Genomic DNA, 55507 nt, shown 5'->3' with positions numbered 1-55507 from the left:
TCGTTGGACGGGAAACCAATCACCGAGAACCCGCGCCCGGCGTAGCGCTGCTGCAGCGCCTCCAGGCCCTCGTACTGGGGGGTGAAGCCGCACTTGCTGGCGGTGTTGACCACCAGCAGCACCTGCCCGGCGTGGCGCTGGGCCAGGTTCACGGTGCTGCGCGAGGCCAGCGGGCGGTATTCGACATCGAGCAGGTCGGGGCCGGCCGCTGGAGCAGCCGCGGCAAGGCCAAGCAAGGCCAGCGCAATCAGGAACTTGGGCGTTTTCATCGACTCCTCCCGGGGATCGGCCGGATAGGCCATCAGTTGGGGGCAAAGCTGTTTGACATGCCGTGTATAGGTGTTATAGTTTAATACAACACCAGTCACCCAGAGCAGGACGCCCCATGAACCGCATTACCCACGCAGGCCGCCGTTTCTGGCTCATCGCGTCGGGCGTTGCCGTGGCCCTCTGCACCATGGCCTGGTTGCTGCCCGCCCACGAAGGACGCCAGGGCGATTATGGACTCGGCGAGGCCGCAGTGGAGCGCGCCGAAGCCGGGCTGGAGGCGGCGGCCGAACGGCCGGCCTACCGGCTGCGCGCGTCGCTGTCCATGCCTTATTTCTCCTTCGCGCACGCGCTGCGCTCCCGGAGCTGAACGAATGAGCGACATCCAGTGGAGCGACGGCGCTCCGATCTATCGTCAATTGAAGGAGCGCGTGATCGCCATGATGCTCGACGGAATCCTCAAACCGGGCGACGCCCTCCCCTCGGTGCGCCAGGTGGCGGCCGAGTACCAGCTCAACCCCATCACCGTCTCCCGCGCCTACCAGGAGCTGGCCGACGAGGGACTGGTGGAAAAGCGTCGCGGCCTGGGCATGTTCGTCACCGAGGAGGCCTCGCGGAAGCTGCGCAGCAGCGAGCGCGAACGCTTCCTCACCGAGGAATGGCCCGCGGTCGTCGAGCGCATCCAGCGCCTCGGCCTGTCGGCACAGGAACTGCTCCAGTCCGTGGGGAAGAACTGACATGAATGCGCTCGCTCCCGAAACCTCCGCCGCGCCGGTGGTGTCCGCCCGCGGCCTGCGCAAGGCCTACAAGAACAAGCTCGCCGTCGCCGGCGCCGACTTCGACATCGGCGCGGGACGCATCGTCGGCCTGATCGGCCCCAACGGCGCCGGCAAGACCACGGCCCTCAAGGCCATCCTTGGCCTGACCCCGTTCGACGGCCAGCTGACGGTCCTGGGCCTGGATCCGCGCACCCAGCGCGACGAACTGATGAAGCAGGTCTGCTTCATCGCCGACGTGGCGGTACTGCCGCGCTGGATGCGGGTCAAGGAAGCGGTCGACTTCGTCGCCGGCGTGCATCCGCGCTTCGACCGCGACAAGTGCGAGCGCTTCCTGGCCAACACCCAGCTCAACCCGAAGCTGCGGGTGCGCGAGATGTCCAAGGGCATGATCGTGCAGCTGCACCTGGCCCTGGTGATGGCGATCGACGCCCGCCTGCTGGTGCTGGACGAGCCGACCCTGGGCCTGGACATCCTCTACCGCAAGCAGTTCTACCAGCGCCTGCTGGAGGACTACTTCGACGAGCAGAAGACCATCCTGGTCACCACCCACCAGGTGGAGGAGATCGAGCACATCCTCACCGACGTGCTGTTCATCCGCGACGGCCGGATCGTGCTGTCGGCGGAGATGGAGCACCTGGCCGAACGCTACACCGAAGTGCTGGTCGGTGCCGACCGCGCCGCCGAGGCACGCGCCCTGGGTCCGGTGGAGGAACGCGCCCTGCCCTTCGGCAAGACCGTCTTCCTGTACGACGGGCTGGCGCCGGAGCGCGCCGCCGCCCTCGGCGAGGTCCGCACGCCCGGCCTGGCCGACCTGTTCGTCGCCCTGATGAAAGGAACCTACGCATGAATGCCATTGCCGCAAACATCGCCGGCAACCGCTGGACCCGGACCTTCGGCTGGCTGCTGCGCCGCGAATACTGGGAGAACCGCGGCGGTTTCCTGTGGGCCCCGCTGATCACCGGCGGCATCACCGTCTTCCTGTCGTCCCTGCTCGCGGCGACGGTCGCGGTACAGGCGCGCCGCGAACCGCCGGGCGCCATCACCGACCTGGCGGGCTACCTCGACGCCGTGGGCGCCGCCGGCGATGGCCTGCTGATCGCCGGCACCAGCATGACCGCGGTGGGGCTGGGCTTCGTGGTGTTCTTCTACGCGCTGGGCAGCCTGTACGCCGACCGCCGCGACCGCAGCGCGCTGTTCTGGAAGTCCATGCCGGTGTCGGACACCCAGACCGTGCTGTCCAAGGCCGCCTGGGCACTGCTGCTGGCGCCCCTGCTCTCGGCCGTGATCGGCCTGCTGGTCGGCGTGGTCCTGTGGCTGATCGCCGCGGTGGCCATGGTCGCCGGCGGCCTGCCGCACGCCTCGGCCCTGTTCACCCACTCGCATCCGTTCACCGTGGCCGGGCGCATGCTGGCGACCGTGCCGCTGGACACGCTGTGGATGCTCCCGGCGGTGGGCTGGCTGATGTTCTGCTCGGCCCTGGTGCGCAGCAAGCCCTTCCTGTGGGCCGCACTGGTGCCGGTGCTGGGCTGCGTCATGACCACCTTCGTGGGCTTCATCGCCAACAACGTGCTGGCCGGCCCCGCCCTGCCCCTGGGCAAGCTCTGGTACGTGGCCGTCTACCGCGGACTGATGAGCGTGATGCCGGGCACCCGCAACCTGCGCGAGCTGGAGAACATGTCCGGCGACGGCATCGACGGTCCCGCCCAGCTGGTCGGCCGGATCCTGGACCACAGCAGCAACTGGAACGCGATCGGCACCTGGGACCTGTGGATCGGCGTGGCAGTGGGCGTGGCCTTCATCGCCGCCGCCATTCCCCTGCGTCGCTGGCGCGACGAAGCCTGATCCGCGGCAAGGCCCAGCCACCGCCAATACGGAGATCCCCATGAAGAACCTGCTTCCCATCCTGCTCTGCCTGTCCCTGGCCCCCGCCACCGCGCTGGCCGAAAAGCGCTGCGAGCATTCGGCCGGGCGCGCCGTACAGCTGGACCTGGAAGGCGTGCGCACGGTGCGCGTGGAGACCGGCCAGCACCTGGTGCGGCTGGCGGCCTCCGCCAGCGGCCAGCACCGCATCGATGGCCGGGCCTGCGCGTCCAGCGCCGCCCTGCTCGACGAACTGGAGCTGGTCCAGCAGCGCCAGGGCGACACCCTGGTGGTGTCCGCCCGCGGACCGGCCCCGCGCCTGAACCTGACGGGCCGTTCCCATGGCTGGATGGAGCTCTCGGGCACCGTGCCGGACGACGTGCTGGTGCAGCTGGTGGTCGGCTCGGGCGACGCCATCCTCGACGGCGGCGCTGCCGCCAGCGTCGATGTCGGCTCGGGCGATGCGCGCCTGCGTGGCATCCGCGGCGCGGTGACCGCCAAGGTGGGCTCGGGCGACATCGAAGTCGCCGGCGCCGGCGCGCTGAAGGTGCTGTCGATCGGCTCGGGCGACGTCGAGGCGCGCGACATCGGCGGCGACGTCGAGGTCGGCAGCATCGGTTCCGGCGACTTTGAGCTGGAAGGTGCGCGCGGCGACGTCGGGATCGGCTCGATCGGCTCCGGCGATGCCAGCCTGGCCCGCGCCGGCGGCACGGTGCGGGTGGGCAGCGTCGGCTCCGGCGACCTCGAGGTCCGTGGCGCCGCCGCCCTCAAGGTCGACAGCGGCGGCAGCGGCGACGTCCGCCATCGCGACGTGCCCCGGGTCGACGTGCCGCGTCGTGACTGACAGGAGGACCTCCATGTACACCCGGACTGCTGTTCCCTACCGTTTCCGCGGCCTCGTGCTGGCCGCCCTGCTGCCGCTGTCGGCCGTGGCGGCCCCTGCCGACGGCGTTTCCGGCGAGATCGCCTCCGAACTGGCGGCCGCACGCGCCGAGGTCCGGCGGGAAATGACCGCGGCCCGCGCCGAGATCCAGCGCGAGAACCTCGAGCTCGGCGACAGCCTGAACTTCGGTTCGCGCAAGCCCCGCAAGGGCGATCCGGACCGCCCGCGCGGCGAGATCACCCCCGACGGCGACCTGCTGGTCGACGGCAAGCCGGTCGCGATCGATGACGCGCAACGCCGGCAGCTGCTGGCCTATCGGCAGCAGGTGATCGCGGTGGCCCTGGCTGGCATGGATGTCGGCGAGCAGGCGGCCCAGGTCGCGCTGGATACCGTGGACCGCGGACTGTTCAGCCTGTTGTTCAACGCCATGACCGGCCGCCTCGAGCGCAAGCTGGAGCGCGACATCCTCGCCAGCCTGGAGCCGGGCCTGGTGCAGCTGTGCGGCAGCCTCCCGGCGCTGTACCAGACGCAGCAGGCGCTGGCCGCGGACCTGCCGGAGTTCCGGCCGTACGCGACCCTGCAGGCCGACGACGTCGAGCGCTGCGAATCGGACCTGCGGCGCGAATTCGCCCGCCTGTGAGGAGAACCTGCATGCGCATCCATGTCCCGATCCTCCCGCTCGCCCTGGTCGTCCTGCTGCCGCTGGCCGGCTGCGGGGACCGCGGACAACAGGACACGCCCGGCGATTCGCTGGTGACCCGCGGCATCAAGGCTGCGATCGAACGCGCGGACAAGCGGCTGGAAGACCAGAACATCAGCATCGGCGGCAAGAACCGCAATGGCGTCCAGTTCGGCAACGACACCGGGAACCTGCCGCACGCCGAGATCACCCCGCAGGGCGACCTGCTGATCGAGGGCAGGGCGGTGGCCATCGACCCGAACCAGCGCCGCCTGCTGCTGGAGCATCGCCGGCAGGTGATCTCGATCGCCAGGGCCGGCCTGGCGGCGGGGGCACGCGGAGCGGGCCTGGGCGTCACCGCCGCCACCGGCGCCCTGAAGGCGGTGGCCACCGGCAGCACCGAGGAGTTCGAGGCGCGCATGGAGGCCGAAGGCGACCGCCTCGAGGCCGAGGTCATGGCCGGGGTCTGCAGCGCCCTGCCCGGCCTGCTGGCCTCGCCGCAGGCCCTGGCGCGCGCCCTGCCCGAGTTCCGACCCTACGCCACGCTGGACGAGCAGGACGTGGCCACCTGCGGCAAGGATGGCGATGGCAGCCGGAAGCTCGAGGTCACCGCGAACCTGTCCGGCGCCCTGGACCCGGCGGCCGGGGAGATGGATGCCGCCGCCGAGGCCGATGCCGCGGCGCGGGGCACGTCCTCGCGGCAGTGATCCGGCGGTCCCGTCCGGCCGCGGCCGGGCCCTCCCCCGGCCATCGCCCACGCGCGGCGATCGCTCCAGTCGGATCCCGCCATCGCCACCGGATCGCGATGGCTCCCATCCCCACTGTCGCGGCCCACGTCACGACGGATTCCCCGGGCCGCGCATGCGCGGCCTTCTTTTTTCAGCCGCCGCCACCGCCCGGCTTGCCGTGGATGCCGCCGCGCGCGAGCACGGCCGGATCAAGCAGCGGCGCAAGCGTCTTCGCCGGGAGCCCGGTGACCTCCATCGCCACCTCCAGCACCGGCCGGCCTTCCTTGTATGCCTGCTTGGCGATGGCCGCACCCTTCTCGTAGCCGATCACCGGATTGAGCGCAGTCACCAGGATCGGATTGCGGTCCAGCGCCTGTTTCACCACCTCGCCGCGCACCTTCAGCCCGGCAATGCAGCGGTCGGCCAGCAGCCGCGACACGTTCGACAGCAGCTGCACCGACTCCAGCAGGTTGGCCGCTACCAGCGGCAGGGTCACGTTGAGCTGGAAGTTGCCGGCCTGGCCGGCCACGGTAATGGCGGTGTGGTGGCCGATCACCTGCGCGGCGGCCATCACCGTGGCCTCCGGGATCACCGGGTTGACCTTGCCCGGCATGATCGAGCTGCCCGGCTGCAGCGCCGGCAGCTCCAGCTCGCCCAGGCCTGCCAGCGGGCCGGAGTTCATCCAACGCAGGTCGTTGGCGATCTTGATCAGGGCCACCGCCAGCGCGTTGAGCTGGCCGGACAGTTCCACCGCGTCGTCCTGCGAGGCCAGGCCCTCGAACTTGTCCTGCGCGCTCTCGAAGCGGGTGCCGGCCAGCCGCGACAGCGCGCGCGCGGCGCGCTCGCCGAAGCGCGGATCGGCGTTGATGCCGCTGCCGATCGCGGTGCCGCCCAGCGGCAGCCGGCGCAGGCGCTTGAGCGCGTCCTCCAGGCGGCCTTCGGCGGAAGCCAGCTGCGAGGCCCAGGCCCCGAATTCCTGGCCGAAGGTGAGCGGCATCGCATCCATCAGGTGGGTGCGGCCGGTCTTGACCACCTTGCGCAGTTCGCGGGCGCGTTTCTCGATGGTGCGGCGCAGGTGCCGGATCGCCGGCAGCAGGTCCTCGACGACGGCCAGCTGCGCGGACACGCGGATCGCGGTGGGCACCACGTCGTTGGAGCTCTGCCCCAGGTTGACGTGGTCGTTGGGATGCACGGCGCGCTTGCCGGCCCTGCCCGAGGCATTGGCCAGGCTGGCGATCACCTCGTTGGCATTCATGTTGGACGAGGTGCCCGAACCGGTCTGGTAGATGTCGACCGGGAAATGGGCGTCGTGCAGGCCCTCGGCCACTTCCAGCGCGGCGGCGCGGATCGCGCCGGCCAGGTTCTTGGGCAGCAGGCCCAGTCCGGCGTTGACCTCGGCCGCGGCCGCCTTGACCAGGCCCAGCGCGCGGATGAAACCGCGCGGCATCGGCCGGCCTGACACCGGGAAGTTCTGCACCGCGCGCTGGGTCTGCGCGCCCCAGAGGGCGTCGGCGGGAACCTGCAGCTCGCCCATGCTGTCGTGCTCGACACGGGTGCGCCGGGCCGGCGCGGTGGTATCAGGCCGCGCCGGTGACTTCCTGGCGCGGGGGGAACGTGCGGGGGATGGACTCATGGCCGTCTCCGGCGTTGGGGATCGCGGCGAGCATACCCCCGCCAGTGTCCATGGCTGTCGCCACTCCGCGGCCCCGGTCTGTTCCGGCCATGCAACTGTGCTGCGTACTCCCCGCAGACCTGACAAGCGAAGCTCCCAAAGCGGGGCGCGATCGCCTCGGGATCGGGTGTGCTTGGTTCTGGCGGTCCTGGCGTGGGCAGCTCCGGACGGAGCCGCGGTGCTCAGGGGGTGCGGCGCATCGCGCGACTCCGCCATCCAGGCTCCAACGCGCGACCGCAGGCCATCCATGGCCTGCTTGCGCCGCGCCCCCTGGCCACCGCGTCTTCGGGCACGCCCCGGTCACAGCTTCGTTTCTCTCCCCGTGATGCCACGGAAGGGCGGGCGGGAAGGTCGGCATTCCGGCCGTGGCCGGGCATCGTCCCTCACCCACCGCCCTCTGCCGGAGGGCGAGGGGGAGAACAGGAGCGAAGCCACGAGCTGGAAACTCCCGAAGCCGCGGTGGTGCGGGGGCATGGGGCAAGCGGCACATGGATGTGCCGCGGTCGCGCGTTGGAGCAGGACGCGGAGCCGCGCGATGCCCCATGCCCCCGCACTGCCGCGGCTCCCCCCGGAGCCCGCCGGCTGCCCGCCTGGCCTCGACCAACCCGCCACTCCATTGCAGGCTGATGCGGCAGGACCAACGGCGCGTGGCGACGCGCCAGGCGCCCCGCCCGGCACGCCCCGCGTGCACGCCTTAAACTATGCGGCCCTGTTTCCCAGCCAGCCGCCCTCCAATGACGGATTCCGCCCTGCTCGCCCTGTCCCCGCTCGACGGCCGCTATGCCGGCAAGGTCGACGCCCTGCGCCCGATCTTCTCCGAGTACGGCCTGATCCGCGCCCGCGTGCGGGTGGAGATCGAGTGGCTGCTGGCCCTGGCCGCCGAGCCGGGCATCGTCGAGCTGCCGGCGTTCTCCGATGGCGCACGCCAGCGCCTGCGCGACCTCGCGAGCGGCTTCTCGGTCGCCCATGCCGCTCGGGTCAAGGAGATCGAGCGCACCACCAACCACGACGTCAAGGCGGTGGAGTACTTCATCAAGGAGCAGCTGCGCGACGATGCCGAGCTCGGCCCGGCGCTGGAATTCGTGCACTTCGCCTGCACCAGCGAGGACATCAACAACCTGTCCTACGCGCTGATGCTGCGCCAGGCCCGCGACGAGGTGCTGCTGCCGGCGCTGGACGGCGTCACCGCCAGCCTGCGCAGGCTGGCCCACGAGCAGGCCGCCCAGCCGATGCTGTCGCGCACCCACGGCCAGACCGCCTCGCCCACCACCCTGGGCAAGGAAGTCGCCAACGTGGTCGCGCGCCTGGAGCGGCAGCGCCGGCAGATCGCCGCGGTCGAGCTGAGCGGCAAGATCAACGGCGCGGTCGGCAACTACAACGCCCACACGATCAGCTACCCGGACGTGGACTGGCCTGCGTTCGCGCAGCGCTTCGTCGAATCACTGGGCCTGCCGTTCAATCCCTACACCACCCAGATCGAGCCGCACGACAACGTCGCCGAACTGGGCGACGCGGTGCGCCGCGCCAACACCGTGCTGGTCGACCTGGCCCGCGACATCTGGGGCTACATTTCGCTGGGCTACTTCAAGCAGAAGCTCAAGGAAGGCGAGATCGGCTCCTCGACCATGCCGCACAAGGTCAACCCGATCGACTTCGAGAACGCCGAGGGCAACTTCGGCATCGCCAACGCCCTGTTCGAGCACTTCTCCGCCAAGCTGCCGATCAGCCGCTGGCAGCGCGACCTCACCGACTCCACCGTGCTGCGCGCCCTGGGCACTGCCTTCGGCCACACCCAGGTGGCCCTGGATTCGCTGGCCAAGGGCCTGGGCAAGCTGGAAGTGAACCCGCAGCGCCTGGACGCCGACCTCGACGCGGCCTGGGAAGTGCTGGCCGAGGCCGTGCAGACGGTGATGCGCCGCCACGGCCTGCCCAACCCGTACGAGCAGCTCAAGGCCCTGACCCGCGGCCAGGGCATCACCGCCAAGTCCATGCGCGCCTTCATCGCCTCGCTGGACCTGCCTGAGGACGCCCGCGCCCGCCTGGCCGCGCTGACCCCGGCCGGCTACACCGGCCTGGCCGAACGCCTGGCCCGCGCGATCTGACCCACCGGACCGGCCCCCGCATGCGGGCCGGTCTCGTTTCCGGGCACGCCAGTGGCTTGACCCTGCTCAAGGCATGCCTGGTTCCCTGCGATATCCTGCGCGCGTCGCAACTGCCCGACCGCGCCCGCGCTGCGGCGTCCCACCCGCACCGCAAAGTCGACGCCATGCACCTGCTGATCAACATCGACGTCGACGACCTGGCCCGCGCCGAAGCCTTCTACCGGGATGCCTTCGGGCTGTCGCCGGCGCGCCGCTTCGGCGACGACGGGATCGAGATGCTCGGCGCGCAGGCTCCCATCTACCTGCTGCGCAAGCCGGCCGGCTCCATCGCCGCCGGTGATGCGCGGCGCGACTACGACCGACACTGGACCCCACTCCATCTGGATGTCGTGGTCGATGACCTGGACGCGGCCCTGGCCCGCGCCCTCGCTGCCGGCGCCCGCGCCGAAGGCCAGGTGCGCGAAGCCTCGTGGGGGCGCATCGCACGGCTGGCCGACCCGTTCGGGCACGGCTGGTGCCTGCTCCAGTTCCTCGGCCGCGGCTACGACGAGATCGCCCCATGACCTCCAAGCGCCCCACGAAACCCAGCAAGACCGCCCAGACCAAGAAGTCCGCAACGTCCGCCAAGGCGGCCCCGCGCGCCCGCGCCCTGCCCTTCGAGGTCGACGCCAGCCGCAACCAGCCGCTGGGCATGTCGCCGCAGGCGTTCCTGCGCGACTACTGGCACAAGCGCCCCCTGTTGATCCGCAACGCCTTCCCCGGCTACCAGACCCCGGTGATGCCCGAGGACCTGGCCGGCCTGGCCTGCGAGGAAGGCGTGCTGGCGCGCCTGATCAGCCACGACCGTGCCAGTGACGCCTGGGACGTGCGCCACGGCCCGTTCCAGGAAGAGGACTTCCCCGGCATGCCCGACCATGACTGGACCCTGCTGGTCCAGGACGTGGACAAGTGGGACCCGGACGTGGCCGCGCTGCTGGAGCACTTCCGCTTCCTGCCGCGCTGGCGCATCGACGACGTCATGATCAGCTTCGCCGCCACCGGCGGCTCGGTCGGCGCACACGTCGACCACTACGACGTGTTCCTGCTGCAGGCCCATGGCCACCGGCGCTGGATGATCGACGCCTCGGCGGCGATGGGCCGCCCGGCGCCGGACCTGTCCTTCCGCGAGGACGCGGCGATCAAGCTGCTGCGCCAGTTCAACCCGACCCATGACTGGGTGCTGGCCCCGGGCGACATGCTCTACCTGCCGCCGCTGGTGCCGCACCACGGCGTGGCCGAGGATCCGTGCCTGACCTTCTCGGTCGGCATGCGCGCCCCGTCGGCCGCCGAGCTGATGGGCGACTGGCTGGACGAGGTGCTGCTGGATGCCGACGAGGCGATCCGCTACCACGACGAGGACCTGGCCTTGCCGGCCGATCCCAACGAGATCGACGTGTCGGCCATGAACCGCGTGGTCGAGGCGCTCAACGCCATCCGCATGAACGACCCGGACCGGCTGGGCGACTGGTTCGGCCGCTTCATCACCACCTATCGCGCGGCCGGCGACGTGATGCCCTCCGGCCACGAGCTGCCGCGCGAGGGCTTGGAGGAAGTACTGGCCCAGGGCGGCGCCCTGCACCGCCACCCGGCCTCGCGCCTGGCCTGGCGCCGTCGCCACGACGGCCGCGACGCCAGCCTGTACTGCAGCGGCCGCACCCTGGTGGTGCCGCAGGCCGACGCCCGCCGCCTGGCCGACGCCACGGTGCTGGACCTGGCCACCTGGCAGGCCCTGTCCCCCGCCGCGCGCGACGCCGGCTTCGCCCTGTACCAGGCCGGGCACTACGGACTGGACAGCGGTGCCGGCGACGACGCCGGCGAGGACGAGGTCGAAGCCTGATGGCACCTGCCGCCGTCGCCCTGGCCGACTACGCCCGCGAGCATGCCGACGTGCATGCCGTGCGCACGACGGTATTCGTCGAAGGCCAGGGCGTACCGGCGGAACTGGAGCGCGATGCGCTGGATCCGGTCAGCGCCCACGTGCTGGCCCGGACCGCCGACGGCACGCCCGTCGGCACGGCGCGGCTGACCCCGGACCGGCGGATCGGGCGCATGGCGGTGCTCGAGGCCTACCGCGGCCGCGGCATCGGCGAGGCCCTGCTCGAGGCGCTGGTGGCCCATGCCCGCGCCCGGGGCTGGCCCGAGGTGAGCCTTCACGCCCAGCTGCATGCCCTGCCGTTCTACGCCCGCGCCGGATTCGTGCCCTGCGGGCCGGTATTCAGCGAGGCCGGGATCGACCACCGGCTGATGGTCCGGCGCCTGCCCGGCTCCAGCCCGGTGGAGGACGCAGAAGCCGCCGCAGCGGTGCTGGTGGCGCTGGCCGGCCATGCCCGTCGTGGACTGTCCATCTACAGCCGGGCACTCGACCCCGGGCTGCTGGACCGTCGCGACGTGGTCGACGCCATCCGCCGCTTCGCCACCCGCCGCGGTCGCTGCCAGGTGAGGATCCTCCTGCAGGACGCGGCCACACCGCAGCGCGAGGATGCGCCCCTGCTGGCCCTGGCCCAGCGCCTGCCCAGCGTGTTCGAGCTCCGCCAGACCGACGATCCGGTCGACGGCCGCTACCCGTCCGCCTACGCCTTCAACGACACCGGCGGCGCCCTGTTCCGCCCGCTGGGCCAGCGCTTCGAGGGCGAAGGCGGGATCGAGGACCGGCCGGCGGCGCGCCGCCTGGCCCAGGCCTTCGAACCGGTGTGGACGCGCTCGCGGCCCTGCACCGAGCTGCGCGCCCTGGGCTGATCGCGCCGGTGCGGCGCGGGTGTCCTCATCACACCGTTGCGTTCCATTGGCGATGCTTGGCCGCGCCGAAGGTGAACCGCACCTCGACAGGTGCCGCCGTCAGGTTAATGCGCCCTTTGGCTAAGGCCCCCCGCGGCTGAATGGGGGTTATACTTTTGCGGCTTTCCGGGCCGGCCAAGGGCCAGTCCCGGGGTCGGCGGCGCGACCGCCCTTCCTCCAGACGCGACATATCGTGGACAACCTACTCAAGCAGTTTGCGCAGTCTTCGCAGCTCGGCAGCAATGCCGCCTTCATCGAGGACCTGTACGAGCAGTACCTGGTCTCCCCCGACAGCGTGGACCCGAAGTGGAAGGCCTACTTCGACGGGTTCAAGGGACGCGAAGCCGGAGACGTGCCGCACTCGGCGGTCATCGCCCACGTGGCCGAAGCCGCGCGCAACGCCGCCAATGCCGCGCCTGCCGCGCAGGGCGCCGGTGACGAGCGCGAGCGCAACGTCGGCCGCCTGATCACCGCCTACCGCTCGCGCGGCCACCTCGGCGCGAAGCTCGATCCGCTGGGCCTGACCCCGCCGATGAACCCGCCGGACCTGGGCCTTGAGTTCCACAGCCTGTCCGAGCGCGACCTGGACGCCGAGTTCAGCACCGGCGGCCTGGCCGGCCAGCCGCGGATGAAGCTGCGCGACCTGCTGGCGCGCCTGAAGGCGACCTACACCGGCTCGATCGGCGCCGAATTCATGCACATGGCCGAGGTCGAGCAGCGCCAGTGGCTGTACCAGCGCCTGGAGCTGGCCGGCGGCGACTACAACCTCAGCGCCGAGACCCGCAAGCGCGTGCTGGAACGGCTGACCGCCGCCGAGGGCCTGGAGCGCTACCTGCACACCAAGTACGTCGGCCAGAAGCGCTTCTCGCTGGAAGGCGGCGAATCGCTGATCCCGCTGCTTGACACCGTGATCTGCCAGTCCGGCGTGGACAAGGTCAAGGACATCGTCATCGGCATGGCCCACCGCGGCCGCCTGAACGTCCTGGTCAACACCCTCGGCAAGAACCCGCGCAAGCTGTTCGACGAGTTCGAGGGCAAGTTCGAGCACGACGCCCTGGCCCACGCCGGCGACGTGAAGTACCACATGGGCTTCTCGGCCGACATCGCCACCCCGGGCGACCCGGTCCACCTGGCCCTGGCCTTCAACCCCTCGCACCTTGAGATCGTCGACCCGGTGGTCGCCGGTTCCGCGCGTTCGCGCCAGGAGCGTCGCGGCGACACCGAGCGCTCCAAGGTCCTGCCGATCCTGATCCACGGCGACGCGGCCTTCGCCGGCCAGGGCGTGGTGATGGAGCTGTTCCAGATGTCGCAGGCGCGCGGCTTCGCCGTCGGCGGCACCGTGCACGTGGTGGTCAACAACCAGGTCGGCTTCACCACCAGCAACAAGGAAGACGCCCGTTCCACCCTGTACTGCACCGACGTGGCCAAGATGGTCGGCGCCCCGGTGTTCCACGTGAACGGCGACGACCCGGAAGCGGTGGTGTTCGTGGCCAAGCTGGCCTACGAGTTCCGCCAGAAGTTCAAGAAGGACGTGGTCATCGACCTGGTCTGCTACCGCCGCCACGGCCACAACGAGGCCGACGAGCCGGCGGCGACCCAGCCGGTGATGTACCAGACCATCCGCAAGCACCCGACCACCCGCGAGCTGTATGCCGGCAGGCTGGAGAAGGCCGGCGTGATCGCCGCCGACGAGGGCAAGGCGCTGGTCGACGGCTACCGCAACAAGCTCGACGCCGGCGAGGTCACCACCGAGCTGGCGCCGTCCAAGCCCGAGGACTACGAGCTGACCATCGACTGGTCCAGGTACCTGTCGGGCAAGCTCTCCGACCCGGTCGACACCCGGGTCAAGAAGGGCACGCTGCAGCAGCTGGCCAAGCTGATCAACACCATCCCGCAGGGCGTGTCGCTGCATCCGCGCGTGGCCAAGATCTACGAGGACCGCGCGAAGATGAGCGCCGGCGAGCTGCCGGGCGACTGGGGCTTCGCCGAGAACCTGGCCTACGCCACCCTGCTGGCCGAAGGCCATGGCCTGCGCCTGGTCGGCCAGGACGCCGGCCGCGGCACCTTCTTCCACCGCCACGCGATCCTGCACGAGCAGAAGACCGACAGCTACTACCTGCCGCTGCGCCAGCTGGTCGACAGCCCGGAGCGCTGCACCATCATCGACTCGCTGCTGAGCGAAGAGGCGGTGATGGCGTTCGAGTACGGCTTCTCCACCACCGACCCGAACACCCTGGACATCTGGGAAGCCCAGTTCGGCGACTTCGCCAACGGCGCGCAGGTCGTGATCGACCAGTTCATCGCCGCCGGCGAGGCCAAGTGGGGCCGCATCTCCGGCCTGACCCTGCTGCTGCCGCACGGCTACGAAGGCCAGGGCCCGGAGCACAGCTCCGCGCGCCTGGAGCGCTTCCTGCAGCTGTGCGCGCTGGAGAACATGCTGGTCTGCGTGCCGACCACCCCGGCCCAGTGCTTCCACATGCTGCGCCGGCAGATGAAGATGGCCACCCGCAAGCCGCTGGTGGTCATGTCGCCGAAGTCGCTGCTGCGCCACAAGCTGGCCGTGTCGACCCTGGACGAGCTGGCCAACGGCGAGTTCCAGCACCTGATCCCGGACGCCTCCGCCGACCCGAAGAAGGTCAAGCGCGTGGTGCTGTGCTCGGGCAAGGTCTACTACGACCTGCTGGAGGACGCGCAGAAGCGCGGCCAGGACGACGTGGCCATCATCCGCGTCGAGCAGCTCTACCCGTTCCCGCGCGCCCTGCTGTCGGCCGAACTGCAGCAGAAGTACACCAAGGCCACCGACGTCATCTGGTGCCAGGAAGAACCGCAGAACCAGGGCGCCTGGTACCAGATCAAGCACCACCTGCAGGCGTGCCTGGCCAAGGGCCAGGCGCTCAGCTACGCCGGCCGCAGCCGCTCGCCCTCGCCCGCCGTCGGCCACTTCGCCGACCATGTGGCCGAGCAGCAGCAGCTGGTCGCCGACGCGCTGGTCAACCCGCCCGGCAGCCAGGTCGTCGCCGAATAAGCGACGGCACGAGAAAACACCGCCTTTCCGCCCTACCGACATACGCCCCAAGGACGCCCCATGGCCACCGAAGTCAAAGTTCCGGTCCTCCCCGAATCCGTCTCCGACGCCACTATCGCCAGCTGGCACAAGAAGGCCGGTGACTCGGTCAAGCGCGACGAGAACCTGGTGGACCTGGAGACCGACAAGGTCGTGCTCGAAGTCCCCTCGCCGGTAGACGGCGTGCTGAAGGAGATCAAGTTCTCCGAGGGCGACACCGTGACCAGCCAGCAGGTGCTGGCGATCATCGAGGAAGGCGCGGTGGCCGAGGCCGCCCCGGCGGAAGGGAAGAAGGCGGAAGAGCCCAAGGCCGAGGCCCCGAAGGCCGAGGCTCCGGCCAAGGCGGCTGCTCCGGCCCCGGCCGCCAAGGCCGGCGGCGCCGAGCTGCCCCCGGGCGCCCGTGCCACCGCGATCCGCGAAGGCGTCGATGCCTCGCAGGTCGAGGGCACCGGTCGCCGTGGCGCGGTGACCAAGGAAGACATCCTCAACTACGCCCGCACCGGCGGCGCCGGCAAGGCCGGCGGCGCGCGCCCGGAAGAGCGCGTGCCGATGACCCGCATCCGCAAGCGCATCGCCGAGCGCCTGATGCAGTCCAAGGACTCCATCGCCATGCTGACCTCGTTCAACGAGGTCAACCTGGCCAAGGTCTCGGCCGCGCGCAAGCAGCTGGGCGAGGACTTCCAGAAGACCCACGGCATCAAGCTGGGCTTCATGAGCTTCTTCGTGAAGGCCGCCGCCAACGCCCTGCAGCGCTTCCCGATCATCAACGCCTCGGTCGACGGCGACGACATCATCTACCACGGCTACTCGGACATCTCGATCGCCGTGTCCACCGACAAGGGCCTGGTCACCCCGGTCCTGCGCAACGTGGAGCGCATGGGCTTCGCCGACATCGAGCAGGGCATCGCCGAGTACGCGAAGAAGGCGCGCGAGGGCAAGCTGGGCCTGGACGACCTCCAGGGCGGCACCTTCACCATCACCAACGGCGGCACCTTCGGTTCGCTGATGTCGACCCCGATCGTCAATCCGCCGCAGAGCGCGATCCTGGGCATGCACGCGATCAAGGAGCGCCCGATCGCCGAGAACGGCCAGGTCGTGATCGCGCCGATGATGTACATCGCCCTGTCCTACGACCACCGCATCATCGACGGCAAGGACGCGGTGCAGTTCCTGGTCGACATCAAGAACCAGCTCGAGAACCCGAACCGCATGCTGTTCGGTCTGTAAGAGCCGAGAGTCGGGATTCGGGATTCGGGACCGGCGGCGCCGCTGCGCGCCGCCTCCCGCTTTTCGAATCACTAATCACCAATCCCGAATCACAGAGCGAATGAAATGAGCGAACAGTTCGACGTCGTCGTCATCGGTGCCGGCCCGGCCGGCTACCACGCCGCGATCCGCGCCGCGCAGCTGGGCCTGAAGACCGCCTGCATCGACGCCGCGCTGGGCAAGGACGGCAAGCCGGCCCTGGGCGGCACCTGCCTGCGCGTGGGCTGCATCCCTTCCAAGGCGCTGCTGGACTCGTCGCACCAGTACGAGAACATGCTGCACAAGTTCGACCAGCACGGCATCAGCTTCAAGGATGCGGCGATCGACGTGGAGAAGATGATCGCCCGCAAGGACGGCATCGTGAAGCAGTTCACCGGCGGCATCGCCATGCTGTTCAAGGCCAACAAGGTCGCCACCTACTACGGCTTCGGCCAGCTGCAGGCCGGCAACGTGGTCAAGGTGAAGCAGCACGACGGTTCGGAGGTCGAGCTCAAGGGCACCAACGTCATCATCGCCGCCGGTTCGGATTCGATCGAACTGCCGTTCGCGAAGTTCGACGGCGAGAACATCGTCGACAACGTCGGCGCGCTGGACTTCACCGAGGTCCCGAAGCGCCTGGCCGTGATCGGCGCCGGCGTGATCGGCCTGGAGCTGGGCAGCGTGTGGAAGCGCCTGGGCGCCGAGGTCACCATCCTCGAGGCGATGCCGGAGTTCCTGCCGGCCGCCGACGCCGAGGTCGCCAAGCTGGCCGCGCGCGAGTTCAAGAAGCAGGGCCTGGACATCAAGCTGGGCGCCAAGGTCTCCAAGGCCGAGGTCACCGGCAAGGGCAAGAAGAAGGAAGTCACCATCACCTTCGCCGACGACAAGGGCGAGCAGACCCTGGTCGTGGACAAGCTGCTGGTGGCCGTGGGCCGCCGCGCCGCCACCAAGGGCCTGCTGGCCGAAGGCACCGGCGTGCAGGTCAACGAGCGCGGCCAGATCGTGGTGGACGAGCACTGCCACACCGGCGTCGATGGCGTCTGGGCGATCGGCGACTGCGTGCGCGGCCCGATGCTGGCGCACAAGGGCTTCGAGGAAGGCATCGCCGTGGCCGAGCTGATCGCCGGCCTGCCGGGCCACGTCAACTTCGACACCATCCCCTACGTGATCTACACCGGTCCGGAGATCGCCTGGGTCGGCAAGACCGAGCAGCAGCTCAAGGCCGAGGGCGTGCCGTACAAGGCGGGCACCTTCCCGTTCGCCGCCGTCGGCCGCGCCGTGGCCATGGCCGAGCCGACCGGCTTCGTGAAGGTCATCGCCCATGCCGAGACCGACCGCGTGCTGGGCATGCACCTGATCGGCCCGAACGTGTCCGAGCTGGTGCACGAGGGCGTGCTGACCATGGAGTTCAGCGGCTCGGCCGAGGACCTGGCGCGCATCTGCCACGCCCACCCGTCCCTGTCCGAGGCCGTGCACGACGCGGCCATGGCGGTGGACAAGCGCGCCATCCACAAGGCGAACTGAGGGTTCGCCTTGTGGATCCAGGCATCCGCGCGGCGGATGCCTGCATGCGCAATGCCATCCCACCGTTCCACGCCGTTGGCGCGGACTTCCCCCTCGCGGGGGCTGCGGCACGACGTCGGCCACCCTCCGGTGGCGATGGCAAAAAAACGCCGTGCTCCGCTTGGGGGCGCGGCACGGAAGCCGGGCGACTGCCCGGCTTCGCGTTTTTCCGGTTCCAGCAGGACGAGGAGCTGAGCGATGGAAAACAAGGCACTCCCGCCACGCGTTACCGCCGCGCTGTACGGCGCCGCCGGCGTACTCTTCATCATCGGTGCCATCCACGGCGGACGCCCCGCGTTCAGCGCCGTGGGCGTGGCCTTCCTCGTGCTGGCCGCCCTGATCTACCTGCGCCGCGGCCACGGCAGCGATTGAATCCGGCCAGGCGCGACTCCGCATCCCTCCCCACAACGGAACTGATCCATGCGTTCGATCTGTGTCTATTGCGGCTCCAATGCCGGCTCCAAGCCCGCCTATGCCGAGCGCGCCATCGCCCTCGGCGACCGCATCGCCCAGGAAGGCCTGCGCCTGGTCTATGGCGGCGGCAACGTCGGCCTGATGGGCACCGTCGCCAACGCGGTGCTGGCCGCCGGCGGCCAGGTCACCGGCGTGATCCCCAAGCAGCTGGCCGACTGGGAGGTCGCCCACCGCGGCCTGACCGAGCTGGAGATCGTGGGCTCCATGCACGAACGCAAGATGCGCATGTTCGAGCTCTCCGACGCCTTCGTCGCCCTGCCCGGCGGCTTCGGCACCATGGAGGAGATCTTCGAGATGCTGACCTGGCGCCAGCTGGGCATCGGCAACAAGCCCTGCGCCTTCCTGGACATCGAAGGCTTCTACGCCCCGCTGATCGGCATGATCGACCGCATGGTCGAGGAGCGCTTCCTGCACCCGGCCCAGCGCGCGGACCTGTGGCATGGCAGCGACATCGATGAAATGCTGGCGTGGATGCGGGATTACGAGCCGGCGCAGGCGAGCAAGTGGATCGATGAGAAGCGGCGCAGCGTAATGAAGTGACGCCGCGCATGCGGCAGGGGCCGCTGGCGCGTGGGCGTCGCCAGCGCCTTGGCGCTTCCCCGGCGCAGCGGTGGCGGCGCGCCCGGCGTCACCAGCGACATGGTGGTTTCCCCGGCGCCGTTTTGCTTTTCACGGGGCAAGGCAGCAAGAATCCGCGGGACTGGTTCCCCGACCCACCGGGACGATGGAGATGGAAATGCCGCTGACCGCCCCCTTCCCAGCCTTCCGCATCCATAACGACGACGCCGGTTACCGCAGCGGCGTGGAGCAGGTCGTGCTCGACGACCTGGCCCCGGGCGAGGTGGTCATCAAGGCCGCCTGGTCCTCGGTGAACTACAAGGACGCGCTCGCCGGCACCGGCAAGGGCAAGATCCTGCGCCGCTTCCCGCTGGTCGGCGGGATCGACGTGGCCGGCCACGTGGTCGCCTCGACCGATCCGAAGTTCCGCGAAGGCGACCCGGTGCTGGTCACCGGCTGCGGCCTCAGCGAGACCCGAGACGGCGGCTATTCGGCGTACGCGCGCCTGCCGGCCGAATGGGTCGTGCCGCTGCCGCGTGGCCTGGACCTGCGCCAGAGCATGATCCTGGGCACCGCCGGCTTCACCGCAGCGCTGGCCCTCTACCGCATGCGCGAGAACCGCCAGCGCCCGGAACTGGGTCCGCTCGCTGTGACCGGCGCCACCGGCGGCGTGGGCTCGATGGCCGTGGCGATCTTCAGCAAGGCCGGCTACGAGGTCCACGCGATCAGCGGCAAGGCCGACCAGGCCGGCTACCTCAGGTCGCTGGGCGCGAGCGAGGTGCTGGGCCGCGATGCACTGGAGGCGAAACGTCCGCTCGAGTCGGTGCGCTTCGGCGGCGGGCTGGACAATGTTGGCGGCCCGATGCTGGTCAGCCTGCTGGCGCAGACGGCGCCCTACGGCAACGTGGCCGCGGCCGGCCTGGCCGCGACCCCGGCGCTGGACGCGCTCACGGTGATGCCCTTCATCCTGCGCGGCGTGTCGCTGCTGGGCATCGGCTCGGCCGGCACCGCGCGCGATATCCGCGACGATATCTGGGCCCTGCTGGCGGACGAGTGGAAGCCCGCGCAGCTGGACGCCATCGCCACCGCCGAGGTCACCCTCGACGGGCTGCCACAGGTGTTCGCACGCATGCTCGCCGGGCAGTCCCTGGGCCGCACGGTGGTGCGGATCGGCTGAGCCGCCGCGGCTACGGCATGCGGCATGCCGTAGCGCCCGATGCCGTGCGCTACGGCCCTCGAATCATTTCCCTGTGATGCCCCACGCCAGGAACATGACCGGGAGCGCGAACAGCGTGATTGCGCCGTCGGCCGCCACGGTGAGCGGGGACAGGGCCATCAGCGCGGGGTGTCGTGCCTCCATGACCTGTACCGAGTAGCTCCGATTCAACATCTGGGATTCGTGCAGGGCAACGCCGGTGTTCCGCTTGTAGCGCTTTCCCTCCAGGCGGATCTCCCTGGACCAGCGCTCATGCGAATCCCGGGTGAAGCCCAGCGCTACCGCCTTGGGCTCGGCGATCTCGTCGACCGTTTTGATCCTCAGGACCAGCGAACCAGTGACGACGTTCTCCCGGTCCACATGGAAGTCGTAGATGCTGGCTTCCATCAGCCCATGGAGATCGCTCCCCAGGCACGCGGTCAGTTCGGACGCATTGGTGAACACATAATCGTGCTTGGCTCCGACGATGGCGATGCTGGTGCCATCCGCGGAAACCAGGACCGACTCGATGCGTTCCCACCGTGATCCCTCGCGCAGCGCCTCGGTGGCCAGGCAGCCCGACAGGCAAAGCATGGCCATCGCAAGCAGCACGGCGCCAAACAGGGTCCTTCCCTTCATAGGCTGTCCTCCCCAACGGAACCGCAGCCCCCGGGGTACTGTTCCCCCTCCGGTGGCCCCGTGACACACACGCAGGCCATCGGGCCTGCCCTTTCAGCCTTGGCATCTCCCCGCCAGGACTGCGCGCGATGCCGGGCGGGCATCGCCCGGACAACGGACGCCGCTCAGTGTTCCAGCAGCGGATAGACCCTGACGTAGTCCACCTCCATCCACACCGGGAACGCGTCCTTGTCCACGCCCTGGGCGCCGCCCCAGTCGCCGCCCACCGCCAGGTTCATCAGCAGGTGGAAGCGCTGGTCGAACGGCCAGGCGTCGGGCCCGGTGCCCTCGTTGGCGAACTCGAACACGCGCTCGTCGTCGATGTAGCCGTGGATGTAGTCCGGGGTCCAGTCCACGCGGTAGCGGTGGAATTTCGCGTCCAGGTCATCGATCCGCTTCTGTGCGGCGCGCTGGGTCCGCTTCGTGTGGTTGTAGGCCTGGGTGTGCACGGTCTGGTGGACCACGCCGCGATCGTGGCCTACGTGCTCCATCACGTCGATCTCGCCCGAACGCGGCCAGTCGCCGTAACGGTTGTCGGTGGGCAGCATCCACAGCGCCGGCCAGCTACCGCGGGCCACCGGCAGGCGCGCACGGAACTCGATGCGGCCGTAGCGGAAATCGCCCTTGCCGCGCGAGACCAGGCGCGCGGAGGTGTAGCGCAGCTTCCCGGCGCGCTGCCGCCTGGCGACGATGGTCAGCAGCCCGTCGCTGACGAAGGCATTGGCCAGCTGGTCGGTGTAGTACTGCAGCTCGTTGTTGCCCCAGCCGTGGCCGCCGATGTCATGGCTCCAGCGCTCCGGGTCCGGCGCGCCCTCGCCGTCGAACTCGTCCTGCCAGACCGGGGTGCTGCCGAATACCCAAGGCGCGCCACCAGGACCTCCGGCGGCGGCCATGGACGGCCATGTACAGGCCAGGGACAGCCCCAGCGCCAGGATGCAGGCGGCGCCTGCGCGAATGCGGAACCCTGCCATTCCCTTCCCCCGAGGCGGCGGCCGCCGGCTGCGGTCCCGGCCGATTCTAGCCATACCTCCGGCGCAGGCGCCCCCGTCGGGGTTGCCGCTGGTCGGCCCATGGCCACGCCTGGGGCACGCGGGACCCCTTGCGGCTTCTGCCACGCCCTGCAACCGTCTACACTCGCCGGCAGGGGTAAAAACAACGGGGAATCCGCATGGCCCGCATTCTGATCGTGGACGATTCGCCTTCGCAGCTGCTCGGCATCCAGAGGATCGTCGAGAAGCTTGGCCACCAGACGCTCACCGCCGAGGACGGCGCCGCGGGCGTGGAGGTGGCCAAGGCCGAACTGCCGGACCTGATCCTGATGGACGTGGTCATGCCCAACCTCAACGGGTTCCAGGCCACCCGCACCCTGTCGCGCGAGGCTTCGACCCGCGACATCCCGGTGGTCCTGGTGACGACCAAGGACCAGGACACCGACCGCATGTGGGGCATGCGCCAGGGCGCGCGCGCGTACCTGACCAAGCCCTTCTCCGAGGCCGAGCTGTCGGAGCTCATCAACCGCCTGCTGGGCACGCCGGCCGGCCAGCAGGCCTGAGGCCATCCCGGCGCCGGCCCCGCCGGCCCGGGCCCGCCATCCGCACAGGCGCCGCGTCCCCGACGCGGCGCGAAGTCTTCATTCCCCGAACGCGCGCGCCAGTTCGCGGTATGCCTTGCGCTGGGCCTCGGTTACCGGCGCCGGCGCCTGCACCTCCAGCTCGACGATCTGGTCGCCCTGCGGCTCGCCCGGCAAGCCGCGGCCGCGCAGGCGCAGCTTGCGCCCGGAATCCGAATCCGGCGGCACCCTCAGCTCCACCGGCCCACCCAGGGTCGGCACGGTGACGGTGGTGCCCAGCGCCGCCTGCCAGGGCTGCAGCGGCAGCGTATAGAGGATGTTGCGGCCGTCCACCTCGAACTGCGGATGGGCCTGGTATTCCACTTCCAGCAGCAGGTTGCCGCCGCCGTTGCCCTGGCCGGCCAGGCGGATCGACTGTCCGGCGCGGATGCCCCTGGGAACGCGAACGTCCAGCTGCCGGCCGTTGAGGGTGATGCGCACGCTGTCGCCGCGGTAGACCGCTTCCAGCGGCACCGCCAGCTTGGCCCGGGTGTCGCCCCGCGGCTGCGTTCCCGCACCGGCGGGACCGCGCGCGCCGGCGCCGCGCTGGCGCGCGAACAGGCTTTCGAAGAAGTCGCTGAAGCCGCCACCGGAGCGTCCGCCGATGTCGCCGAAGATCTCGTCGAAGTCGAAGCCCGCGCCGTCGAAGCCGCCCGGCGGCGGATGGAACTCCTGGCCGGGGCGGTAGCCGCGCGCGCGCAGCTGGTCGTAGGCCGCCCGCTTCTGCGGGTCGCGCAGCGCCTCGTAGGCCTCGCCGACAGCCTTGAACTTCTCCTCGGCGTCGGGCTCCTTGCTCACGTCCGGGTGGTACTTGCGCGCCAGCCTGCGATAGGCCGAGCGGATCTCGGCCTCGCCGGCGCCCGGCTCGACCCCGAGGATCGCGTAGTAATCCTTGAACTCCATGCAAATACCCTGCTGACGCCCCGGCCATGGCCCGGGGCTGGAAACACGACGGCCCGCGGCGCGAACGCCACGGGCCGGGATTCTAAGGCCTGCCGCCACCGCGCCGTCGCGCGGCGACGCGACACCGCTTCCAGTTCCGGCCGTCCGCGCAGGCGGACAGCCGGTCCGCGGCTCAGTTCACCTCGATGCGGCGCGGCGTGGTCTCGGGACGCTTGGGGATGTCGATGCGCAGCACGCCGTTGCGGCCGGTGGCGGTGATGCCATCCGGATCGGCGCTGTCCGGCAGGGCGAAGCGGCGGTAGAAGCTGCCCCACTGGCGCTCGCGCCGGGTGTAGCGCTCGTTCTCCTCCTTCTGTTCGCTGGCGCGCTCGCCCTTGAGGGTGAGCATGCCGCGGTCCATCTGCACCTCGATGTCCTTCGGGTCCACGCCCGGGATGTCGGCGAGGATGACGAAGCGGTCGCTCTCTTCCCTGATGTCCACCCGCGGTGCCCACTGGCTGGTCACCACGTCGGACTGGTCGGCGAGCGTATCGCCGAAGAAGCGTTCGAAGACCTGCTTGAACTCCTCCTGCAGGTTGCGGCCAGGCAGGCTGTTGAGGGCGTTGTAACGGACGATGCTCATGTCGGTCACTCTCCTTTGTCGGGGCCGCCGGGCGGCCATGCCCGCAAGATGGGAGCGCCCCGCGGTCTTTCAACACCCCTCCACGGACGGCAGGCGCGGCAGCGGCTAGACTGCGTTCAGCCAACGCACGCGCACCGCGCAAGGAACCCCACATGGCCATCAAGATCGGCGATCCCATCCCCGAAGTCGTGCTCAAGCGCATCCGCGAAGGCGTGGAGAACGTGGACACCCCCACCCTGTTCGAGGCACGCAAGGTGGTGCTGTTCGCCGTGCCGGGCGCGTTCACCCCGACCTGCTCGGAAAAGCACCTGCCGGGCTTCATCAAGCGCTTCGACGATTTCCGCGCCCGCGGCGTCGACGTGATCTGCATGGCAGTCAACGATCCGTTCGTGATGCAGGCCTGGGGCCGCACCCTGGATGCGCCGGACGGCCTGCAGCTGGTCTCCGACGGCAATGCCGACCTGACCCGCGCCCTGGGCATGGAGATGGACGCCAGCGGCTACGGCATGGGCATCCGGGCGAAGCGCTTCGCGCTGTATGCCGAAAACGGCGTGGTCCGCCAGCTGTTCGTCGAGGCGCCGGGCGAGTTCAAGGTGTCCTCGGCCGACTACGTGCTGGAGCACCTGCCGGCCTGAGTCCCGGCCGGGGGCTCAGTGGCCCGCGCCCTGCCCCGCGCCGGGCCCGTCCGCATCCGGCGCGGTACCGCCGCGCCCACCGGTGGCGGCCACGCGGAACCGCACCTGCGCCCAGGCGCCGTTGTCGGCCAGCGCCGACAGCACGTGCCTGCCCGCCCCGGCGCCGGCGTAGTCGTACAGGAACGGGCGCCCGCCCTCGGTACGCGCGATCCAGCGTCCATCCAGCAGCCACTGCACCGGCGCGTCCGTGCCCAGCGCGCGCACCTGCAGCGTCAGCCGCCCCTCGCCGCCGGGCGCGGGCACGAGGGTGGCGCGGTCGGCGATGCCGTCCACGTGCAGGGTCGCGGCCGCCTCGCGGCCATCGTCGGCGCAATCCGGCGCCAGTGGCGGCAGGGTCGAGGCCCGGCGCTGGACCGTGGTCAGCCAGGGCGACACCAGCGCCGGCCAGCGCGCGATCTCGGCCTCGCGCACCGGATGTTCCAGCCGGCAGGATGCGGACAGGCGCATGCCGGTGCGCGCGTCGACCTGGAAGCGCTCTCGCCCCGGACTCCACAACCGGGCCTGGCGCTCGGGGAAGGTCGGCGGCACCACGCCATCCAGGCTCCAGGCGCGCAGGCGGCGCTGGCACAGCGGCGCCGGGGTGTCGGCGGCGGCCAGCCCCAACGGCCAGCACGCCTCCACCGCATCGACCGACGCGGGCCTCGGCAGCGGATCGGCGTCGCCGGGCTGGTGCGGCAGGCCATCGATGGTGTCCAGCAGCAGCGGCAGCGCGGTGACCGCGCCGTACTGCCCCGGCAGCGGCGTCCCGTCCGGACGCCCGACCCACACGCCGACGGTGTAGCGGCGGGTGCCGCCGATCGCCCAGGCGTCACGGAAGCCGTAGCTGGTGCCGGTCTTCCAGGCCACCGGCGGGGTTCGCGAGCCGAAGGCACCGCTGGCGAGGCCCGGCCGGGGCGACGCCTGCAGGACCTCGCGCACGATCCACGCCGCGCCCGGGGACAGCAGCCGGCGCTGCACGAGGGGATCGTCCTCCAGGTACCGCACCTGCCCGGCGACGCCCCCGCGCTGCAGCGCCACATAGGCGCCGACCAGGTCCTCCAGCCGCGCCGAGGTGCCACCCAGGACCAGCGGCAGCCCCGGACGCGTACCGCGCGGGAACCGCAACGGCAGGCCGGCGTGCTCCAGGCGCGCGGCGAAGCGCGCCGGCCCGACCCGATCCAGCAGGTCCACTGCCGGCACGTTGAGCGACAGCCGCAGCGCCGCCGCGGCGCCGACCGGACCATTGAACGCCTCGCCGAAGTTGCCCGGACGGTAGCCGCCGAAGTCCTGCGGCGCATCCACCAGCAGGCTTTCCGAATGGATCAGGCCCTGGTCCAGGGCCATGCCGTACAGGAACGGCTTGAGCGTGGAGCCGGGCGAGCGCCAGGCGCGGACCATGTCCACGTGGCCCAGGCGCTGGTCGTCGCCGAAGGCGGCCGAACCGATGTAGGCCAGGGTCGCGAGGCTGGCGTTGTCCACCACCAGCAGCGCGGCCGAGGTACGTGGCGGCAGCGACGCGAAGTACGCCCCCACCCGCTCCTCCAGGGCGCGCTGCAGGTTGGCATCGACCGTGGTGACCAGCCGGCGGGCGCGCGGATGCTGCTGGCGCAGCCGCTGCGCCAGCAGGGCCGCATGCTGCGGCACCCGCAAGGAGCGCGCGACCACCGGCTCGATTTTCGCATCCTCGACCTGCTGCGGCGTCCAGCGCCCCAGCGCCTGCATCCGCGCCAGGACCTTGTCGCGTGCCGCCCGCGCGGCTTCCGGATGGCGGTCCGGGCGCAGCCGGCTGGGCGCCTGCGGCAGCACCGCCAGCAGCGCGGCCTCGGCCGGCGACCGTGCCGAGGCCGGCTTGCCCAGGTAGGCCCAGCTGGCCGCCTCCACGCCCTCGATGGTACCGCCGAACGGCGCCCGCTCCAGGTAGAGCTGCAGGATCTGGTCCTTGGACAGCCGCGCCTCCAGCTGCAGCGCGCGCGCCATCTGCCGCAGCTTGCCCAGGCCGCTGCGGGTGTCGTGTCCGTCGATGATGCGGGCGACCTGCATGCTGAGGGTCGAGCCCCCGGACACGATGCGGCCGCTGCGCAGCCACTGCCAGCCGGCCCGGAGCAGGGCCACCGGGTTGATGCCCGGATGCAGGCGGAACCAGCGGTCCTCGTAGGGCAGCAGCGCGTCCAGGTACAGCGGCGAAACCGACTCCACCGTCGCCGGATGGCGCCACACGCCGTCGCGGTCGGCGAAGGCGGGCAGCGGCGTGCCGTCGGCGGCGGTGACCACGGTGGCGGTGCCGTCCGCGCCGGGCAGCGGCGGCGGGCAAGCCAGGTCCAGCACCAGCATGGCGACGAGCACGGTGGCCAGGCCCCAGCGCAGGCACGCCAGTGCGCGCCCGGTACGGCGCGGTGCTGCTGCGTTTGCGTCGGGCTGCCCCATCGTCCTTCCTGCCCCTCGGCCTGCCATTTGAAGCGATCCGGACGCCGCGCGGAAGCACGCGGGCCATCCGTGCAAAGCAAAGGGGCCGGTTGCCCGGCCCCCCTGGGTGTCGCGTCTCTGGCCGTGGATCAGCGCAGGCCGGTCTCGCTGCGCGCGATGACCAGGCGCTGGATCTCCGAGGTGCCCTCGTAGATCTCGGTGATCTTGGCGTCGCGGAAGTACCGCTCCAGCGGCATTTCCTTCGAATAGCCCATGCCACCGTGGATCTGCACCGCCTGGTGGGTGATCCACATCGCCGCCTCGGAAGCGACCAGCTTGGCCATCGAGGCCTCGGCCGAGAACGACTTGCCCTGGCCCTTGAGCCAGGCCGCGCGCAGGGTCAGCAGCAGCGCCGAGTCCAGCTTGCACTTCATGTCGGCGATCTTGGCCTGGGTCATCTGGAAGGTGCCGATCGCCGCGCCGAAGGCCTTGCGCTCCTTCACGTACTCGATGGTCTTCTCGTAGGCGGCCCTGGCAATACCGATGGCCTGCGAGGCGATGCCGATGCGGCCGGCGTCCAGCACGCTCATGGCGATCTTGAAGCCCTGGCCCTCGACGCCGACGACCTCTTCCGGACGTGCCACGTAGTCGGCGAACTCGATCTCGCAGGTGGCCGAGGCGCGGATGCCCAGCTTCGGCTCGGTCTTGCCGCGGTGGAAGCCCTCGCGGCTGGTGTCGACCATGAAGGCGGTGATGCCGCGCGAGCCCTGCTCCGGGTCGGTGACCGCGAACAGGATGATGTAGCGGGCGACCGGGCCGGAGGTGATCCAGCTCTTCTTGCCGTTGATGACGTAGGTGCCATCGGCCTGGCGCACGGCGCGGCAGCGCATGTTCGAGGCATCGGAGCCGGACTGCGGCTCGGTCAGGGCGAAGGCGCCGATCTCGCGGCCCTCGGCGATGGCGCGCACGTAGAGCTGCTTCTGCTCCTCGTTGCCGTTCTTGAGGATGCCGGTGCAGAACAGCGAGTTGTTCACCGACATGATCGTCGAATGCGCGGCGTCACCGGCGGCGATCTCGATCATGGCCAGCGCGTAGGCCACCGGGTCCATGCCGGCGCCGCCGTACTCGGCCGGCACCTCGATGCCCATCAGGCCGTTCTCGCCGAGCAGGCGGATGTTCTCCAGGGGGAACTCGCCGGTGCGGTCGAAATGCTCGGCGCTCGGCGCGATCACTTCCTGGGCAATGCGGCGCGCCACGTCCTGCAGCATCAGTTGTTCTTCGGTGAAGCTGAAATCCACGGGGACCCCTCCGGTCTATGTCTGTCGCGATTGTAACCACTACGCCATTCGCTGGCGTATGCGGTTGACCGGCGTCGGCCCGGAGCCGACAATATCGCTATATCGCGATAGGAAGATATTCAATGGATCTGGAGGACTGGTCGACCCGGCTGAAGGTCTTCGCCGACGCCACCCGGGTACGCCTGCTGGCCTTGCTGGAACTGGAAGAACTCACGGTGGCCGAGCTTTCCGCCATTACCCGCCTGGCGCAGCCGCGCGTGTCCACCCACCTGGCCAGGCTCAAGGAAGCCGGCCTGGTGCGCGACCGCCGCGCCGGCGTGTCGGCCTACTACCGTTTCGACCATGCCTCGCTGGACCCGGCGCAGCGCGCATTGTGGCAGGCCCTGAGCACCGGCAGCGACGATCCGCTGCTGCGCCAGGACGCCGAACGCCTGCCGGCGGTGCTGGCGGCGCGCGCGGCCGACCAGAACCGGGCCGACAGCGTGGCCGGCGGCATGGAGCGCCACTACTCCCCCGCCGCACCTGGGAGGCCCTGGCGCGCAGCGCGCTGCCGCTGCTGCACACCGGCGACGTGCTGGACATCGCCTCCGGCGACGGCGTGCTGGCCGAGCTGCTGGCCCCGCACTCGCACCGCTACGTCTGCGTCGACACCAGCGCCCGCGTGGTCGCCGCCGCCAGCGAGCGCCTGCGCCGGCTGGAGAACGTCGAGGTGCGCGAGGGTGACATGCACGCCCTGCCCTTCGATCCGGCCAGCTTCGACCTGGTGGTGCTGATGCACGCCCTCACCTATGCCGACCGCCCTGCGGTGGCGGTGGCCGAAGCCGCGCGCGTGCTGCGCAAGGGTGGCCGCCTGCTGCTGACCAGCCTGGCGCGCCACGAACACAAGGCGGTGGTCGAGACCTACGGCCACGTCAACCTCGGTTTCACCGCCAAGGAACTGCGCCGGTTCGCCGAGAAATCCGGGCTGGTGGTCACCAGCCTGGAGACGGTGACCCGCGAACGTCGCCCCCCGCATTTCGAGGTGATCTCGCTAATCGCCCAAAAACCCTGAGACCTGCCATGTCCCGCTCCCTCCCCTGGCTGCATCCCGAACGAGTCGCCCTGCTCGAGCGCGGCTTGCGCGAACGCATCCTGGTCATCGACGGCGCGATGGGCACGATGATCCAGCGCCATGGCCTTGGCGAGGCCGACTACCGCGGCGAGCGCTTCGCCGAGGGCTACGACCGCCAGCACCATCCCGCGCACGAGGGCCACGGCCCGGGCTGCGGCCACGACCTCAAGGGCAACAACGACCTGCTGCTGCTCACCCGTCCCGAGGTCATCGAAGGCATCCACCGCGCCTACCTTGAGGCCGGCGCCGACCTGGTCGAGACCAACACCTTCAACGCCACCTCGGTCAGCCAGGCCGACTACCACCTCGAGCACCTGGTCTACGAGCTCAACAAGGCTGGCGCGGCCCTGGCGCGCAAGGCCTGCGACGAGGTGGAGAAGGCCACGGGCCGGCCGCGCTTCGTGATCGGCGTGCTCGGCCCGACCAGCCGCACCGCCTCGATCAGCCCGGACGTCAACGATCCCGGCTTCCGCAACACCAGCTTCGACGAGCTGCGCGCCACCTACCGCGAGGCGGTCGAGGGCCTGGTCGACGGCGGCGCCGACCCCATCATGGTCGAGACCATCTTCGACACGCTCAACGCCAAGGCGGCGCTGTTCGCGGTCGAGGAAGCGTTCGAGGCCCGCGGCGCGCGCCTGCCGGTGATGATCTCCGGCACGATCACCGACGCTTCCGGGCGCACCCTGTCCGGGCAGACCGCGGAGGCCTTCCACACCTCGCTGGCCCATGCGCGGCCGCTGTCGATCGGCCTGAACTGCGCACTGGGCGCGCGGGACCTGCGCCCGCACATCGAGGCCCTGGCCCAGGTCTCGCCGTACTACGTCAGCGCCCATCCCAATGCCGGCCTGCCCAACGCCTTCGGCGGCTACGACGAGACACCGGAAGAGATGGCCGCGACCCTGCGCGAGTTCGCCGAGGCCGGGCTGCTCAACCTGGTCGGTGGCTGTTGCGGCACCACCCCGGACCATATCCGTGCGATCGCCGAGGCCGTGAGTGGGGTGGCGCCGCGTGTTCCCGCCGCCGCCCTGGAGCAGGCCGCATGAGCACCGTCCCCCGCCATACCCGCCTGTCCGGCCTGGAACCGCTGGTCATCACCCCGGAGCTGCTGTTCGTCAACATCGGCGAGCGCACCAACGTCACCGGCAGCGCGCAGTTCCGCAAGCTGATCAAGGAGGAGCGCTACGCCGAGGCGGTGGAAGTCGCGCGCCAGCAGGTGGAGAACGGGGCGCAGATCCTCGACGTGAACATGGACGAGGGCCTGATCGATTCGGAGAAGGCGATGACCAGGTTCCTCAACCTGATCGCCGCCGAGCCGGACATCGCCCGCATCCCGGTGATGGTCGACAGCTCGAAGTGGAGCGTGATCGAGGCCGGCCTGAAGTGCCTGCAGGGCAAGGGCGTGGTCAATTCGATCTCGCTCAAGGAAGGCAAGGACGTGTTCGTCGAGCACGCCCGCAAGGTACTGCGCTACGGCGCGGCGGTGGTGGTGATGGCCTTCGACGAACAGGGCCAGGCCGACACCTGCGCGCGCAAGGTGGAGATCTGCACCCGCGCCTACCGCATCCTGGTGGACGAGGTCGGGTTCCCGCCCGAGGACATCATCTTCGATCCCAACATCTTCGCGATCGCCACCGGCATCGAGGAGCACGACAACTACGCGGTGGACTTCATCGAGGCCACCCGCATCATCCGCCAGACCCTGCCGCACTGCCACGTGTCCGGCGGCGTGTCCAACGTGTCGTTCTCCTTCCGCGGCAACGAGACCGTGCGCGGCGCGATCCACTCGGTGTTCCTGTACCACGCGATCAGGGCCGGCATGGACATGGGCATCGTCAACGCCGGCGCGCTGCCGGTGTACGACGACCTGGACCCGGAGCTGCGCGAGCGGGTCGAGGACGTGGTCCTCAACCGCCGCCGCGACGCCACCGAGCGCCTGCTGGAGATCGCCGAGCGCTACAAGGGCAGGAAGGGCGAGAAGAAGGTCGAGGACCTGGCCTGGCGGCAGAAGCCGGTCAACGAACGCCTGGCCCATGCCCTGGTCCACGGCATCGACGCCTTCGTCGACGAGGACACCGAGGAGGCCCGCCAGCAGGCCGCGCGCCCGCTGGACGTGATCGAAGGCCCGCTGATGGACGGCATGAACGTGGTCGGCGACCTGTTCGGCGCCGGCAAGATGTTCCTGCCGCAGGTGGTGAAGTCCGCGCGCGTGATGAAGAAGGCCGTGGCCTACCTGCTGCCCTACATCGAGGCGGAGAAGCTGCGCACCGGCGACGCCGGCAAGAACAACGGCCGCATCGTCATGGCCACGGTCAAGGGCGACGTGCACGACATCGGCAAGAACATCGTCGGGGTGGTGCTGGCGTGCAACAACTTCGAGGTGATCGACCTCGGGGTGATGGTGCCGGCGCAGAAGATCCTGGACGCCGCGCGTGAGCACCAGGCCGACCTGGTCGGCCTGTCCGGCCTGATCACGCCCTCGCTGGAGGAGATGAGCCACGTGGCGCGCGAACTGCAGCGCCAGGGCTTCGACACCCCGCTGATGATCGGCGGCGCCACCACCTCGCGCGCGCACACCGCGCTGAAGATCGATCCGCACTACAAGGCCCCCGTGGTCTGGGTGAAGGACGCCTCGCGCGCGGTGGGCGTGGCCCAGTCGCTGATCTCGCCCGAGCTGCGCCAGGGCTTCGTCGCGGCCAACGAGGCCGACTATGCCGAGATCCGCGCCCGCCACGCCAACCGCGGCGACGCCAAGCGCCTGGTCCCGCTGGAAAAGGCACGTGGCCAGCGCTTCGATGGCGGCTGGGACGCCTACCTCCCGCCGCAGCCCAACCAGTCCGGCGTGCACGCCTTCGACTGGCCGCTGGAAGACCTGCTGCCCTACATCGACTGGACGCCGTTCTTCCAGGCCTGGGAACTGGCCGGCAAGTACCCGGCGATCCTGCAGGACGCGGTGGTCGGCGGCCAGGCCAGCGAACTGTTCCGCGACGCGCAGGCGATGCTCAAGCGCATCGTCGCGGAGAAGTGGCTGACCGCGCGCGCTGTCTACGGCATCTGGCCGGCCGCCAGCCACGGCGACGACGTGGTGCTGCAGCACGCCGGAGGCCCTGCCACCCTGCACTTCCTGCGCCAGCAGGTGGACAAGCCGGCCGACCGCCCGGACTTCTGCCTGGCCGACTTCATCGCCCCGCACGGCAGCGGGGTGCAGGACTGGATCGGCGCCTTCGCCGTGACCGCCGGCATCGGCATCGACGAGCACGTCGCCCGCTTCGAGGCCGAGCACGACGACTACAACGCGATCCTGCTCAAGTCGCTGGCCGACCGCCTGGCCGAGGCCCTGGCCGAGCGCCTGCACCAGCGCGTCCGCAGGGAGTTCTGGGGCTACGCCGCAGACGAGGCCTTGGACAACGAGGCCCTGATCGCCGAGCAGTACCGCGGCATCCGTCCGGCCCCGGGCTACCCGGCCTGCCCGGATCACAGCGAGAAGGCCACCCTGTTCCGCCTGCTGGACGCGCCGGCCAATGCCGGCATGTCGCTGACCAGCAGCTTCGCCATGCTGCCGACCGCAGCGGTGTCGGGCTACTACTTCAGCCATCCGCGCAGCCAGTACTTCGTGGTCGGCCGCGTCGGCAAGGACCAGGTCGCCGACTACGCCCGCCGCAAGGGCGTCGACAAGGCGCAGGTCGAGCGCTGGCTGGCCTCCAACCTGGACTACGACCCCGAGTGACCGGGTCGGGCGGAGCCCCCTGCCGCTGCGCCGGGGGCTCCGCCTACAATGGACGACCCTTACACCGGAAACCTTCCGATGCAGCCAGATACCGTCCGCGCCGTGGTCACCGGCGGCGTCTCCGGCCTGGGCCTGGCCGTGGCCCAGCGCATCGTCGCCGATGGCGGCAAGGTCGCCCTGCTCGACGTCAACGACGACAAGGGCGCCGCCGCGGTCGAGGCGCTGGGCGCCGACAACGCGCGCTACTTCCGCACCGACGTCACCGACGAGGCCGGCGTCGCCGCGACCCTGGCGGCCGCGCGCGACTTCCTCGGCGGCCTGAACGTTGCGGTCAACTGCGCCGGCATCCTCGGCGCCGGCCGCGTGCTCGGCAAGGAAGGCCCGATGCCGCTGGACGGCTTCGCCCGTACCGTGATGGTCAACCTGGTCGGCAGCTTCAACGTGGCCAAGGCCGCGGCGGCGCTCATGCAGCACAACGCGCCGGGCGAGGACGGCGAGCGCGGGGTGATCGTCAACACCGCCTCGGTCGCCGCCTACGAGGGCCAGATCGGCCAGGCCGCGTACTCGGCCTCCAAGGGCGGCGTGGTCGGCATGACCCTGCCGATGGCGCGCGAACTGGCGCGCTTCGGCATCCGCGTCATGACCGTGGCCCCGGGCGTTTTCTGGACCCCGATGGTCGACGGCATGCCCGAATCGGTGCAGCAGTCGCTGGCGGCGACCATCCCCTTCCCGGCCCGCCTGGGCCAGCCGGCCGAGTTCGCCGACACCGTCGCCTTCATCCTGCGCACCCGCTACCTCAACGGAGAGACCATCCGCCTCGACGGCGCGACCCGCCTGGCGCCGAAATAGGAGCGGGGATTGGGGATTCGGGATTGGGGATTGGGAGAAGCAAGAGCAGAGCCTTCCCCGCTCCGGCGCGATCGTCGAATCACGAAGAACCCAGCCCGCACAACGAATCCCGTATCCCGAATCTCCAATCCCGGACTTCATCCATGAAAGCCAGCGAAATCAAGAAGGGCAACGTCGTCGAGTACAACAACGGCGTCTACCAGATCCGCGACATCGAGCGCAGCTCGCCGCAGGGCCGCGGCGGCAACGTCCGCTACCGCTTCATCATGTACTCGGTGCCCGGCGGCACCAAGCTGGACGCCAGCTTCGACGCCGACGACCAGCTGACCGAGGTCGAGCTGCTGCGCCGCCAGGCCAGCTTCTCGTACAAGGACGGCGACGCCTTCGTGTTCCTCGACGACGAGGACTACACCCCGTACACCCTGGACCCGGCCGCGCTGGGCGATGCGGTGGGCTACATCACCGACGGCCTGACCGGCATCTACGTGCAGGTGATCGACGAGCAGCCGGTGGCGATCCAGCTGCCGCAGCACGTGACCCTGGAAGTGGTCGAGACCCCGCCGGAACTGAAGGGCGGCACCGCGACCAAGCGCCCGAAGCCGGCCAAGCTCAGCACCGGCATCGAGATCATGGTCCCGGAGTACATCGCCAACGGCGAGAAGATCCTGGTCAACACCACCACCGGCGAGTTCGGCGGCCGCGCCGACTGAGTGGCCCATCCCGGCCGCGGATGCGGCCGGGATGGCGGGATTTGGCATTGGTGATCCGGGATTGGTGATTGGGGATTGGTGATTCGCGAGGGCGGCCACGGGTCCCGCGTTCACCGGGCCAGGGCGTTCGCGTAGCCCGGATAAGCGGAGCGCATCCGGGACACCACGCATGGGGGTCCGCGTCGTCCCGGGATGCAGCCGACCCCGGATGGGGCCGCGGCCTTGTCCGGGCGACCCGTCTACTGCGCGGCCTGCAACCCTCCTTCCTCCCGCGCCAACCGACGCAGGCGCTCGCCCAGCAGCGCCAGGTTCGACTCCGTGCCGTCCAGCGCCTCACGCCGCGTGGCAGGCAGCAATGCGCGGATGCGCGCTTCCAGCTCGCGGGCATGGCTCCGGCGGCCTTCCGCGGAGGCGACCGCGGTGGCCTCCAGACGCTCGCGTTCGGCCCACTGCGGCAGTCCGTAGCCCTCCACATCCTCCAGCCAGGCGGCCGGGCGGCTGAAGGCATCGCCCACCTCGAGGAACAGTTGCACGTCCCCGGCCACGCCACTGTCGGCGGCGGCGATGCGCCCCATCCAGCGGCGCTTGAGCGCGTCGCGGGCCAGGGCCTCCTCGCGCCGCAGCGCGGCCGACTCCAGCACCAGCAGGGCCGCGGCAGCCTTCAGCCCCGCCTGCTCCAGCGCCGGCCTGCGCCGCGCCGGCGGCAGCGCGATCCAGTCGCGGGCGCTGCCGGCCTGCAGGCCAAGGGCGGCACGGGCGACCGCGTACATCGATTCGTAATGGTGCTGGCCGCCTCGAAGTGGAAGCCAAGCCGCACCCTTTCCGCCGCATCCACGGGCACCGCCGCGGCATCGACCACCCCGTGCCGGCGCAACCTTCGCGCCAGGCCGTTGGGGAATAGCGAGCGCAGCGGCAGCGCCGCCAGGCGCGGCACCGCGTCGTGCAGCAGCTTCCAGGTTTCCACCGCGCAGTTGTTGCTGGCGAAGAGGTAGCGGCCGTCGTAGCTCCAGTGCAGCTGCGCCGCGCGCGTGGCAACCGCCGCCACCTCTTCGGGCGACAGTGCCAGCGGGATCGCGTGCAGGTCGCGCAGCTCCACCCGGGTGTACTCGTCGACCACCTGCCCAAGCGGCAGCGCGAACAGGCGCGAGGGATAGCGACCGGTCAGGCCGCTCCAGCTGGAGATCTGCAGGTCGTCGACGAAGGCGCGGAACGACAGCACCAGGTGGTGTTGCAGGTCCAGCCGGCAGTCCGGCCCGGGTTCGCGCCCGGGCGCGCATACCACCAGGCGCAGCATGGCGTGGCCCCAGCGGCTGGCCATGCCCGCGCCGTCGCCGGCCAGCAGGTAGTCGACCGCGTAGACCCGCCGGGGATCCAGCAGGCGCAGCGGCTCGGCGCCGGCCGCCGGATCCTGGACGAAGGCCAGCCCTTCCGCGCAGGCCGGAGGGCGCGCCGGGGCGGTGCCGAAACGCGCGTCGAAGTACGCCGCCAGCGCCGGACGCCGGCAGGCATAGTCCGGGTCCAGCAGGTAATGCTCGAGGTTGACCGCCACGTACTCGCGCGGCGAGGCCAGTTCGTACGGATCGGGGCTGCGGTCGCGGAAATCGTTGCGGGCGCGGCGGCCGGGCCGCACCGCGGACTTCTGCCAGCCAGCCAGGCCGAGCAGGCGCGGATCCCGCGACATGCCGCCGGAAGCGGTGCGGTCGTACAGGTGCGCCAGTTCGTGCAGCAGCGCCGCCAACGCGGGGGCTTCCGCTTCAGGGGCGGCCGTGCCCTGCCGCTGCTTCCAGTCGTCCAGCAGTTCCCGCCTGAGCAGGATGCGCCACTGCCGGGCGCGACCATGCACGCCTTCGGGAAGGTCGTCGCGCCATTCCAGCGCGACCGGGCGATCGAGGGCCTGGGCCCAGGAGGGCGGCAGCCGCGCCTGGGCGGCCGCGACCAGGACCTGCGTCGCGGCTGCGTCGGCGGCGCCGAGTCCGGCGGGAAGCCCGAAGCGCGGCGCGGCGGCGACCGTGGCGCTGGCCAGCAGGAGGGCCGCCAGCGCCGGGAGGCGGATCATTCGGCGGCGAGGATCTTCCGCGCCAGCTCCAGGTCACTAGCCTGGCGGGCGGCGGCGTCGCGTTCGCGCAGCACGCGCAGGGCGGCCTCGAAGCGGGCGCTGCGCACCTGGCCTTCGCTGGCGACGAAGCCGGCGGCGTCCTCGCGCGCGGCCTGGACCAGCTTGTCGTCGCCGGAGGTGCTGCCGGAGGACGCCGAGGTGCCGGCCGAGGAGGCACCGGCGGAAGTGCCGGCAAAGCTGGAGGCCTGCGACGGCAGGGCGAAGGCCAGCAGGACGGCGGCGGCAGGCAGGACGAGGTGCTTCATGGGGACAGGCCAGGATTGGTGAAAGATCCGTGAAGACTACCCTGCCACCCGGGCTCCGTGCACCTTCGCCGCACTGCCGCTCAGCTGTCGAACAGCTTGCCGGGGTTGAGGATCCCGTTGGGATCGAACACCTGCTTGACCCCCCGCATCAGCGCGATCTCGGCCTCGCTGCGGGTGCTGCCCAGGTAGGGCTTCTTGACCAGGCCGATGCCGTGCTCGGCGGAAATGCTGCCGCCATGTTCCTGCAGCGCCTGCGCCAGCAGCTTGGTCACGTGCTCGCACTGGGCCACGAAGTCCGCGTCGGAGGTGTCGTCCGGCTTGAGCACGTTGATGTGCAGGTTGCCGTCGCCGATATGGCCGAACCAGACCACGTCGAAATGCGGATAGGCCTCGCCCAGCAGGGCCTCGGCCTGCCGCAGGAAGGCCGGCATGGCCGAAACCCTTACCGAGACGTCGTTCTTGTAGGGCTTGTACCTGGCCACGGATTCGGTGATGCCCTCGCGCAGGCGCCAGATCTGCTGCGCCTGCGCCTCGGACTGGCTGATCACGCCGTCGGCCACCCAGCCCTGCTCCATGCAGTGCTCGAACGCGGCCATGGCCGCGGCCTCGGTGGCCTCGTCGTTGCTGGCGAATTCGGTGACCACGTAGAACGGGTACTCGTCTTCCAGCGGCTTCTGCGCGCCGTGGGCCAGGACATGGGCCAGGGCGCGGTCGGTGAAGAATTCGAACGCCTCCAGGCGCAGGCGGCCGCGGAACTCGGCGAACACCTGCATCAGCACCTCGAACGAGGGCAGCGCCAGCAGCATCACGTTGGTCGGCGGAGGCGGATCGGTCAGGCGCAGGACGGCCTCGACCACGATGCCCAGGGTGCCTTCGGAGCCGATCATCAGCTGGCGGAAGTCGTAGCCGGACGAGTTCTTGACCAGGCCGCGGTTGAGGTGCAGCAGCTCGCCGCCGCCGGTGACCACGGTCAGCCCGGCGATCCACTCGCGGGTGTTGCCGTAGCGGATCACGCGGATGCCGCCGGCATTGGTGGCGATGTTGCCGCCGATCGAGCAGGAGCCGCGCGCGGCGAAGTCGACCGGATAGATGAGCCCGTGCTCGGCCGCCGCGTTGTGCACCGCCTCCAGCGGCATGCCGGCCTGCACGGTCAGGGTGCGGTCGACGCGGTCGAATTCGACGACCTTGTTCATCCGCTCCAGGCTCAGCCCCAGCTCGCCATTGGCCGCCACCGCGCCGCCGGACAGGCCGGTGCGGCCGCCGGAGGGCACGATCGCGACCCGGTGGCGGTTGGCCCAGCGCACGACGGCCTGGACCTCCTCGACCGTGGCCGGCAGGGCGATGGCCAGCGGCGCCGGGGTCCAGCGGCGGGTCCAGTCGCGGCCGTAGTGCTCCAGGTCGGCGGCGTCGGTCTTCAGGCGCAGGTCGGGCACCGACGCAAGCAGGTCGGCGATGCGGGGATCGGTCATGGGAAGGTGCGGCAGGCGGTGCGGGAGCCGGCAAGCGTGCCAGCCTGGGGCCGGTCGCGTCCAGCGGCGGCGCGGACGCGGGCCGGACGCGCCCGGCGTTTCGCCAAGCCCTTGTTTCAACGGCAACTTTCCCTGGCGAAACTGCCGCCACCGGGGACACGCGGTGTTGCGTCCAGGCGATGACGCAGCGCGGAAAACAGGGGGCGGTTCTGGCATAGTTGGCGGCTCCCGCCACTGCTGATCCGGAAGCCGCGCGCATGTCGCCCAAGAAGACCTCCTTCCCGAAATCGGACATCCGCGTGCTGCTGCTGGAGGGCGTCAGCCAGACCGCGGTGGAGACCTTCCGCGCGGCCGGCTACAGCCAGATCGAATTCCACGAGAAGTCGCTGCCGGAGGACGAGCTGAAGGCGCGCATCGCCGAGGCCCACATCGTCGGCATCCGCTCGCGCACCCACCTGACCGCCGCCGTGCTGGCCCATGCCAAGCGCCTGATCGCGGTGGGCTGCTTCTGCATCGGCACCAACCAGGTGGACCTGGAAGCGGCCGAGCTGGCCGGCATCCCGGTGTTCAACGCGCCCTATTCCAACACCCGCTCGGTGGCCGAGCTGGTGGTCGCGCAGGCGGTGATGCTGATGCGTGGCATCCCGCAGAAGAACGCGCAATGCCACCGCGGCGGCTGGTCCAAGTCCGCCGCCGGCAGCCATGAGGCGCGCGGCAAGACCCTGGGCATCATCGGCTACGGCCACATCGGCACCCAGGTCGGCGTGCTGGCCGAGGCGCTGGGCATGCACGTGGTCTTCCACGACATCGAGACCAAGCTCTCGCTGGGCAATGCGCGCGCCGCGCAGAGCCTGGAGGACCTGCTGGCGCAATCGGACGTGGTCACCCTGCACGTGCCGGAAACCCCGGCGACGAAGAACATGTTCGGCGCCGCCCAGATCGCGGCGATGAAGCCGGGCGCGCACCTGATCAACGCCTCGCGCGGCACCGTGGTCGACATCGACGCGCTGGCCGCGGCGCTGGAATCGGGCCATGTCGGCGGCGCCGCGGTCGACGTGTTCCCGGTCGAGCCCAAGGGCAACAACGATCCCTTCGTCTCGCCGCTGACCCGCTTCGACAACGTGATCCTGACCCCGCACATCGGCGGCAGCACGCTTGAGGCGCAGGAGAACATCGGCGTGGAGGTGGCGGCCAAGCTGGTGCGCTACAGCGACAACGGCAGCACCCTGTCGGCGGTGAACTTCCCGGAGGTCACCCTGCCCGAGCACGAGGGCAGCCTGCGCCTGCTGCACATCCACCGCAACGTGCCGGGCGTGCTGTCGAAGGTCAACGAGATCTTCAGCCGCAATGCGGTCAACATCGACGGCCAGTTCCTGCGCACCGACCCGAAGGTCGGCTACGTGGTGATCGACGTGGCCGCGGACGAGGCCCAGGCGGCGGTGCTGAAGGAGGAGCTGTCCGCCATCGAAGGCACCCTGCGCACGCGCGTCCTGTACTGAGCACGCGCTGCCAGGTGTGACCCGGCGGGCCGGCATTGCCGACCCGTCCTGTTTCCGGGGTACGTAGCGCGAAGCCGCGCATGCCGCCGGCCAGGCCGGAAACATCGAAACCCGGCTGCAGCGAGAACCCGCCGATCCCGCGGATGGCCCGCCCCGGCGGTGCGGCCGGTGCCGGCCATCCTGGCGAATACGATGAGTCAGCGGTTGCCCTGGATCAACGGCCGTCGCGGTGCGCGGCCAGCCAGCGGGCGGCCATGCGCCGCATCGATCCGTCGCAGCCGGGATCGTCGAGCAGTTCCTCGATGTCGCGCCATGCCAGGGCGTGGGACTCCTCGCTGACCACGAAACGCTCGTCCGCGCCGGCGCGCACCACGTAGCGCACGTCGTGGTGCCAGTGCCCGGGCACGCCGCCGCGCTCCGGGATCCAGTGCCGGTCCAGGTCGAAGATCCGTCCGTCCTCCAGGCGCAGGCCAGGCAGGCCGGTCTCCTCCTGCGCCTCCTTCAGCGCCACCTGCGCCAGGTCGCGCTCGCCGTCGGCGTGGCCGCCCGGCTGCAGCCAGCGGTCCAGCTTGCGGTGGTGGGTCAGCAGGGTCCGCCGTCCGTCGGCGCTGACCACCCAGGCCGACCCGGTGAAATGACCCTCCAGGCGATCGCGGATGAACGGATCAGCCGGGTCGCCGAGCAGGTCGAGGAAGGCCTCGGCCAGCGCGGCATGGTCGGGCCAGCGGCAGCGGTATTCGGCCAGCTGCGTGGCCAGGGCTTGTGCGGGCGCCATGGCAATCCGGTCCGCTTCGAGGGGAGGCGCCGGATTATGCACGTAGCCGGCCGCGCCGCGCCGCGCATTGCCAAGCGCCCCGGCCGTTTGGCAAGGTACGGCGCTTGTGTGGCCGTCAGCTGGCCGCTTCGCACCCGGCCCTTGCAGGCCACCAGGGGGAAACGCGCAATGCCCAACCGTCTGTTCATCACCAAGCCCATGGAACCGGCACCGCACGTCGATGCTGGCGAGCCGGTCGAAGGCTCGCTCCAGGGCGAGGCGACACTGCGCCGCACCCTGACCGCCCGCCAGCTGGTCCTGCTGGGCGTAGGTGCGGTGATCGGCGCCGGCATCTTCGTGCTGACCGGCCAGGCCGCGGCCAACCATGCCGGCCCCGCGATCATGCTCAGCTTCGTCCTGGCCGGCTTCGCCTGCGCCATGGCCGGCCTGTGCTATGCCGAATTCGCCTCGATGATGCCGGTCTCCGGCAGCGCCTATTCATATGCATACGCGACCCTCGGCGAAGGCGTGGCCTGGTTCATCGGCTGGTGCCTGGTGCTGGAATACCTGTTCGCCTCGGCCACGGTCGCGGTGGGCTGGTCGGGCTACCTGACCAGCTTCCTGACCACCACCCTTGGCCTGCCCTTCCCCGCCGAGCTGGCCGCCGCGCCGCTGGCCTGGAACGGCACCGGGTTCGTGGCCACCGCCGGCATCATCAACCTGCCGGCGGTGCTGATCGTGGCCGCGGTCAGCGGCCTGTGCTACGTCGGCATCACCCAGTCGGCGATCGCCAACGCCATCGTGGTCGCCATCAAGATCACCGTGATCGCGGCCTTCCTCGGCTTCGGCATCCAGTACATCGATCCGGCCAACTGGACCCCGTTCATCCCGGAGAACACGGGGCCGGGCAAGTTCGGCATGGACGGCGTGTTCCGCGCCGCCACCATCGTGTTCTTCGCCTACATCGGCTTCGACGCGGTCTCCACCGCCGCCGGCGAGGCGAAGAACCCACAGCGCGACATGCCGATCGGCATCCTCGGCTCGCTCGCGGTTTGCACCCTGGTCTACATCGCGGTGTGCGCGGTGCTGACCGGCATGACCCACTACTCGCTGCTGGACAGCGCCAAGCCGGTGGCCACCGCGCTGGAGGAGGTGCTCAAGGCCGACCCCACCGCCAACGTGGGCTGGCTGAAGACCGCGGTCGAGATCGGCGCCATCGCAGGCCTGTCCTCGGTGATCCTGGTGATGCTGATGGCGCAGCCGCGCATCTTCTACTCGATGTCCCGCGACGGGCTGATGCCGCGTCTCTTCGGCAGGGTCCATCCGCGCTACCAGACCCCGCACGTGGGCACGGTCATCGTCGGCGTGATCGCCTGCCTGCTGGCCGGCTTCATGCCGCTGAGCGTGCTTGGCGAACTGGTGTCGATGGGCACCCTGCTGGCCTTCGCCACCGTGTGCCTGGGCGTGTTCGTGCTGCGTTTCAAGCGCCCGGAACTGCCGCGCCCGTTCCGGGTCCCGTTCTTCTGGCTGATCTGCCCGCTGGGCTTCCTCGCCTGCCTGGGCCTGTTCTGGCAGTCGTTCGCCGAGCACTGGAAGGTGTTCGTCGGCTGGACCGTGCTGGGCCAGGTGATCTATTTCTGCTACGGCTACCGCCACAGCAAGCTCAACAAGCGCTGACCACAGGCGGACACATACCGTGAGCAAGACGACGCGCGATCCCAGCATCCTCCAGGCGCTGGCTCCCCTGCTGTTCCTGGTCGCCGCGCTGGTCTGCGCGGTCAACCTGTTCGACGACACCGCCTACGGTCCCAACCAGGTGGCGCTGATGCTGGCCAGCGGCGTGGCCGCGCTGGTCGGCCTGCGCAACGGCATCGCCTGGAAGGACATCCAGGACAGCCTGGTGCACGGAGTGTCCCTGGCGGTGGTGCCGATCTTCATCCTGCTGTCGGTCGGCGCCCTGATCGGCACCTGGATCCTCAGCGGCACCGTTCCCGCGCTGATCGTGTACGGGATGAAGCTGATGCACCCGGCGTACTTCTACCCGGCCACCTGCCTGATCTGCGGCATCGTCGCGCTGGCCATCGGCAGCTCGTGGACGGTGGCCGGCACCCTGGGCGTGGCCCTGATCGGCGTGGCCCAGGGCATGGACATGTCGCTGCCGATCACCGCCGGCGCGGTGATCTCCGGCGCCTACTTCGGCGACAAGATGTCGCCGGTTTCCGACACCACCATCATTGCCCCGGCCGCGGCCGGCGCCGACCTGTTCGCGCATATCCGCCACCTGACCTGGACCACCATCCCCAGCTTCGCGATCGCGCTGGTGCTGTTCACCGTCGTCGGCTTCTCCACCGCGGCGACCCCGGTGGCCGGGGCCAGCATCGGCGAGTTGCCGCAGCTGCTGCAGTCGCACTTCCACCTCGGCTGGCACCTGCTGATCCCGCTGGTGGTGGTGTTCGGCCGGGCGGTGGCGCGCTTCCCGGCCTATCCGACGATCATGGTCGGCGCGCTGCTGGGCGGCGTGTTCGCGATCGTGTTCCAGCCGGACCTTGCGGTGGCGCTGGCCGGCAACGAGGAACTGTCCCGGCCGGTGGCCATGTTCGCCGGCGCGTGGAAGGCCATGTTCGACGGCTACCAGGCCAGCACCGGCAACGCCGCGGCCGACGCACTGCTCACCCGCGGCGGCATGGCGAGCATGCTCAACACCGTGTGGCTGATCGTCAGCGCGCTGGGCTTCGGCGCGGTGATGGAGCGCACCGGCCTGCTCGAGCGCCTGATCCGCAGCGTGCTGGTGGCCGCGCGCTCGGCCGGCTCGCTGGTCGCCACGACCATCGCCACCGCCCTTGGCATGAACATCGTTGCCGCCGACCAGTACATGTCGCTGGTGCTGCCAGGCCGGCTGTTCCAGTCCGAGTACCGCCGCCGCGGCCTGGCCCCGCAGAACCTGTCGCGGGCCCTGGAAGACGGCGCCACCATCACCTCGCCACTGGTGCCGTGGAACTCCTGCGGCGCGTACATGGCCGCCACCCTCGGCGTGGCGACGCTGGATTACCTGCCGTATGCGTTCTTCAACCTGGTCGGCCCGGTGATCGCGATCGCCATGGCCCTTGCCGGGTTCAAGATCCTGCGCCTGCCGGAAACGGAAAGCCCGCAGGAACCGGTGGCGGGCAGCGAGCCGACCACTCCCTGACTGCCGGTCGACGCACCCGGCGCGCACCTGCGTGCCGGGCCCGGCGCTGCACACGCTAGACTTGCCCCATGGACACGACCGAGCTTCCCTACGACCCGGCGCTGCTGCGCGAGCGCGCCCAGTCCCTGATCAGCAACGTGCGCGAGCTGGCGCAGCTGGGCTGGACCCCGGCGACCAGCAGCAACTTCTCCCAGCGCCTGGACGAGGCCCACGCGGCCATCACCGTCTCCGGGCGCGACAAGGGCCGGCTGGTCGAGGACGACATCATGGTCGTGGACCTGGAGGGCCGCGCCGTCGGCCGCCAGCTGCGTCCGTCGGCCGAGACCCTGCTGCACACCCGCCTGTACCGCCGCTTCCCGGAGGTCGGCTGCGTGCTGCATACCCATTCGAAGGTGCAGACCGTCGCCTCGCGGCTGTACGCACGCGAGGGCCGCATCCGCCTGGAGGGCTACGAGCTGCTGAAGGCCTTCGAGGGCAACAGCACCCACGAGACCGCGATCGAGGTCCCGGTGTTCGCCAACACCCAGGACATGACCGTGCTGTCGGCGCAGGTGGACGAACTGCTCGACCGCCAGCCGATGTGGGGCTACCTGATCGACGGCCATGGCCTGTACGCCTGGGGCCGCACCATGGCCGATGCCCGCCGCCACCTGGAAGCGTTCGAGTTCCTGCTCGGCTGCGAGCTGGAGCTGCGCCGGCTGGGCGCCTGAGCCTCATTCCGGCGCGGCGGGGCCTGAAAACCCCGCGTCATGAGCGAGCCGGCCCCCAACTGGTAATCTTCACTGTCCACGCGGCATCCCGCGGCTTGAGCAACAGGTGACCCCCATGAGCCGACTGCGCATCTTCGACGAGAACCGCCCCGAACAGCCGCTGTTCGAGAGCACCGACGGCAATGCCATCGCCGCCGAACTGGCACGCGTGGGCGTGACCTTCGAACGCTGGCATGCGGCCAGGCCGATCACCCCCGGCGCCAGCCCCGAGGAAGTGATGGAGGCCTACCGCGCCGACATCGACCGCCTGGTGGCCGCGCGCGGCTTCAAGACCGTGGACGTGGTCAGCATCGCCCCGGACAACCCGAACCGCGAGGAGATGCGCAGGAAATTCCTCGACGAGCACTTCCACAAGGAAGACGAGGTGCGCTTCTTCGTCGCCGGTTCGGGCCTGTTCACCCTGCACCTGGACGACAAGGTCTACGAGGTGGAGTGCGTCAAGGACGACCTGATCGCCGTGCCCGACGGCACCCGCCACTGGTTCGACATGGGTCCGGAGCCGAGCTTCGTCGCCATCCGCTTCTTCACCGAGCCGGACGGCTGGGTCGGCCACTTCACCGGGACCGACATCGCCCAGCGCTTCCCGCGCTACGAACCGCAGGTGCACTGAGTCCCGCCGGCACGCCCCACCGCCCCTCGCCATCGCGAGGGGCGCTCCGTTTCAAGGATCCCGAATGACCAGCGCCATCCTCACCGACATCGAAGGCACCACCAGCAGCATCTCGTTCGTGCGCGACGTGCTGTTCCCGTACGCGCGCCGCGCCCTGCCCGGTTTCGTCGCCGGGCACGGCCAGGACCCGGAGGTGCGGCGCTGGCTGGACGCGGTGGCGGTGGAGATCGGTGGCGCCTGCCAGGACCAGCTGATCGTGGAGACGCTGCAGGGCTGGATCGACCAGGACCGCAAGCACACCGCGCTGAAGGCGCTGCAGGGCATGGTCTGGGAGGCCGGATACCGAAATGCCGACTTCACCGCGCCGATCTACCGCGACGCGGCCGAGGCGCTGCAGCGCTGGCACGACCTGGGGTTGCCGCTGTACGTGTACTCGTCCGGCTCGGTGCCTGCGCAGAAGCTGTTCTTCGGCCACAGCGACGCCGGCGACCTGACCGGCCTGTTCTCCGGCTGGTACGACACCGAGGTCGGCGGCAAGCGCGAGCCGGCCAGCTACACCCGCATCGCCGGATCCATCGGCGTGGCCCCGCACTCGATCCTGTTCCTCTCCGACGTGGTCGAGGAGCTCGACGCGGCCCGCGCCGCCGGCCTGCACACGGTGCTGGTCGACCGCCCGGAGGACTACCCGCATCCGAGGCTGGAGGATGCGGCGCATGGGCACACCCGCGTAACGGGCTTCCAGGAGATCGCGCTGCCGCGCTGAGGCGACGCCCCGGCGACGAGCCACCGGCCCCAGCCTCTGCCGTTGCTCCGGCTGTTGCCGTTGCGTTTGCGTTTGCGTTTGCCTTTGCTGTTGCTCTTCCCCGCCCGTTATAGCGAGCCGAGCATCGGAGTGCCGGCGGGGGCGTAGAGGCCCGCATCGCCGCTGCGATGCTCGGTTCGCTCCAACGGGAGGGAGGAGCAACAGCAGAATCAAAGGCAGCGGCAACAGCCGAAGCACCAACAACGGCTGGCGGCTGGCGGCTGACGGCTGACGGCTGGCGGCTGGCGGCTGGCGGCTGGCGGCTGGCGGCTGGCGGCTGGCGGCTGGCGGCTGGCGGCTGGCGGCTGGCGGCTGGCGGCTGGCGGCTGACGGCTGGCGGCTGGCGGCTGGCTCTGCCGTCCGCCAGGGCTGCGGATCAGGGCTGCGCATCCTCCAGCGCATAGCTGGTCGCCGCCACCACCTCCCCCTGCCAGCGATCGAATGCCCGCACCTCGACACGGTGCGTGCCGGCCTCCAGCCTGGTATCCAGCGCACCGCGCCACAGATGGCCCGAGGCGGTGGCTTCCGGCGATCGGTCGTAGCCGCGCAGGCTCGGAGCCAGGTCGTCGGCCACGTTCTCCACCAGCAGGCGCGGGTCCGCACGCTCGACCCGGCGCATCGGCTTCCACGGGCCACCGTCGATGCGGTACTCGACCCTGGTGTCCGCGTCGCCCATGAACACGTTGGCGAACACGCCCCAGGCCGGATACGCGCCGCGGCGGAGCACCTTCGGCGCGTGCAGGGCCATGGCCGTGGTGAACGCGGGATCGCTGCCGTCCGCGCGCGCCGGACGGTACGCCAGCGCGTAGGTGCCATCGCGCTCCACGGTGAGCAGTGCGTGGCCGATCGGGGTCCCGTCGCTCATGGTCCCCTCCGGGATGCCGCGTGCATCCGGCACTCCGGACCAGAACGCGCCGCAGATCGCGCCGACGTTGTACTCGTGCAGCGGCGTGGTGCCATGCCAGCCGTCGGCGGCGCCGTGCCAGTAGTGCTGCTGGTTGTGGCTGTGGCCGCTGAGCACAAGCACGCGCGGATGGTCCTTGAGCAGGGCGAACAGGCGCTCGCGGTCGGCGGCGCGGAAGGCCCCGCGGCCACGGTCGAACAGCGGGATATGCAGGCCCAGCACCAGCAACCGGTCGCGTGGCAGCTGGGCGACATAGCGCTCGATGAAGCGGAACTGGTCCTCGCGCAGGCCGCCCGTGTAGCCGGCTCCTTCGCCGGGAGTGACCACCACGTCGTCCAGCAGCACGAAGGCGGCGGCGCCCTCCTCCACCGCATAGGTGTCCGGGCCGAAGGTCCGGCTCCAGGCGCGCAGCGAGCCTGCGTCCGAGGTCGCGCCCTCGTCGAGGTCATGGTTCCCCGGGACGTGGAACCACGGCACGCCCAGCTGGGTGGTCACCGCATTGAGCGCCGGATAAAGATCGGTGCGGTCGTCGACCAGGTCGCCGAGGGTGACGCCGAGCGCCGCACCAGGGCGGCCCAGCGGCTCGACCACGGCGCGGCGGGAATGCTCGATGTCGCGCCCGTTCTTGACCTGGGGGTCGGTGAACACCAGCGCCCCGAAGCGGCCGTCGGCTCCCGTGCCCGGCGGGAGCGCGAAGTCGGCAGCGAAGCGCCGGCCGTTGCCTGGCACGCGTGCCCAGAACGCGGGCAGGCCGTCGGCAGCGGGAATGAAGCGATGCCCAGCCGGCTTGACCACGAACACCGCGCTGCCCGCGCGTGCCTGCAGCCGGTACTGGCCATCCTGGTCGGTGCGCACGAGCTGCTCGCCGTCGGACACCAGCACGCCGGCAAGGCCGGGCTCGCCGGAACCACGACCGGGCCGGCCGTCCTGCTCCTGGTAGACCACGCCGGTCACCTCGACCGTGGCCTGCGCCTGGACGCTGGCGCAGGCCAGCGCGGAGATGCAGGCCAGCAGCCACGCGGCGGAACGTCTGGACATGGCTCGTCCCCTGGGGAAAAGCCGGATTCTAGGCTACCGCCGTGCGCGACGCAGTCGTCAGTGGCCGGTGCGCTCGGCGTGGCGTTCCTCGAGGACCGCCACCGCATCGGTCAGCGACAGGCGGCGCGCGTGCAGCAGCACGGTGGTGTGGTAGACCAGGTCGGCCACTTCGCCCAGCAGGTGTTCGTCGCTCTGGGCGACGCCGGCCAGCGCGGTCTCCACGCCCTCCTCGCCCACCTTCTGCGCGATCCGGCGCACGCCGGCCTCGAACAGCCTGGTTGTGTAGCTGCCTTCCGGACGCTCGCGCTCGCGCTGGGCGACCAACGCGTCGAGCTTGGCGAGGAAGCCGATTTCCGGCTCAACCTTGCGCGGCACGGCGTTGGTGGCGTGCGGTGCCGCCTCGAAGCAGCTGGGCCGCTGCAGGTGGCAGGTCGGGCCGCGCGGACGCGCCAGCACAAGCAGCGCGTCGGAATCGCAGTCGGCCTGCACGTCGACCAGTTCCAGCACGTGGCCGGAGGTCTCGCCCTTGGTCCACAGGCGCTGCTTGCTGCGGCTGTAGAACGTCACCAGGCGGCGGGCCAGCGTGGCCTGCAGCGCCTCGCGGTCCATGTAGCCGAGCATCAGCACGCGCAGGGTATCGGCGTCCTGGACGATGGCCGGCAGCAGGCCGCCGGACTTGTCCCAGTCCAGACCACCGGGGAATACGCCGATGCGGCCGACCGCGTCCGCGCTGGAAACATCAGACATCACGCACCTCGACCTGCCTTTGCCGCAGGTATCTCTTGAGTTCGGGAATGGCGATCGCGCCGCTGTGGAACACGCTGGCCGCCAGGGCACCGTCCACGTCGGCGCGCTCGAAGGCCTCGGCGAAGTGCTCCGGGGCACCGGCGCCACCGGAGGCTACCAGCGGCACCCGGCACAGTGCACGTGCCTGGCGCAGCTGTTCGATGTCGTAGCCACGGCGCACGCCGTCGCTGTCCATGCAGTTGAGCACGATCTCGCCGGCGCCCAGGCGCTGTGCCTCGACGATCCAGTCCACCGTGCGGATGCCCACCGCACGGGTCTTGCCCGGATCGCCGGTGTTGGTGCGCACCCGCCACTGGCCATCGGACTCGCGGATGGAATCGATGCCGACCACCACGCACTGGACGCCGAAGGCGTCGGCCAGCTCGGACACCAGCAGCGGACGCTCCAGGGCCGGCGAGTTGACCGAGATCTTGTCGGCACCGGCATGCAGTACCCGGCGCGCGGTTTCCACGTCGCGGATGCCGCCGGCCACGCAGAACGGGATGTCGATCAGCCGCGCCACCCGTTCGACCCAGGCGTAGTCGACCGAGCGGCCTTCCGGGCTGGCGCCGATGTCGTAGAACACCAGCTCGTCGGCGCCCTGGTCGCGATAGCGCATTGCCAGCTCGACGATGTCGCCCATGTCGACGTGGTCGCGGAAGCGCACGCCCTTGACCACGCGGCCGTCGCGCACGTCCAGGCAGGGAATGATGCGGCGGCTCAGCATGGCACGGCCTCCTCCACCGCCAGCGCGTCGGCCAGCTGCAGGCGCCCTTCCAGCAGCGCCCTGCCCAGCACCGCGCCGGCACAGCCGGCCTGGCGGGCGCCGGCGACGTCGGCCGCGTCGCGCACGCCGCCGGAAGCCTGCACGGCCACGCCTGGCGCCAGCCGCGCCAGGTGCGCGTACAGGTCCAGGTTGGGACCGGACAGCATGCCGTCGCGGGCGATGTCGGTGCACAGCAGGTGGCGCAGGCCGGCATCCACGAAACGCGGCAGCAACTGGTCCAGGCTTGCGCCGGCATTCTCGGTCCAGCCGTGCACGGGCAGCTGCCAGGTACCGGCGTCGTCCTGGCGCGTGTCCAGGGCGACGGTGATGCGGTCGCCGCCGAACTCGGAAAGCCAGCCGATCACGGTCTCCGGTTCGCGCACCGACAGCGAGCCGACCACCACCCGCGCCGCGCCGGCATCGAGGATCCGGGCCACGTCGTCGCGGCCGCGCACGCCGCCGCCGGTCTGCACCTGCAGGCCGGTCTCGCGCGCGATCTGCCCCAGCAGCGGCGCCAGGGTGTAGCCGCCGGCCTTGGCCGCATCCAGGTCGACCAGGTGCATCCAGCGCGCCCCGGCCTGGGCGAATGCGGCGGCGCGCGGCAGCGGATCGTCGCCGTACCGGGTCTCGCGCGCATAGTCGCCCTGGGCCAGGCGCACGACGCGCCCGCCGCGGATGTCCAGCGCCGGATAGACGGTGAAGCCCATCAGAAATCCATCTCCAGGAAGTTGCGGAGGATGCGCGCGCCGGTAGCGGCCGAGCGCTCCGGGTGGAACTGGGCGCCGCAGCGCAGGCCGTCGTGCACCACCGCGGTGAACAGGCTGCCGTGGTCGGTGGCGGCCACGGTGGCGGCGGTGATCGGCGCGGCGTAGCTGTGTACGAAGTATGCCTTCGCGCCCTCCTCCACGCCGTCCAGCAACGGCGATTCGCGCAGCTTGCGAAGACCGTTCCAGCCCATGTGCGGGATCCGGATGCAAGTGAGCTGCGGCAGGTGGCGGACCACGCCGGGCAGCAGCCCCAGGCATTCCACGTCGCCCTCGTCCGAGCGTTCGTACAGCAGCTGCATGCCCAGGCAGATGCCCATCAACGGCACCTGCAGCCTGCGCAACGGCTCGACCAGGCCCTGTGCGTGCAGGCGGCGCATGCCTTCGGGCGCGGCACCGACGCCGGGCAGGATCACCCGGTCGGCGCCTTCCAGTCCGGACGCACCAGCGACCACCTCGGGCTGCACGCCCAGGCGTTCCAGCGCGTAGCAGACCGAGCCGAGGTTGGCGCCGCCGGCATCGATGACGACGACCCGCTTGCCCGCGACGCTCACAGCACCCCCTTGGTCGACGGCAACGCGTCGCCCTCGCGGCGGATGGCCTGGCGCAGCGCGCGCGCCAGCGCCTTGAAGCTCGCCTCGATCTTGTGGTGGTCGTTGTCGCCGGTCACGGTGATGTGCAGGTTCAGGCCCGCGGCGTCGCACAGCGAGCGGAAGAAGTGCGGCACCAGCTCGGTGGGCATGTCGCCGACGCGCTCGCGCACGAAGCTGCCCTCGTAGACCAGGTACGGGCGACCGCTGAAATCCAGCGCCGCACTGGCCTGGGTCTCGTCCATCGGCAGGGTGAAGCCATAGCGGCCGATGCCGCGCTTGTCGCCCAGCGCCTCGCGCAGCGCCTGGCCGAGGGCCAGCGCGGTGTCCTCGATGGTGTGGTGCTCGTCGATGTGCAGGTCGCCCTCGGCATCGATTTCCAGGGCGAAGCCGCCGTGCTTGCCGATCTGCTCCAGCATGTGGTCGTAGAACGGCAGGCCGGTATGGATCTTCGGATCGGCCACGCGGTCGAGGTCGACGGCGACGCGGATCTTCGTTTCCTTCGTGTTGCGCTGGACCACGGCGCGCCGCGGCGCGTCGGCCAGCTCGTGGGCGATGCCGGACCAGTCCCACTCCCCGCCGAACTGCGGGGTTTTCAGCTGGAACGCGCGGATGCCGAGGTTGGCGGCGAACTCGTTGTCGGTCGGGCGGTCGCCGACCATGGCCGAGCGTTTCCAGTCGATGGAACGGTCCTGGATGTAGGGCAGGACCAGGCCGATGCCCGGCTTGCGCGTGGGCTTGTTCTCGTGCGGCCAGCTGCAGTCGATCAGCACGTCGCGGAAGCGGATGCCCTGGCTCTCGAACACCTGCATCATCAGGTTGTGCGGGCCGTCGAAGGCCTCCTGCGGATACTTGTCCGTGCCCAGGCCGTCCTGGTTGGAGACCATCACGAACTGGTAGCCGGCGTCGCGCAGCTTCAGCAGGGCCGGGATCACGCCCTCGACGAAGCGCAGCTTCTCGTAGGCGTCGATCTGGAAATCTTCCGGCTCCTCGATCAGGGTGCCGTCGCGGTCGATGAAAAGGATCGGGGTCATGCAGCGGCTTCCAGTGCGGCCAGGACGGCCAGCACGCGTTGGTTCTGTTCGGGGGTGCCGATGGTGATGCGCAGCGCGTCTCCCAGCCGGGGCGCGGCGCGCTGGTCGCGCACCACCACGCCGGCGGCCAGCAGGCCGTCGAACGCGGCCCGGGCGTCGTCGAAGCGCACCAGCAGGTAGTTGCCCGAGGACGGATAGACCCGGCGCACGCCCGGCGCGGAGGCCAGCGCCGCGGCCAGCCGCGCGCGCTCGCTGCGCACCACCGCCACGCGCTCGGCGGTACGCGCCAGCGCCTCCGGCGACAGGCCGGCGACGGCCAGCTCGGTGCACGGCGCCGGGATCGGATATGGGGCCTGGCACGCACGCAGCACGCGGATGAGCGAAGGATCGGCGATCAGCGTGCCGATCCGCGCCGCCGCCAGCGCATGCGCCTTGGACAGCGTGCGCAGCACGGCGATGTTGCGGTTCCCGCCCATCAGCGTCACTGCCGATGGCTGGTCGGAGAATTCACCGTAGGCCTCGTCCACCACCACGAGCGCACGACCGGCAAGGCGCTTCGCCAGCGTGGCGATGCCTTCAAGCGGCACGTCGCCGCCGGTGGGATTGGACGGGCTGCACAGGAACACCAGCTTGGCGCCGCCCTGCTCGGCCGCCGTGGCCACGGCCTCGAGGTCGACGATGAAGCCATCGGCGCCATCGACCAGCGGCACCTCGCGCAGCGGTGCGTTCTGAAGCCGGGCGCTGACCGCGTACATGCCGAACACCGGCGGCGTGGTCACGATCGCATCGCGCTGCGGCACGCACAGCGCGCGCACCAGCAGGTCGATGGCCTCGTCGCTGCCGCGGCCCACCAGAACCTGCGACGCCTCACAGCCGTAAAGCCGCGCCAGCGCCTGCACCAGCGCGGCGGGCTGCGGGTCGGGATAGCGCCGGCAGCGGCTGCCCGGATCGGCCGGGTTGGCCCAGGGGCTTTCGTTGGCGTTGAGCCAGATCTCGCCGTCCAGCGCGTGGCTGCGCGCCGAGCTGTAGCCGCCGAAGCCGCGCAGGTCCTCGCGCACCAGCGAAAGGAGATCCCCGCTCATGCCGCCGCCCCCTTCAGGCGCAGGTCCACGGCATTGGCGTGGGCGTCGAGCTGTTCGGCGCGGGCCATGGTCACCGCGCACTCGCCGATGGCGAGGATGCCCTCGCGGCTGGCCGCCTGCACGCTGACGAAGTTCTGGAAGCTGGCCACGCTCACTCCGCTCCATGCGCGCGCGGCGCCATTGGTCGGCAGGACGTGGTTGGTGCCGCTGCAGTAATCGCCCAGTGCCTCCGGCGTCCAGTCGCCGAGGAACACCGAACCTGCGGCCTCCACGCGATCCAGCCAGTCGCGCGGCTCGCGCAGGGCCAGGATCAGGTGTTCGGGCGCATAGGTGTTGCTGATGGCGAAGGCCTCGTCGAGCGAATCGACCAGGACCAGGCGCGAGGACGCCAGCGCCTTGCGGGCGATGTCCGCGCGCGGCAGCGCCTGGAGCTGGGTCGCCAGCTCGGCCTCGACGCGGTCGATCAGGGCGGCGCTGTCGGACAGCAGCAGCACCTGCGAATCCGGGCCGTGCTCGGCCTGCGACAGCAGGTCCGAGGCCACGTAGGCCGGGTTGGCGCCGTCGTCGGCGATCACCAGCACCTCGGAGGGACCAGCCGGCATGTCGATCGCCGCCGCGCCGCACTGGGCTATCTGGCGCTTGGCCTCGTCCACGTAGCTGTTGCCGGGGCCGAAGATCTTGTCGACCTTGGGTACGCTGGCGGTGCCGAAGGCCAGCGCGGCGATCGCCTGGGCGCCGCCGAGCTTGAACACGCGGTCCACGCCGGCCAGGCGCGCGGCCACCAGCACCGCCGGGTCGGCCGTGCCATCGGCGCGCGGCGGCGTGCACAGCACCACCTGGCGGCAACGCGCCAGCGCGGCCGGCACGCAAAGCATCAGCGCGGTCGAAGGCAGCGGCGCGCTGCCGGCGGGAACGTACAGGCCGACGCGCGGCACCGGGCGGATGATGCGTTCGCAGACCACGCCGGGCGCGGTCTCGACGCTGTAACCCTTGCCCATGCCGGCACGGTGGAAGGCCTCGATGCGCGAGGCGGCATCGGCCATGGCCCGGCGCAGTTCCGGCGACACGGCGGCTTCGGCCGCGGCGAATTCCTCGGCGCCGACCTCGAAACGCTCCAGCTCGACCTTGTCGAAGCGCGCGGTCAGCTCGCGCAGGGCCTCGTCGCCACGGCTGCGCACCGCGTCGAGCACGGCGGCCACGGCCTGGCGCGTGGCATCGGCCACGACCTGGACCGGGCGGGTGAGCGCACGTGCACGCGCCGCCTCGTCCAGCGCGGACCACCGTAGCCGGTTCCAGGCCGGCTGCGCGGGGGTGTTCTGCACGGCGCTCATGCCAGCGACCTCTCCACGCCCAGGACCATGAGCTGGCGCGCACCGGCGCGTTCCAGCTCCTCCAGCTGCTGCCAGCTCACGGCGCCCTCGCACATGGCCTGCAGGGTCAGCGCGCCATTGGCAGAAGGCAGCTGCACCAGCGGGCCGGCATCGGCCAGCAACCGCTCAAGCGCCGGCAGCGCTTCGCGGTCGGCGTTGAACATCAGCAGTTTGCGCTCGCGCACCTGCAGCACGCCATCCATGCGCCGCAGCAGCATCTGCGCCAGCGCGGCGCGGGCGTCGTCGAAGCCGCCGGCCGGACCAGCCAGCACCGCCTCGCTTTCCAGCAGCGTTTCCACCGGCTTGAGCTGGTTGGCCTTGAGGGTGGCGCCGCTGGAGACCAGGTCGCAGATCAGCTCGGCCGTGCCCAGGCGCGGGGCGATCTCGACCGAGCCGGACAGCTCCACCACCTGGGCGTCGATCTCCTGTTCCTGCAGCCAGCGCGAGAGGATGGACGGATAGCTGGTGGCGATGCGCAGGCCGCGGCCGCGCAGCTGCGCGGGGCCGGTCCAGTCCCAGTCCTCCGGCACTGCCAGCATCAGCCGGCACTGGCCGAAGCCCAGGCCGCGCAGTTCGCGGTAGGCCTGCGGCAGGCCAATCTGCGCACGCGCGCCGGCCTGCTCGTCCAGTTCGTTGCGACCGACCACGCCCAGGTCGCAGACACCGTCGGCGATCAGGCCGGGAATGTCGTCGTCACGGACCAGCAGCAGGTCGACCGGGAGGGATTCGCCATAGCAGAACAGCTTGTCGCGGCTCTCGCGCCAGCTCAGGCCGCAGGCGGCCAGCAGCTTGCGGGCCGGCTCGGCGAGGCGGCCGCTCTTCTGGATGGCGATGCGGAGGCGGTCGCGGGGGGCCGCTCCAAGGGGGGGAGTCATGGTGTCGTTTCCGCGCTGGAAGTGACGCTCCGGCCCAGGGCCAGTGCATAGCCGCCGGCACCGCGCTCCAGCGTGCGCGCGACCCGGCCAATGGTGGTGACGCTGACCCCGGTCAGCTCGTAGATCTCGCGATACGGCACGCCCCGGAGCAGCAGCGGCACCACCCCCCAACGGTCGACCATCGCCTCCAGCTCGGCCGGCGTGCACAGGTCGCGCAGGAAGGCCGCAACCTCCTCGCCGGTCTGCAACGAGGCGATGGCGTCAGCGAGGACCTGCAGCGCCTGGTCGGAGGGGCGCGCGGAGGCGGGGGTGGGACCTGTCTCTGATACACATTGGTGCGTGCCGGCGAGGCACACCGGTTAGTTGACGGGGGTGGTGGGTG

The 55507-nt window shown here is 70.6% G+C and carries 50 protein-coding genes and 2 pseudogenes (1 of these 52 cut by a window edge); 30 read left to right on the top strand and 22 right to left on the bottom strand.

What is annotated here, in order from left to right; all coding sequences use genetic code 11:
- Positions 1 to 269 carry the start of a glutathione peroxidase gene (locus tag CSC68_RS10975; protein WP_162203601.1) on the bottom strand. It extends 313 nt beyond the left edge of the window, so 269 of the gene's 582 nt are visible here — the first part of the coding sequence; the start codon lies at positions 267 to 269; its stop codon lies off the left edge, out of view.
- Positions 270 to 385: 116 nt separating this feature from the next.
- Here CSC68_RS10975 and CSC68_RS10970 point away from each other — a divergent pair, with 116 nt between their 5' ends.
- The 7 genes from CSC68_RS10970 to CSC68_RS10940 are packed head-to-tail and all read left to right on the top strand — an operon-like array spanning position 386 to position 5175.
- Positions 386 to 637, top strand: a complete 252-nt coding sequence (locus CSC68_RS10970) for a hypothetical protein (RefSeq protein WP_162203600.1) — start codon at positions 386 to 388, stop codon at positions 635 to 637.
- Positions 638 to 641: 4 nt separating this feature from the next.
- Entirely contained in the window at positions 642 to 1004 is a 363-nt protein-coding gene (locus tag CSC68_RS10965) for a GntR family transcriptional regulator (protein ID WP_162203599.1), read from the top strand.
- Between the two features lies 1 nt (position 1005).
- A complete protein-coding gene (locus CSC68_RS10960) occupies positions 1006 to 1893 on the top strand; it encodes an ABC transporter ATP-binding protein (RefSeq protein ID WP_162203598.1) in 888 nt (295 codons plus the stop codon).
- Positions 1890 to 2888 carry an ABC transporter permease gene (locus tag CSC68_RS10955; protein ID WP_162203597.1) on the top strand — a complete coding sequence of 333 codons (999 nt, stop codon included), beginning with the start codon at positions 1890 to 1892 and terminating at the stop codon, positions 2886 to 2888. Before CSC68_RS10960 ends, CSC68_RS10955 begins: the two co-directional genes overlap by 4 nt.
- Before the next feature lie 40 nt (positions 2889 to 2928).
- Positions 2929 to 3750 (top strand): DUF4097 family beta strand repeat-containing protein, encoded by an 822-nt coding sequence (locus CSC68_RS10950; RefSeq protein ID WP_162203596.1) that lies wholly within the window; start codon positions 2929 to 2931, stop codon positions 3748 to 3750.
- 13 nt (positions 3751 to 3763) lie between these two features.
- A complete protein-coding gene (locus CSC68_RS10945; RefSeq protein WP_162203595.1) occupies positions 3764 to 4429 on the top strand; it encodes a YggN family protein in 666 nt (221 codons plus the stop codon).
- 11 nt (positions 4430 to 4440) lie between these two features.
- Positions 4441 to 5175 carry a hypothetical protein gene (locus CSC68_RS10940; protein ID WP_162203594.1) on the top strand — a complete coding sequence of 245 codons (735 nt, stop codon included), beginning with the start codon at positions 4441 to 4443 and terminating at the stop codon, positions 5173 to 5175.
- Positions 5176 to 5347: 172 nt separating this feature from the next.
- On the opposite strand, the gene CSC68_RS10935 is transcribed toward CSC68_RS10940, so the two are convergent.
- A complete protein-coding gene (locus CSC68_RS10935) occupies positions 5348 to 6829 on the bottom strand; it encodes a class II fumarate hydratase (RefSeq protein WP_162203593.1) in 1482 nt (493 codons plus the stop codon).
- A 773-nt stretch (positions 6830 to 7602) separates the two neighbouring features.
- Between CSC68_RS10935 and purB the strand changes: the two genes are divergently transcribed.
- The 10 genes from purB (at position 7603) to CSC68_RS10885 (ending at position 19865) form a co-directional block, all read left to right on the top strand.
- Complete coding sequence (gene purB, locus CSC68_RS10930) at positions 7603 to 8970, top strand: adenylosuccinate lyase (protein WP_162203592.1); 1368 nt, start codon at positions 7603 to 7605, stop codon at positions 8968 to 8970.
- A 164-nt stretch (positions 8971 to 9134) separates the two neighbouring features.
- Complete coding sequence (locus CSC68_RS10925) at positions 9135 to 9533, top strand: VOC family protein (RefSeq protein WP_162203625.1); 399 nt, start codon at positions 9135 to 9137, stop codon at positions 9531 to 9533.
- Complete coding sequence (locus CSC68_RS10920) at positions 9530 to 10846, top strand: ribosomal protein uL16 3-hydroxylase (protein ID WP_162203591.1); 1317 nt, start codon at positions 9530 to 9532, stop codon at positions 10844 to 10846. Before CSC68_RS10925 ends, CSC68_RS10920 begins: the two co-directional genes overlap by 4 nt.
- Positions 10846 to 11745: a GNAT family N-acetyltransferase gene (locus CSC68_RS10915; protein ID WP_162203590.1), complete on the top strand. Its 900-nt coding sequence runs from the start codon at positions 10846 to 10848 to the stop codon at positions 11743 to 11745. The genes CSC68_RS10920 and CSC68_RS10915 overlap by 1 nt, the downstream gene beginning before the upstream one ends.
- Positions 11746 to 11977: 232 nt before the next feature.
- Positions 11978 to 14809: a 2-oxoglutarate dehydrogenase E1 component gene (locus CSC68_RS10910; RefSeq protein ID WP_162203589.1), complete on the top strand. Its 2832-nt coding sequence runs from the start codon at positions 11978 to 11980 to the stop codon at positions 14807 to 14809.
- Between the two features lie 60 nt (positions 14810 to 14869).
- Positions 14870 to 16075 (top strand): dihydrolipoyllysine-residue succinyltransferase, encoded by a 1206-nt coding sequence (gene sucB / locus CSC68_RS10905; protein WP_162203588.1) that lies wholly within the window; start codon positions 14870 to 14872, stop codon positions 16073 to 16075.
- Between the two features lie 105 nt (positions 16076 to 16180).
- Entirely contained in the window at positions 16181 to 17617 is a 1437-nt protein-coding gene (gene lpdA, locus CSC68_RS10900; protein WP_162203587.1) for a dihydrolipoyl dehydrogenase, read from the top strand.
- A gap of 237 nt (positions 17618 to 17854) precedes the next feature.
- On the top strand, positions 17855 to 18028 hold the full coding sequence (locus tag CSC68_RS10895; RefSeq protein WP_162203586.1) for an MFS transporter: 174 nt from the start codon (positions 17855 to 17857) through the stop codon (positions 18026 to 18028).
- Between the two features lie 48 nt (positions 18029 to 18076).
- Positions 18077 to 18670 (top strand): LOG family protein, encoded by a 594-nt coding sequence (locus CSC68_RS10890; protein ID WP_162203585.1) that lies wholly within the window; start codon positions 18077 to 18079, stop codon positions 18668 to 18670.
- A gap of 196 nt (positions 18671 to 18866) precedes the next feature.
- Positions 18867 to 19865, top strand: a complete 999-nt coding sequence (locus CSC68_RS10885) for a YhdH/YhfP family quinone oxidoreductase (protein ID WP_162203584.1) — start codon at positions 18867 to 18869, stop codon at positions 19863 to 19865.
- Between the two features lie 63 nt (positions 19866 to 19928).
- Here CSC68_RS10885 and CSC68_RS10880 read toward each other — a convergent pair whose 3' ends face one another.
- Both CSC68_RS10880 and CSC68_RS10875 read right to left on the bottom strand, forming a co-directional pair.
- Complete coding sequence (locus CSC68_RS10880) at positions 19929 to 20522, bottom strand: hypothetical protein (protein WP_162203583.1); 594 nt, start codon at positions 20520 to 20522, stop codon at positions 19929 to 19931.
- 164 nt (positions 20523 to 20686) lie between these two features.
- A complete protein-coding gene (locus tag CSC68_RS10875) occupies positions 20687 to 21454 on the bottom strand; it encodes a glycoside hydrolase family 16 protein (RefSeq protein ID WP_246193536.1) in 768 nt (255 codons plus the stop codon).
- 275 nt (positions 21455 to 21729) lie between these two features.
- Here CSC68_RS10875 and pilH point away from each other — a divergent pair, with 275 nt between their 5' ends.
- Positions 21730 to 22113: a twitching motility response regulator PilH gene (gene pilH / locus CSC68_RS10870; protein WP_162203581.1), complete on the top strand. Its 384-nt coding sequence runs from the start codon at positions 21730 to 21732 to the stop codon at positions 22111 to 22113.
- A gap of 78 nt (positions 22114 to 22191) precedes the next feature.
- On the opposite strand, the gene CSC68_RS10865 is transcribed toward pilH, so the two are convergent.
- A complete protein-coding gene (locus CSC68_RS10865) occupies positions 22192 to 23073 on the bottom strand; it encodes a DnaJ C-terminal domain-containing protein (protein WP_162203580.1) in 882 nt (293 codons plus the stop codon).
- 172 nt (positions 23074 to 23245) lie between these two features.
- Complete coding sequence (locus CSC68_RS10860; RefSeq protein ID WP_162203579.1) at positions 23246 to 23695, bottom strand: Hsp20/alpha crystallin family protein; 450 nt, start codon at positions 23693 to 23695, stop codon at positions 23246 to 23248.
- A 152-nt stretch (positions 23696 to 23847) separates the two neighbouring features.
- Between CSC68_RS10860 and CSC68_RS10855 the strand changes: the two genes are divergently transcribed.
- Positions 23848 to 24330 (top strand): peroxiredoxin, encoded by a 483-nt coding sequence (locus CSC68_RS10855; RefSeq protein ID WP_162203578.1) that lies wholly within the window; start codon positions 23848 to 23850, stop codon positions 24328 to 24330.
- 15 nt (positions 24331 to 24345) lie between these two features.
- Here the strand turns inward: CSC68_RS10855 and pbpC are convergent, their stop codons facing one another.
- Together pbpC and CSC68_RS10845 are read right to left on the bottom strand one after the other, a co-directional pair.
- Complete coding sequence (gene pbpC, locus CSC68_RS10850) at positions 24346 to 26793, bottom strand: penicillin-binding protein 1C (RefSeq protein ID WP_162203577.1); 2448 nt, start codon at positions 26791 to 26793, stop codon at positions 24346 to 24348.
- 128 nt (positions 26794 to 26921) lie between these two features.
- Positions 26922 to 28070 (bottom strand): acyl-CoA dehydrogenase family protein, encoded by a 1149-nt coding sequence (locus tag CSC68_RS10845; protein ID WP_162203576.1) that lies wholly within the window; start codon positions 28068 to 28070, stop codon positions 26922 to 26924.
- A 122-nt stretch (positions 28071 to 28192) separates the two neighbouring features.
- Between CSC68_RS10845 and CSC68_RS10840 the strand changes: the two are divergent.
- The 5 genes and pseudogenes from CSC68_RS10840 (at position 28193) to yeiP (ending at position 34464) form a co-directional block, all read left to right on the top strand.
- A pseudogene (locus tag CSC68_RS10840) lies at positions 28193 to 29121 on the top strand (ArsR/SmtB family transcription factor).
- An 8-nt stretch (positions 29122 to 29129) separates the two neighbouring features.
- The gene (locus tag CSC68_RS10835) at positions 29130 to 30224 is read left to right on the top strand and encodes a homocysteine S-methyltransferase family protein (RefSeq protein ID WP_162203575.1); all 1095 of its coding nucleotides are present in this window, start codon (positions 29130 to 29132) and stop codon (positions 30222 to 30224) included.
- Complete coding sequence (gene metH / locus CSC68_RS10830) at positions 30221 to 32905, top strand: methionine synthase (RefSeq protein WP_162203574.1); 2685 nt, start codon at positions 30221 to 30223, stop codon at positions 32903 to 32905. The genes CSC68_RS10835 and metH overlap by 4 nt, the downstream gene beginning before the upstream one ends.
- Before the next feature lie 78 nt (positions 32906 to 32983).
- Positions 32984 to 33754 (top strand): SDR family NAD(P)-dependent oxidoreductase, encoded by a 771-nt coding sequence (locus tag CSC68_RS10825; RefSeq protein WP_162203573.1) that lies wholly within the window; start codon positions 32984 to 32986, stop codon positions 33752 to 33754.
- Positions 33755 to 33897: 143 nt separating this feature from the next.
- Positions 33898 to 34464: an elongation factor P-like protein YeiP gene (gene yeiP, locus CSC68_RS10820; RefSeq protein ID WP_162203572.1), complete on the top strand. Its 567-nt coding sequence runs from the start codon at positions 33898 to 33900 to the stop codon at positions 34462 to 34464.
- Positions 34465 to 34703: 239 nt separating this feature from the next.
- On the opposite strand, the pseudogene CSC68_RS10815 reads toward yeiP, so the two are convergent.
- The 3 genes and pseudogenes from CSC68_RS10815 to CSC68_RS10805 all read right to left on the bottom strand — a co-directional run bounded on the left by CSC68_RS10815 (position 34704) and on the right by CSC68_RS10805 (position 38294).
- A pseudogene (locus CSC68_RS10815) lies at positions 34704 to 36520 on the bottom strand (DUF7844 domain-containing protein).
- Positions 36517 to 36825, bottom strand: coding sequence for a DUF2388 domain-containing protein (locus CSC68_RS10810; RefSeq protein ID WP_162203571.1), 309 nt, complete (start codon positions 36823 to 36825; stop codon positions 36517 to 36519). The pseudogene CSC68_RS10815 and the gene CSC68_RS10810 overlap by 4 nt, the downstream one beginning before the upstream one ends.
- Positions 36826 to 36905: 80 nt before the next feature.
- A complete protein-coding gene (locus CSC68_RS10805; protein WP_162203570.1) occupies positions 36906 to 38294 on the bottom strand; it encodes an FAD-binding oxidoreductase in 1389 nt (462 codons plus the stop codon).
- A gap of 257 nt (positions 38295 to 38551) precedes the next feature.
- Here CSC68_RS10805 and serA point away from each other — a divergent pair, with 257 nt between their 5' ends.
- Positions 38552 to 39793, top strand: coding sequence for a phosphoglycerate dehydrogenase (serA, locus tag CSC68_RS10800; RefSeq protein ID WP_162203569.1), 1242 nt, complete (start codon positions 38552 to 38554; stop codon positions 39791 to 39793).
- 214 nt (positions 39794 to 40007) lie between these two features.
- Here serA and CSC68_RS10795 read toward each other — a convergent pair whose 3' ends face one another.
- On the bottom strand, positions 40008 to 40568 hold the full coding sequence (locus CSC68_RS10795) for an NUDIX hydrolase (protein WP_162203568.1): 561 nt from the start codon (positions 40566 to 40568) through the stop codon (positions 40008 to 40010).
- A 168-nt stretch (positions 40569 to 40736) separates the two neighbouring features.
- Here CSC68_RS10795 and CSC68_RS10790 point away from each other — a divergent pair, with 168 nt between their 5' ends.
- The 5 genes from CSC68_RS10790 (at position 40737) to mtnC (ending at position 45877) form a co-directional block, all read left to right on the top strand.
- Complete coding sequence (locus tag CSC68_RS10790; protein ID WP_162203567.1) at positions 40737 to 42224, top strand: amino acid permease; 1488 nt, start codon at positions 40737 to 40739, stop codon at positions 42222 to 42224.
- Between the two features lie 19 nt (positions 42225 to 42243).
- Positions 42244 to 43734: a Na+/H+ antiporter NhaC gene (nhaC, locus tag CSC68_RS10785; protein WP_162203566.1), complete on the top strand. Its 1491-nt coding sequence runs from the start codon at positions 42244 to 42246 to the stop codon at positions 43732 to 43734.
- Positions 43735 to 43802: 68 nt separating this feature from the next.
- Positions 43803 to 44444, top strand: a complete 642-nt coding sequence (locus tag CSC68_RS10780; RefSeq protein WP_162203565.1) for a methylthioribulose 1-phosphate dehydratase — start codon at positions 43803 to 43805, stop codon at positions 44442 to 44444.
- A gap of 115 nt (positions 44445 to 44559) precedes the next feature.
- The gene (locus CSC68_RS10775; RefSeq protein ID WP_162203564.1) at positions 44560 to 45114 is read left to right on the top strand and encodes a 1,2-dihydroxy-3-keto-5-methylthiopentene dioxygenase; all 555 of its coding nucleotides are present in this window, start codon (positions 44560 to 44562) and stop codon (positions 45112 to 45114) included.
- 64 nt (positions 45115 to 45178) lie between these two features.
- Positions 45179 to 45877, top strand: coding sequence for an acireductone synthase (mtnC, locus tag CSC68_RS10770; RefSeq protein WP_162203563.1), 699 nt, complete (start codon positions 45179 to 45181; stop codon positions 45875 to 45877).
- A 415-nt stretch (positions 45878 to 46292) separates the two neighbouring features.
- On the opposite strand, the gene CSC68_RS10765 is transcribed toward mtnC, so the two are convergent.
- Genes CSC68_RS10765 through CSC68_RS10720 form a run of 10 tightly spaced genes read right to left on the bottom strand, consistent with a single transcriptional unit; the run spans position 46293 to position 55403 of the window.
- On the bottom strand, positions 46293 to 47858 hold the full coding sequence (locus CSC68_RS10765) for a calcineurin-like phosphoesterase C-terminal domain-containing protein (RefSeq protein WP_162203562.1): 1566 nt from the start codon (positions 47856 to 47858) through the stop codon (positions 46293 to 46295).
- Between the two features lie 57 nt (positions 47859 to 47915).
- The gene (gene hisIE / locus CSC68_RS10760; protein ID WP_162203561.1) at positions 47916 to 48605 is read right to left on the bottom strand and encodes a bifunctional phosphoribosyl-AMP cyclohydrolase/phosphoribosyl-ATP diphosphatase HisIE; all 690 of its coding nucleotides are present in this window, start codon (positions 48603 to 48605) and stop codon (positions 47916 to 47918) included.
- Positions 48598 to 49371, bottom strand: a complete 774-nt coding sequence (gene hisF, locus CSC68_RS10755; RefSeq protein WP_162203560.1) for an imidazole glycerol phosphate synthase subunit HisF — start codon at positions 49369 to 49371, stop codon at positions 48598 to 48600. The genes hisIE and hisF overlap by 8 nt, the downstream gene beginning before the upstream one ends.
- Positions 49365 to 50117: a 1-(5-phosphoribosyl)-5-[(5-phosphoribosylamino)methylideneamino]imidazole-4-carboxamide isomerase gene (gene hisA / locus CSC68_RS10750; RefSeq protein WP_162203559.1), complete on the bottom strand. Its 753-nt coding sequence runs from the start codon at positions 50115 to 50117 to the stop codon at positions 49365 to 49367. The genes hisF and hisA overlap by 7 nt, the downstream gene beginning before the upstream one ends.
- Positions 50117 to 50728: an imidazole glycerol phosphate synthase subunit HisH gene (gene hisH, locus CSC68_RS10745; RefSeq protein WP_162203558.1), complete on the bottom strand. Its 612-nt coding sequence runs from the start codon at positions 50726 to 50728 to the stop codon at positions 50117 to 50119. The genes hisA and hisH overlap by 1 nt, the downstream gene beginning before the upstream one ends.
- A complete protein-coding gene (gene hisB / locus CSC68_RS10740) occupies positions 50725 to 51798 on the bottom strand; it encodes a bifunctional histidinol-phosphatase/imidazoleglycerol-phosphate dehydratase HisB (RefSeq protein WP_162203557.1) in 1074 nt (357 codons plus the stop codon). The genes hisH and hisB overlap by 4 nt, the downstream gene beginning before the upstream one ends.
- Positions 51795 to 52880, bottom strand: coding sequence for a histidinol-phosphate transaminase (hisC, locus tag CSC68_RS10735; protein WP_162203556.1), 1086 nt, complete (start codon positions 52878 to 52880; stop codon positions 51795 to 51797). The genes hisB and hisC overlap by 4 nt, the downstream gene beginning before the upstream one ends.
- Complete coding sequence (hisD, locus tag CSC68_RS10730; RefSeq protein WP_162203555.1) at positions 52877 to 54211, bottom strand: histidinol dehydrogenase; 1335 nt, start codon at positions 54209 to 54211, stop codon at positions 52877 to 52879. The genes hisC and hisD overlap by 4 nt, the downstream gene beginning before the upstream one ends.
- Positions 54208 to 55125, bottom strand: coding sequence for an ATP phosphoribosyltransferase (gene hisG / locus CSC68_RS10725; protein WP_162203554.1), 918 nt, complete (start codon positions 55123 to 55125; stop codon positions 54208 to 54210). Before hisG ends, hisD begins: the two co-directional genes overlap by 4 nt.
- A complete protein-coding gene (locus CSC68_RS10720; protein ID WP_162203624.1) occupies positions 55122 to 55403 on the bottom strand; it encodes a YerC/YecD family TrpR-related protein in 282 nt (93 codons plus the stop codon). The genes hisG and CSC68_RS10720 overlap by 4 nt, the downstream gene beginning before the upstream one ends.
- Positions 55404 to 55507 lie beyond the last annotated feature (104 nt).

It is taken from the genome of Pseudoxanthomonas suwonensis (genome assembly GCF_010093235.1).
GTDB classification, from domain to species: domain Bacteria; phylum Pseudomonadota; class Gammaproteobacteria; order Xanthomonadales; family Xanthomonadaceae; genus Pseudoxanthomonas; species Pseudoxanthomonas suwonensis.
Note: the sequence above shows the minus strand (reverse complement) of the source record. Positions and strands in the feature narration are given on the sequence as shown.

Excerpts from the sequence above, each read along its gene's own strand:
- CSC68_RS10825 (WP_162203573.1), top strand. The coding sequence starts at position 32,984 with ATGCAGCCAGATACCGTCCGCGCCGTGGTCACCGGCGGCGTCTCCGGC.
- lpdA (WP_162203587.1), top strand. The coding sequence starts at position 16,181 with ATGAGCGAACAGTTCGACGTCGTCGTCATCGGTGCCGGCCCGGCCGGC.
- CSC68_RS10945 (WP_162203595.1), top strand. The coding sequence starts at position 3,764 with ATGTACACCCGGACTGCTGTTCCCTACCGTTTCCGCGGCCTCGTGCTG.
- CSC68_RS10880 (WP_162203583.1), bottom strand. The coding sequence starts at position 20,522 with ATGAAGGGAAGGACCCTGTTTGGCGCCGTGCTGCTTGCGATGGCCATG.
- CSC68_RS10810 (WP_162203571.1), bottom strand. The coding sequence starts at position 36,825 with ATGAAGCACCTCGTCCTGCCTGCCGCCGCCGTCCTGCTGGCCTTCGCC.
- metH (WP_162203574.1), top strand. The coding sequence starts at position 30,221 with ATGAGCACCGTCCCCCGCCATACCCGCCTGTCCGGCCTGGAACCGCTG.
- CSC68_RS10780 (WP_162203565.1), top strand. The coding sequence starts at position 43,803 with ATGGACACGACCGAGCTTCCCTACGACCCGGCGCTGCTGCGCGAGCGC.
- hisIE (WP_162203561.1), bottom strand. The coding sequence starts at position 48,605 with ATGTCTGATGTTTCCAGCGCGGACGCGGTCGGCCGCATCGGCGTATTC.
- hisC (WP_162203556.1), bottom strand. The coding sequence starts at position 52,880 with ATGAGCGGGGATCTCCTTTCGCTGGTGCGCGAGGACCTGCGCGGCTTC.
- CSC68_RS10790 (WP_162203567.1), top strand. The coding sequence starts at position 40,737 with ATGCCCAACCGTCTGTTCATCACCAAGCCCATGGAACCGGCACCGCAC.
- hisG (WP_162203554.1), bottom strand. The coding sequence starts at position 55,125 with ATGACTCCCCCCCTTGGAGCGGCCCCCCGCGACCGCCTCCGCATCGCC.
- CSC68_RS10915 (WP_162203590.1), top strand. The coding sequence starts at position 10,846 with ATGGCACCTGCCGCCGTCGCCCTGGCCGACTACGCCCGCGAGCATGCC.
- CSC68_RS10955 (WP_162203597.1), top strand. The coding sequence starts at position 1,890 with ATGAATGCCATTGCCGCAAACATCGCCGGCAACCGCTGGACCCGGACC.
- CSC68_RS10935 (WP_162203593.1), bottom strand. The coding sequence starts at position 6,829 with ATGAGTCCATCCCCCGCACGTTCCCCCCGCGCCAGGAAGTCACCGGCG.
- CSC68_RS10895 (WP_162203586.1), top strand. The coding sequence starts at position 17,855 with ATGGAAAACAAGGCACTCCCGCCACGCGTTACCGCCGCGCTGTACGGC.
- CSC68_RS10950 (WP_162203596.1), top strand. The coding sequence starts at position 2,929 with ATGAAGAACCTGCTTCCCATCCTGCTCTGCCTGTCCCTGGCCCCCGCC.
- CSC68_RS10960 (WP_162203598.1), top strand. The coding sequence starts at position 1,006 with ATGAATGCGCTCGCTCCCGAAACCTCCGCCGCGCCGGTGGTGTCCGCC.
- mtnC (WP_162203563.1), top strand. The coding sequence starts at position 45,179 with ATGACCAGCGCCATCCTCACCGACATCGAAGGCACCACCAGCAGCATC.
- CSC68_RS10865 (WP_162203580.1), bottom strand. The coding sequence starts at position 23,073 with ATGGAGTTCAAGGATTACTACGCGATCCTCGGGGTCGAGCCGGGCGCC.
- serA (WP_162203569.1), top strand. The coding sequence starts at position 38,552 with ATGTCGCCCAAGAAGACCTCCTTCCCGAAATCGGACATCCGCGTGCTG.
- CSC68_RS10970 (WP_162203600.1), top strand. The coding sequence starts at position 386 with ATGAACCGCATTACCCACGCAGGCCGCCGTTTCTGGCTCATCGCGTCG.
- CSC68_RS10940 (WP_162203594.1), top strand. The coding sequence starts at position 4,441 with ATGCGCATCCATGTCCCGATCCTCCCGCTCGCCCTGGTCGTCCTGCTG.
- CSC68_RS10920 (WP_162203591.1), top strand. The coding sequence starts at position 9,530 with ATGACCTCCAAGCGCCCCACGAAACCCAGCAAGACCGCCCAGACCAAG.
- CSC68_RS10805 (WP_162203570.1), bottom strand. The coding sequence starts at position 38,294 with ATGACCGATCCCCGCATCGCCGACCTGCTTGCGTCGGTGCCCGACCTG.
- CSC68_RS10795 (WP_162203568.1), bottom strand. The coding sequence starts at position 40,568 with ATGGCGCCCGCACAAGCCCTGGCCACGCAGCTGGCCGAATACCGCTGC.
- hisF (WP_162203560.1), bottom strand. The coding sequence starts at position 49,371 with ATGCTGAGCCGCCGCATCATTCCCTGCCTGGACGTGCGCGACGGCCGC.
- CSC68_RS10835 (WP_162203575.1), top strand. The coding sequence starts at position 29,130 with ATGTCCCGCTCCCTCCCCTGGCTGCATCCCGAACGAGTCGCCCTGCTC.
- CSC68_RS10890 (WP_162203585.1), top strand. The coding sequence starts at position 18,077 with ATGCGTTCGATCTGTGTCTATTGCGGCTCCAATGCCGGCTCCAAGCCC.
- CSC68_RS10925 (WP_162203625.1), top strand. The coding sequence starts at position 9,135 with ATGCACCTGCTGATCAACATCGACGTCGACGACCTGGCCCGCGCCGAA.
- CSC68_RS10765 (WP_162203562.1), bottom strand. The coding sequence starts at position 47,858 with ATGTCCAGACGTTCCGCCGCGTGGCTGCTGGCCTGCATCTCCGCGCTG.
- sucB (WP_162203588.1), top strand. The coding sequence starts at position 14,870 with ATGGCCACCGAAGTCAAAGTTCCGGTCCTCCCCGAATCCGTCTCCGAC.
- pilH (WP_162203581.1), top strand. The coding sequence starts at position 21,730 with ATGGCCCGCATTCTGATCGTGGACGATTCGCCTTCGCAGCTGCTCGGC.
- yeiP (WP_162203572.1), top strand. The coding sequence starts at position 33,898 with ATGAAAGCCAGCGAAATCAAGAAGGGCAACGTCGTCGAGTACAACAAC.
- CSC68_RS10875 (WP_246193536.1), bottom strand. The coding sequence starts at position 21,454 with ATGGCCGCCGCCGGAGGTCCTGGTGGCGCGCCTTGGGTATTCGGCAGC.
- hisD (WP_162203555.1), bottom strand. The coding sequence starts at position 54,211 with ATGAGCGCCGTGCAGAACACCCCCGCGCAGCCGGCCTGGAACCGGCTA.
- CSC68_RS10885 (WP_162203584.1), top strand. The coding sequence starts at position 18,867 with ATGCCGCTGACCGCCCCCTTCCCAGCCTTCCGCATCCATAACGACGAC.
- hisA (WP_162203559.1), bottom strand. The coding sequence starts at position 50,117 with ATGGGCTTCACCGTCTATCCGGCGCTGGACATCCGCGGCGGGCGCGTC.
- purB (WP_162203592.1), top strand. The coding sequence starts at position 7,603 with ATGACGGATTCCGCCCTGCTCGCCCTGTCCCCGCTCGACGGCCGCTAT.
- CSC68_RS10855 (WP_162203578.1), top strand. The coding sequence starts at position 23,848 with ATGGCCATCAAGATCGGCGATCCCATCCCCGAAGTCGTGCTCAAGCGC.
- CSC68_RS10775 (WP_162203564.1), top strand. The coding sequence starts at position 44,560 with ATGAGCCGACTGCGCATCTTCGACGAGAACCGCCCCGAACAGCCGCTG.
- CSC68_RS10965 (WP_162203599.1), top strand. The coding sequence starts at position 642 with ATGAGCGACATCCAGTGGAGCGACGGCGCTCCGATCTATCGTCAATTG.
- CSC68_RS10860 (WP_162203579.1), bottom strand. The coding sequence starts at position 23,695 with ATGAGCATCGTCCGTTACAACGCCCTCAACAGCCTGCCTGGCCGCAAC.
- pbpC (WP_162203577.1), bottom strand. The coding sequence starts at position 26,793 with ATGGGGCAGCCCGACGCAAACGCAGCAGCACCGCGCCGTACCGGGCGC.
- hisB (WP_162203557.1), bottom strand. The coding sequence starts at position 51,798 with ATGACCCCGATCCTTTTCATCGACCGCGACGGCACCCTGATCGAGGAG.